Source organism: Amycolatopsis sp. WAC 01375 (assembly GCF_003947325.1).
GTDB lineage: Bacteria > Actinomycetota > Actinomycetes > Mycobacteriales > Pseudonocardiaceae > Amycolatopsis.
This window is the reverse complement of the sequence record NZ_QHHW01000057.1, coordinates 1-54,171: the sequence shown is the minus strand read 5'-3', so window position 1 is coordinate 54,171 and position 54,171 is coordinate 1. Positions and strand designations below refer to the sequence as shown.

Genomic DNA, 54,171 nt, shown 5'->3' with positions numbered 1-54,171 from the left:
ACCGAATCGCCGCGGCTCACCGCGCCGGTGTTCAGCGCCGCGCCGAGACCGGCCATCACCCCGCAGCCGAGCAGCCCGGCGACGGCGGGTTCGGCGGCGGGATCGACCTTCGTGCATTGTCCACTGTGGACGAGCGTCTTCTCGAGAAACGCCCCGACGCCGAGCGCGGGGGACAGGGCGGTGCCGTCGGCCAGTGTCATCGGCCGGGCGGCGTTGAAAGTCGAGAAGCAGTACCAGGGCCTGCCCCGGCGACAGGCCCGGCAGGTGCCGCAGACCGCGCGCCAGTTCAGGATCACGTAGTCGCCCGGTTCGAGGTCCGTGACGCCGTCGCCGACGGCCTCCACGAATCCCGCGGCCTCGTGGCCGAGCAGGAACGGGAACGCGTCGTTGATCCCGCCCTCGCGGTAGTGCAGGTCGGTGTGGCAGACGCCGCACGCCTTGACCGAGACGACGGCCTCGCCGGGCCCGGGGTCGGGCACCGTCACGGACTCCAGCGAGACCGGTTCACCCTTGGCGCGGGAAACGACGCCTTGGACCTCGTACGGCATGCCCACCTCCGAGTAGTCGACTCCGTAGCCTGCCACGTGACAGGCCCGGATCGCGACATCCGCTCGGGTGGGGAACCGATTCAGTGCCCAGGAGTGATGATGTAGGCGACCCCGCCGGGACCGCTCGAAACACCGCCATTCGTGTTGTACCGCTTGGTGCGCTGCCAGATCGTCTCGAACTGGTGTCGTTTGTAGACATGTCGGACGCGGTCGTTGCTGCTCGCCGCCGGGTCGTTCGCGATCACGTCGCCGTCCTTCGTGAAACCGACGACGACCATGATGTGCCCGGCGGTGCCGTAGCCCGCGCCGTCGAGTTCCTCGGCCTTGAACGACTGCGACGTGATCACCGGGATGCCGCGCGCGATGTAGTTTTCGAGTTCGTTCAAGGAGTGCAAACGGGTGATGTGCCCACGCAATCCGAGTGAAGCGGCGTACGCGGTGTTGAACGGCCAGTTGCCCGTTCCGTCGTAGGCGTAGTCGAACGTGTAGCGGGCGGCGTACGCGACGGTCGGATCGACGTAACCCTCCGGAATCCACGTCATGTCCTCGGGCTTGGGCCGTTTGCCCCAGTATTCGGCGACCATTTCGGTGGAGGTGGGGCTGCACCAGTTCTCGCCGCCGCCGCCGTACTCCGGGAACTGTCCTTTGTGGATGTTCTGCGCGTAGGCGGGCACCTTGAGCTCGATACCGGTGGCGCGGCCCGGCTTGGTCGCCTTGACCTCGAAGCGGTCCGGGACCAGCGACGTCATCGCACCGACCGACGACACCGACGGCGTGGCGCGGGAACCGGCTTCGCGGTACAGGCTGACCCGCAGCTGATACGAGCGGAGCGCGACACCCGCCTTCATGACCAGCGTGTCGACGTCGACCGCGGCGTTGGCGTCGCTCTGGCCGTCGACGCTGGTGCGCTTGATGTCGGCGTCCCCACCGGCCCAGCGGCCCATGACGTACCAGGAGGTCTCGGCGCCCGCCGCGGTGCGGCCCTTCGCCTCGACCTTGAGCCAGGTCTTGGGCGGCGTCTTCGCGTTCCACGAAGCGACCAGCTGCGAGGCGTCGAAGCCCTGCGTGTGGCTCCGCGACGTCCATTGGCCGTATTCGTAGGTCTTCGTGGTGCCGAGTTCGGGTTCGGTGTGCTCGATGGTGCCGATCGGGCGGTCGATGCGCAGCGCTCCGTGGTCGAGATCGAGGCCTTCCAGCCTGCCGTCACGGAAACCGTGGTGACCGGACCATTCGTGGTAGTCGATCGACTCGTCGTCCGGGCGGCCGGGCCCCGCTTCCGCCGTCTGTGCCGTCACCGCTGTCATCGTCGCGATAGTCAGTAGCGTGACCAGCCCTCGTATGCGCATCCCGGCTCCATCCCTCGAGTCCACCCAGTAAGGAAGGAATTTTCGCCGGTTACGCCGGGTATGTAAAGTTCCGCCTCCAATCACGCGAGTTACGCCCCCAAACACGCGAGTTACGCCCCCGATCACGCGAATCACGAGTTCGGCCGTGCGGCGATGGACGACTCGCGTGACTGGATGGCGATCTCGCGTGATTGAAGGCGTAACTCGCGTGATTGAAGGCGTAACTCAGGCGAGCGGGTTCGGCAGCAGGAGTTCGGTGTTCTGGTCCTGAGGGGTACCGACGGCGGACAGCGAAGCGTGGATGTCGTTGTAGGAGAACTCCCGGTACAGCGACGCAAGCGCTTGCGTCGAGGTGTCCGAGTACGGCGCCTCGTACGGGGCTTCCGCCTCGATCAGGGTCGTGAACAGCGAAAGCGTGCCGTCGGCGTTGTCGGCGACCTCGATGATCCGCGCGTGCTGCGGGAAGTCGATGTGCGAAGCGGTGTTGATCTCCCAGAAGCTTTGCTTCGCGGTCTTGCCGACGTGCGGGGTGATCTTGTTGTGGTGCGTGTGCCCGTTGACCCACGCCAGCACGTTCGGGAACCGGTGCAGCAGCGAGACGAACGTGTCGCCGTTGAGCCGGAGCTCCAGCGGATGCCGCGCGTCCGGGAGCACGTTGCCCATGGTGTCGCTGGTGTGATGACTGAAGAGGACGAACAGCTCGTCCGTCACGTTCTGCGTGACCTTGCGCCCGAAGAAGTCGTAGTACGTCGAGCTGTTGCGCTTGAGCGTGTTCTCCACCCAGGTGAACTGCCCGAGCCCGATGGAACCGTCGGCAAGCCCGGCCATCGTCGTCGTGTCGAGGCTGATGCCGACGACGCCCGGCGCGATGCGGAAGGTGTAGTACACGTTCCGCCCGTCGGCGTTGTTCTCGCTGAACCCGTGGCCGACCGGGCCGGGGCCGGTGTTGGCGGAATCGAGGTGGTGCCGCACGAACTCCGCGGTGCTGAACGGCCGCCGTCGTGCGTCCGGGGTGACCTCGCGGATCGTGCCGGAGCCGCCGAACAGCTCCGTGACCGGGACGCCGGAGCCGGACCCGATCGCCTTGGCGAGTTTCCGTGACGTCGTCTCGTCCTTGCCGATCACCTTGAAGCGGCCGGTGTACCAGGCGTCCATCCCCGGCAGGTCCGGCACCGTGCCGACGATGCTGTCGTCGTGGTTGCCGAAGGTGCAGAACCACGGGACGTCGAGGCCGGGCGAGGTGAAGGTGTTCGAGGCCGCGTCGAGCAGACCGGGAAGCTGCGGGAAGCCCTTCTTCGTGTACGCGTCGTCCAGCGTCTTGCCGGGGTTCCAGTAGTGCGAAGACCCGGACGTCTGGACCCCTTCGTGCACGTTCGGGTCGCCAGAGGTCGGGTTCACCGTGCCGCCGTTGAGCACCTTGAGGAACCATTCGAGCTCGATCAGCTCGTGGTTGTCGGTGTTGTCCCCGGTGGTGACCATGAAGTCGATCGGCCGTCCGGTGAACGGGCCGGCCTTCAGGCTGTTCACCCGCTCCACCAGCGCCGTCGTCGCGACCGGGCCGAGCGTTTCCTGTGGCCGGTGCGCCGAGCCGACGAACGGGTGCAGGTACTCGAACCGCGCCGGGCTCTCGGCGTCGGTGAAGTGCAGGTCGGTGAACTGCGCGAACGAGGCCATCGCGCGACGCCGCTCGTCGCGGCCGGATTTCGGCGCGGCGAGGTCGCCACGGACCACGAGCGGCCAGCCGGGACCCGCGGTCAGCCTGGTGTAGCCGGGGCCGGTTTTCAGCGGGGCCGCCGCGGCTTCGAGAGTGGTGCCCGCGGTGCGCACCGCGCGGGCCGAGGTGCGCACCAGCGCCCGGTCGAGCGCGTTGGCGGTCGGCGTGCACAGCAGCAGGCCGACGCCGGCGGCGCCCGCCGCGGTGAAGGTGCGCCTCGAGATGTCGGACATGGCGGTGCCCCCAGTCGTCGCGGATGGTCGTCGCGGAAGGACGATGCCGCACGACGTTAGCCGTGGGGTGAACGCGGGAAAAGGGTAATGCGAAGATTTGTCACGTTCGGCCGAATACCAAAGGAGCCAAGCGGGCTGGTTACGCTGGCCGCTCGGCGAAACGAGGAGGTGGCCCCGGTGGGAGCTTCGGCTTGGTCTGTCCGCGGCCGGTTCGACGGCGACCCGGGTGCGGCGCTGGACGCGATGAAGGCGCGCGTCTTCGCGGAGGGTGACTACCTCTGGGAAGGCGACGAGCTCGGCCGCCCGGATTCGATCGACGACCTGTACGAGGTGGAGAGCGTCCAGGAGTCCGGGACCCATTCCGTGCTCGACGTCCACGAGTTCATCAGCGCCACGGGTGAGGACGACTTCGGCACCATCCGGCCCTTGACCGACGCCGAACTCCTCGCCGCGTTCGGCACCGAGGAGCCGTCCGTCGCCGCCTTCGACGAACTCGACAAGGCGGGACGGCTGCCGTTCGAACGCCGTCCGCGCTGGAGCGCGAACTGTGCGCTGCTCTACGAGGACGACGTCGCGGTCGAGCTGGCGATCTGGGGCGTGTCCGGGGACTAGGGCCGGGAAGAGTGGGCAGGGTTGGTCGTGAGTGGCGATTCGGGTACTGACGAGGGGTAGCGCAAAGGTGTCGGGTCGCGGGGATTCGCTCGCGGCCGTTTCGCTACCGCACCCCTGCTCCCGACGTTGCGAAAGCCACTTTCGCAACGTTGAAGGTTGCGAAAGTGGCTTTCGCAACCTGCCACCTTTGCCCTACCCCTCAACAACCCGAACTCCACTCAAGGCCCATCGGGCCCTCACGCGGACAGGCGGCCCAGTTCGGCTTTGACGGCCTCGACCGCTGCCTTCGTCTCGGCGACCGGATCCGCGCCGTCGCGGGCGATCCGGCCCAGCGCGTCGACTAGCGCGGTGTTCGCCGTCGATGTCCACAGTGGACCGGTGGCGCGGCCGTTCTCTTTGACCAGTTTCGCCGCGTCGGCAGCCGTGGTGACCTTGTCGAGCACGCTCAGCCGCGCTGGCAGGTGGAAACCGAACCTGGTGGCGAACTCCTGCTGGAAGTCGGTGCGCTCCAGCCACAGCCACTTGACGAAATCCTTGGCGGCGTTGGGGTTCAGGCTCTTGGAGTGCACCATCGCGCTCAACCCGCTGACCGGGACGGACGGCGCGCCCGCCGCGTCGAGCCGGGGGAAGGCCAGGATGCCGAAGTCGTCCTTCACGGTGTCCTGGATCTTCGGCAGGTTCCACAGCCAGGTCCATTGCATGGCGATGAGCCCGTCGATGAACGGGAGCGGATCCGCCCAGTCCGTCGAAGCGCCGAGCAGCAGCGAACCGTTGAGCTCGTGGAGTTTCGCGAACGTCGTGGCGGCGCGCGGATCGTCGAAGCCGACGGATTTGCCGTCCTTGACGTAGTCGAGCCCGGCCGACCACAGCAGTGGACCGGCGAGCGCCGCCGCGCCCGCGTCGTTGCCGGCGAACAGTCCTTTGACGCCGTCCCTGGTGAGTTTCTTCGCCGCGTCGACGAGTTCGCCGAGCGTCTGCGGCGGCTGAACCCCGGCCTCCTGCAGGAAACTCTTGCGGTAGAAGAGAACCTGGGCGTCCAGCGCCTGCGGGATGCCGTAGAGCTTGCCGTCGACCGTCTGCGCCGCCAGTACGGAGGGGTTGAAATCCCCGCGCACGGGTCCGATGACGTCGTCGAGCGGGACGAGGAGGTTCTGCCGCACGCGGTCGACGGTGACCTGGTCTTCGAAGACGTCCGGGACCGGCCCCGCCTGCAGCGCGGCGTTCAGTTTCGTTTCGTAGTCGTCGGGATTCCACTGCACCGCGACCTTGGACTTCTGGTACGCGGCCGCGTAGCGCGTGACGGCTTCCTGGACACCGGCTTCGGGGTACGGGTGATACCACTGCGTGAGATCGACCGGTTTGGGTTTCGGCCTGGTCACTCCGGCGGAGTAAGCCGTCGACGGGGGAGGGCTTCCCGTTCGGACGGTGTTGGATCCGCAGGCGGAAAGGACGGTGGTCCCCGCGAGTGCCAGGAATGTTCGCCTGTTTGTCTTACGCACCAACAAAACCCTTCGCCGAACGCAGTGAAGGCCATCTTCAGGGAACAGCGTCCCTCAAGATGGCCTTCACGGAAGGGCAGGCGCGCGGGAGATTAACCCGTTAGAGCTGACTGACGTCGAGCTTGCCTTCGGAGTGGAACGCCCGCAGCCGCTTCTTGTCGAACTTGCCGACACTGGTCTTCGGGACTTCGTCCACAAAGGTCCAATTCTCCGGAAGCTGCCACTTCGCGACCTTGTCGGACAGGAACTCACGCAGTTCCTCGGCCGTGACGTTCTCGCCCTCCTTGAGCACGACGGCGACCAGCGGCCGCTCGTCCCACTTCTCGTCGGGGATGCCGACCACGGCCGCCTCGGCCACCGCGGGATGCGCCATCACCTGGTTCTCCAAATCCACCGAGGAGATCCACTCACCGCCGGATTTGATGACGTCCTTCGCGCGGTCGGTCAGCGTGAGATAGCCGTCGGGGCTGATCTTGCCGACGTCGCCGGTGCGCAGCCAGCCGTCGTGGAACTTCTCCGGATCGGGCTCGTCTCCGCTCGTGCCGCTGTAGTACGACGCCGCGATCCACGGGCCCTGCACCTCGAGCTCGCCGACGCTTTCGTTGTCCCACGGCAGTTCCTCGCCGTTGTCGCCGATCAGCCTGGCGCTGACGGACGCCGGGAACCGGCCCTGGGTGTAGCGGTAGTCCCACGCCTTCTCGCCGGTCGCGGCGGCGGGCGGACGCGCGACGCTGCCCAGCGGCGACGTTTCGGTCATGCCCCAGGCGTGCAGGATCGGCACGTCGTAGCGGTCTTCGAACGCGTGCATCAACGACGGCGGCGCGGCCGATCCGCCGACGACGACCTCGCGCAGATGCGAGATGTCCTGCGGGTTCGCGTCGAGGTGGGACAGCAGGCCCTGCCAGATCGTCGGGACGGCGCCGGCGAAGGTCGGCTTCTCGACGTCGAGCATCTGGGCGATCGGGGCGGGCTGGAGGAAGCGGTCCGGCATCAGCAGCGAGGCGCCGACCATCAGCGCGGCGTACGGCATGCCCCAGGCCATCGCGTGGAACATCGGGACGATCGCGAGGGCCTTGTCGTGCTGCGCCAGCCGCATGCTGTCGGACATCGTGACCTGCATGGAGTGCAGCCAGATCGACCGGTGGGAGTACGCGACGCCCTTCGGGTCACCCGTGGTGCCCGAGGTGTAACACATCGCGGCGGCGGACCGCTCGTCCACGTCGGGCCAGTCGAAGGTGTCCGGCTGGCCGGACAGCAGCTCGTCGTAGGAGTGCACCTGGACTCCGTCGGGCGCGGGGAGGGTGGCGGCGTCGCCGTTGGCCACGATGACGTGACGCACGGTCTTCAGCTCGGGAAGCTGCTTGGCCAGCAGCGGGACCAGCGTGCCGTCGACGATGACGACCTGGTCCTCGGCGTGGTTGGCGACGAAGACCAGCTGCTCGGGGAACAGCCGGATGTTGAGCGTGTGCAGCACCGCGCCCATGGCGGGGATGGCCAGGTACGCGGCCATGTGCTCGGCGTTGTTCCACATGAACGTGCCGACGCGCTGGTCACCGGTGATGCCGAGGCTCCGGAGGGCGTTGGCGAGCTTCGCCGCGTGCTTGCCGAGTTCGCCGTAGGTCTCCCGGCGGGCTTCTGAACCGGTCCAGGTGATGACTTCGCTCTCGGAGTGCACCGTGGTGCCGTGGCGGAGCAGCTTGCCCAGTGACAGCTGTCCGTCCTGCATCGTGCTCAACATCGTGTACTCCCGTAGTGCTCGTTCTCCGGTGAACTGGGGTTGCGCCGACTCTAATCCGGGTGGGGTGAACTGGTCAGTAACGTCGCAGGCAACCGTTCGGTCACAGTGTCGCGCTAACGGGTGTTCCCCGGTTCGAGTCAAGATCATCAATAATTCGCATTTTTCCTGCCATGAAACGAAAAATGGCCGACAGTGCGAAGTCTCGACATCGCTCATAAGGGTGATGAACACGGGCGAATCGCCGCCCGAACGGCGTGTTTCCGCAGGCTGGGGCGGGTTGCCCGTGACGTGGTCGAGGGGTAATAAGTGCGTGTCGGTTTCACGGCCGAGGAACGGGTGGCGTTTACTGGAGCCGTGGTACAGAGACGGCTGGCCAGCGCTTGCTCTTGCAAGCATGGTTAAAGGCCGTCGGCCGCGAAAGCGGAGACCTGAGATGAAAGGACTACTACGTTGGCTCTGCCCACGTTGACTCCGGAGCAGCGCGCCGATGCCCTCGCCAAGGCGGCTGAGGCTCGCAAAGCGCGCTCCGAGCTGCTTGCGTCGATCAAGTCCGGCAAGGAGAGCATCGACAAGGTGCTCAAGCAGGCCAAGGAGAACAAGACCATCGGCAAGACGAAGGTCACGCAGCTGCTGAAGGCCGTGCCCGGCCTGGGCGCGGTCAAGGTCGCCGCCCTGCTGGAGCAGGCCGGGATCGACCCGGACCGGCGTGCCGCCGGCCTGGGCGAGCGGCAGCGCGAGGCCCTCCTCGAGGCGCTGAAGTAACGCTTCCGCCCAGGTCACAGGGTTGCCCGGGGGAAGGTGTTGTCTCCAGAGGCTGTTGCCCGGACAACACTTTTCCCTGGTCTCAGCCGGAGCCTGGGACGCTGGTGAGGTGACGACCAGTACCGCACCGGCGACCCCGGCAGACCTGGCCGCCCGCTACGAGCGGGGCGACTTCCTCCTGGCCACGGCGCGGCACGCGCTCCTCGCGAGCGGGGCCGCGGCCACCGCGACCGACACCGATCCGGCGCGGCTCTCCGGGGCGCTCCCCGGACTGTTCGCCGACTCGGGCGCGTCGATCGCGGTCGGCGTGCTGCCCTTCGACACCACCTCGACGCCGGGGCATCTGGTCTTGCCCCGTGCGATCCATCGCGCGACGTCCGAGCACGCGGCCGTCCCGCCGCGCACCACCCTTCCGCAGCCGGTGAAGGTCACTCCCGTGCCCGAGCCGGAGGCGCATCTGGCCGCCGTCCGCGCGGCCGTCTCGGCGCTGAGCGACCGGGACCTGCGCAAGGTCGTCCTGGCCCGCGCGCTCGACCTCGACTTTTCCGAGGCCGTTCCGGTCGCCGACGTCGTCCGGAACCTGGCGAACGGCAACCCCCGGCACACCACGTACGCCGCGCAGCTTCCCGGCGGGCGCACGCTGGTCGGCGCGACCCCGGAACTCCTGGTGTCCCGCACCGGCGGGGCCGTCCTGTCCCGGCCGCATGCCGGGTCGATGCCCCGGTCGGCGGACCCGGCGATCGACAAGGCGAATGGTGAGGCGCTGCTGGCGTCCGAAAAGGACCACGTCGAACACGCCGTGGTGGTGGAGTCCGTCGTCGAGATCCTGCGGCCGTTCTGCCGCACCCTCGACGTCCGCGGCCCCGAACTCGTCTCGACGCCGGCGATCTGGCACCTCTCGACCACCGTCACGGGTGAGCTGCTCGATCAGGACATCACCGCGCTGGACCTCGCCGCCGCGCTGCATCCGACTCCCGCCGTCTGCGGAACGCCGACCGATGCCGCACGCTCGCTGGTGCGGGAACTGGAGCCGTTCGACCGCGAGTACTACGCGGGTGCCGTCGGCTGGGTCGACGCGGCCGGGGACGGCGAATGGGCCGTCGGGATCCGGTGCGCCGAGATCGCCGACACCTCCATGCGGCTGTACGCCGGCGGCGGCATCGTGCCCGCCTCCGACCCGCGGACCGAGCTCGACGAGACCTCGGCGAAGTTCCGAACCCTGCTCGCCGCCATGGGCCTGGAGATCTAGGACCCCCGCAATTCGTCACCTGCTTGCGCCCGATCGATGCCCGGCGCCGGTAAGCGCCCACGCAAGTAGGTGACGAATTGCGGGGTCAGAGGGTCGCGAAGGCTTCGGTGACCGAGATGTCGTCCGACGTCAGCAGTGCGACGGCGGCCCGGTAGCCCTCGGCCGCCTTCAGGTCCGCGAGCCGGGTCCGGTCCGGGTCGAGGGCCTGGTGGCTCGACCGGACCAGCCGCGCCTGCTCGTCGTAGCCGGAGAACGTGATGCTCTGCAGCGGGATCTTGAGGCCCTTCCCGGTGGCCTTCATGACCGCTTCCTTGCGCGTCCAGTAGGTGAAGAACGCCGTCGCGCGCTCGTCGTCGGAGAGCCCGGAGATCGCGGCCAGTTCGGCGGGGGTCAGCGCGTACTCCATGAGCGAGTCCTCGGCCCGCCTGGTGGCCGTCTCGACGTCGAGGCCGACCGCGGTCCCCGCGGTGGCCGCGACGCCGATGAGGTCGCCGGAATGCGAGATCGACAGCATCAGCGGCGCGCCGGGCACCCGGGGGCGGCCGTGCGGCTTTCCGCAGTCATCGCAGGTCGCGTCGAAGCTCACGTCCTCGACGGCCAGGCCGAGCCGCTCGGCGGCGACGGTCTTCGCCAGCACGCGGCCGGTCAGGAACCGGCGTTTGTCGATGTCCTGGCGGTAGCTTCCATACCGGCCTTGCTCCACCTCGTCGAGCAAGGCGAGGAACCGGGGTTCGGCGGACAGGGGCGGGGACCAGCGGACCGCACATTCGATCACGTCTCTCTTTCTACCCGATCCCGCACCGGATCACTCGGGTGTTCGTTGAGTGGCGTCTTTACCCGATCCCGCCGTTGCGTCACCCGCGTTTTCGTCGAGCAGCGTCGCTTCGTCGAACGGCGATCGGCCGTCCAGCGTCCGGTCGAGCTGCTCGCGGTCGATCTCGTTGGTCCAGGTGCCGATCAGCACGGTCGCGACGGCGTTGCCCGCGAAGTTCGTCAGCGCGCGGGCCTCGGACATGAACCGGTCGATGCCGACGATGAACCCGACGCCGTCCACCAGCTCCGGCCGGTGCGAGGACAGCCCGCCCGCCAGCGTCGCGAGCCCCGCGCCGGTGACCCCGGCGGCACCCTTCGACGCGATGATCATGAACACCAGCAAGGAGATCTGCTCACCGATGGTCAACGGTTTGTCGAGCGCGTCGGCGATGAAGATGGACGCCATCGTCAGGTAGATCGCGGTGCCGTCGAGGTTGAACGAGTACCCGGTCGGCACGGTGATGCCGACCACGGGTTTGGAGACGCCGGCGTGCTCCATCTTCGCGATCAGCCGCGGCAGCGCCGACTCGGACGACGACGTCGAGAGGATCAGCAGGAACTCGCGGCCGAGGTACTTCAGCAGCTTGAAGATGTTGACCCTGGCGAGCAGGCCGAGGATCAGCCCGAGCACCACGAACACGAACAGCGCGCAGGTGATGTAGAAGCCGAGCATGATCACCGCGAGGCTCTGCAGCGCCTTCCAGCCGGTCTCGCCGACGACGGCGGCGATCGCGCCGAACGCGCCGACCGGGGCCGCCCACATGATCATCGCCAGGATCCGGAACACGAGCCGCTGGATGTGCTCGATGCCGCGGCGGATCGGCTCGCCTTTGGTGCCCAGCTTCTGCAGCGCGAACCCGGCGAGCAGCGCGACCAGCAGCGTCTGCAGGACCTCACCCTCGGTGAACGCCGAGACCAGCGTCTTCGGGATGATCCCGAGCAGGAAGTCGACGGTGCCCTCGCTCTTGGCGATCTGACCCTGGCCCTTTTCGGCGATCTCGGGGGTCAGGTGCAGTCCGGTGCCCGGCTGGAGGATGTTGCCGACGACCAGGCCGATGACCAGCGCGACCGTCGACATGATCAGGAAGTAGCCGAGCGCGAGCCCGCCGACGCGGCCGACCTTCGCCGCCTTCGCCACGGAGCCGACCCCGAGCACGATCGTGCAGAAGATGATCGGCGAGATCATCATCTTGATCAGGTTCACGAACCCGGTCCCGAGCGGCTTCAGTTCCTTGCCGACCTCGGGGAACAGGATGCCGACCGCGATGCCGAGCGCCACCGCCGCGATGACGGCCAGGTAGAGGTAATGGGTGCGATCCCGCTTCGCCGCGGGTGCTGCCGTGCTCATGGGTGCCCTTCGACGAGGTGGGGACAGGTTGCGAAAACTTATGACAACTTCTCGGCGAACGACAACCGAAGCGGTACGCTGAACTAAGCGAGCGCTTAGTCACTGTCGAACAGGAGCGGGCTGACCATGGATTTCTCTCTGAGCGTCGAGGAACGCGAGGTACGCGACTGGGTGCGCACCTTCGTCCAGCGCGACCTGATGCCGCGCGAGCAGGAGGTGCTGCGCCGCGAACGCGCCGGCCAGCCCGGCCTGGCCTCCGACGAGCTGCGCGAACTGCAGCTGAAAGCCAAGGAATCCGGCTTCTGGGGTGTGCAGACGCCCGAGGAGTACGGCGGCATGGGCCTGTCCGCGGTGATGACCGCACTGCTGGAGGCCGAACTCGGCCGCACGTTCGTGCCGTTCCGCTTCGGTGGCGCCGCGGACAACATCCTGTACTACGCCAACGACGAGCAGAAGGAGCGCTACCTGCTCCCGACGATCTCGGGCGAGCGCAAGTCGTGCTTCGCGATCACCGAACCCGGCGCGGGTTCGGACGCCAAGGCCATCCGGACCTCCGCCCGCAAGGACGGCACCGACTGGGTCATCAACGGCGAGAAGACCTTCATCACCGGCGGTAACGAGGCCGACTTCGTGATGGTCTTCGCGATCACCGACCCGGAGAAGGGTGCGAACGGCGGCGTCACCTGCTTCCTCGTCGACCGCGACGCGGGCTGGAAGTCCGAGTACATCGACACCATGGGCGAATGGGGTCCGGCCGCGCTGGTCTTCGAGGACGTCCGCGTGCCCGAGACGCAGATCCTCGGCGAGCTCGGCCACGGTTTCGACCTGGCCATGCAGTGGATCGGCGCCGGCCGCTACCTGCTGCCCGCCCGCGCCATCGGCTCCTGCGAGCGGCTGATCTCGATGGCCATCGAGCACGCCAACACCCGGGAGACGTTCGGGCAGAAGATCGCCGAACGCCAGGCCATCCAGTGGATGATCGCGGACTCCGGCACCGAACTGGAGGCCCTGCGCTGGCTGGTGCTGCACGCCGCCTGGCAGGTCGACCAGAAGCTGGACTCGCGGCACGCGCAGTCGATGGCGAAGCTGTACGGCGGCGTGAAGGCGAACGAGATCGTCGACCGCGTCCTGCAGATCCATGGCGGGATGGGCTACACGCGGGAACTGCCGGTCGAGCGGTGGTACCGCGAACTGCGGCTGCTGCGGATCTACGAGGGCACCGACGAGATCCAGCGCCGGACCATCGCGCGCAACCTGCTCAAGGGGCACGTCAAGGTCGGCGGCACCTTGGGCTGATACAGCCCTCAAGTGCAATGAAAGGTCCTTTCCTCGCAAAATTTGCGAGGAAAGGACCTTTCATTGCGTCGGTCTCTCTAGTCTTCGTCCTCGTCCTTCTGATTCCGCATCGCGATCGGGACCCCGGCCAGGTCCTCTTCGTTGCAGAGAAGTTTCACGTCGTAGTAGGGCGAACCCTTGCGGTCGTCGTAGTCGAGATGGACGGCCAGCACATCGACCGGTTCCCCGAGCCACTCCTGAGCCTGGCGTAGCCATGTCGCGCACCGTTCGAGCGCCGTGGGCAGGTCGTCGTCCCGGAATCCCACCGGGCGGTAGGGGACGTCCTGCACCTGATCACGGGGGTTCGAAGGCACCGGCAACGCCGGCGAGAGACCCGAGTCGTCCAGTTCGAGTTGGATCGTTTGCTCAGTCACCCTTCGAGCGTCCCCCAGAGAAGCCGTCTGAGCAAGGCGTACCGACCTAAAGTCGCCGCTAAACGGGCACTCGCCACACTCTTGAGACCACTTCGCGGCAGTTTTGCAGCGCCGTGACGTCCAGCCGGCGTTCGCAGGCGAGCGCCCGCAGCGCCAGTTCCGCGTAGTGGACGGCCAGCTGGTCCAGGGTGAGCGGCCCGTTCGGCGAGTACCAGCGCGCGACCCCGCTGCACATCTCCACCAGCGCGAGCCGGGTGACCGAAGGCTGATCGGTGCGGAAGACACCCGCCGCGACCCCGTCTTCGATGGCGTCCGCCCACAGCCTTTCGTAGGCGTCGCGCAGTCCCACCACCCCGGCCCTGGCGCCGGGGGTGAGCGCGTGGACCTCGTTGTCCACCACGCGGGTGTCATCCGGCTGGATGGCGTGCGCGAGCACGTGCAGCGCCACCAGGGATCCGAGCCGCGACACGGGATCGGTGCGCCCGGCGGTCGCCTGCTCGGCCGCGTCGAGCAGGCGCCGCAGCGACTCGTTCATGATGGCCACCAGCAGATCTTCTTTGGTGCCCATGTAGTGGTAGAGGCTGGCGGACGACAGCTCGGCCTCCTGCGCCAGATCCCGGATGCCGGTGCCGTGGAACCCCTTGGTGGCGAACAGTTTCACCGCCGCCTGGCGCACGCGCTCGCGGGTGTTCAGAGCCATGTCCCGGTGGTCCTGTCCCAGGAACCGGCGCGGAGGTCCTCCGCCTTCTTCAACTCGCCCTTCGCGACGCGTTCGGACGGCGTCATCGGCAGTTCCGTCACGATGGCCCAGAACCGGGGAACCTTGAAGTAGGCCAGTTTCGCCGAGCAGAACTCCGCCAGCTCGGCCGGTTCGCACCGGTGTCCCTCGTTTTCGTCGAGGACGAGGTACGCCTTCACCTCTTCGCCGCGGATGTCGTCCGGCACCGCGATGACGGCGGCGAGCTTGACCGCCGGATGCAGCTGCAGTGCCCGCTCGACCTCGTCGGCGGAGATGTTCTCGCCGCTGCGGCGGATCATGTCCTTGGTGCGGCCCACGTAGTACACGCGGCCCTCGGCGTCCATTGTGGCCAGATCGCCGGTGTGGAACCAGCCGCCGTCGAACGCGCGCCCGGTCGCTTCGGGGTCGTCGTGGTAGCCGTGCATCAGGCCGACCCCGCGGATCAGCAGCTCGCCGGTTTCCCCTCGTGGCAGCGGTTTCCCGGCCTCGTCCGCGATCATCACCTCGCGGGTGGGCGCGGGCCTGCCGAGGCAGCCGGTACCGACCGTCTCCTCGTGATCCGCCGGGTACATCCGGATGTCGCCGCCGGTCTCGGTCATGCCGAAGGCCTCGTACCACGGTGTGCCCCAGCGTGCTTCGAGCGTGGCGTGCAGGTCACGGGGGATGGCCGAGGCGCAGATCGCGCGGACCTGATGTGCCTTGTCCAGCTCGCTTTCCGGCTGGCGCAGCAGGAGGGTGGGCATCAGGCCGAGGCAGTAGAACCAGGTGACGCCGTGTTCACGGACCTTCTCCCAGAAGGTGGACGGGTGGAAGCGGTCGAGCACCACCAGCGTCGCGCCGCCCGCGAGCCCCAGCGCGACGTTCCACTGTGGATCGATGTAGTGGAACGGTTGCGCGGTCAGGATGACGTCGTCGGCGCCGACCATGGGGAAGTCCGTGGCCAGGCTGATCGCCAAGGTCGTCCAGTACCGGTTCGGCAGTACGCAACCCTTGGGCGCGCCCGTGGTGCCCGAGGTGTACTGGATGTTGACCGGGCGTTCGCCTTCGCTCACGAAGTCCGGGCCGTCCACGGAACCGGTCAGTTCGCCGGGCGTGAGCACGCGTTCCAGCGAGGTCTCCGGCGCGATCTTGTCCAGCAGCTCCAGGAATTCCTCGGCCGCGACGGCGAACCGGGCGCCGGAATGCCGGAGCACGTGTGCGCCGTCGAATTCGCGGTATCCGGTGTTGACCGGGACGAGCACGCCGCCGATCTTGGCCAAGGCGAGCCACAGCAAGGGGAACTCGGGCTGGTTGCGCAGCATCACCGCGACCCGGTCGCCCGGTTCCACGCCCAGCGCCAGCAGCGCGCGGGCGAACTCCGTGCTGCGCGCGTCGACGTCGGCGAACGTGAAACTCTCACCGGTGGAGTCGAAGATCCACGCGGTCTTGTCCGGCCAGCGCGCGGCGGCCCTGGTGGTCAGCCCGAGGAGGGTGTCGATCCCGGCGAGCGAGGTCATGTCCGGCTCCGGAAGGCCTCGGCCGAGGCGGCGACCTCGGCGGAGTGTTCGGTGATCAGCGCGTGGCTGACTTCGAGTTCGAGCGCGGCGTCGAGCGAACTGTCGATGCCGGAGTCGAGGGCGCGTTTGGCCATCGTGGCCGCGGCCGCCGGATGCGCGGCGATCCTGGCCGCCCACGCGAGCGCGGTGTCCATCAGGTCGTCGGCGGGCAAGGCCGCGTTGACCAGGCCGAGTTCATGCGCCGCGGTACCGCTCACGCGCTCACCCAGCAGCAGGAGTTCCTTGGCCTTCAGCGGGCCGACCAGCAGCGGCAGCAGCCGCGACGCCGCGCCGGTGACGCTCAGGCCCAGCGAGACCTCGGGGAAGGCGAACACCGCGTCTTCGGCGGCGAGGATCAGGTCGCAGCCCATCGCGAACTCGGCGCCCGCGCCGATCGCGTAGCCGTGGACGGCGGCGATGACCGGCTGGCGCAGCCCACGGAGGCGGCGCGTCACGTCCTGTAACCGGTCGAGCCGCGCCCTGGAATCCGCTGTGTCTCCGGACGGGGTGGGCTCCTTGAGGTCGTGACCGGCGCAGAACGCGCGCCCCCGCCCGGCGAGGACCACCGCCCGCGCGTCGGAGCGGGCGGCCGCGTCGAGTGCCTCCAGCAGGTCGTCGACCAGTTCGGGGACCACCGCGTTGAGGCGCTCCGGGCGGTTCAGCCAGAGCAAAGCGATGCCGTCGTCGAGTGCGTAGTCCACGGTGCTCATGACGCCGAGCCTAGACGACCGATCGATCGATCGATAGAGTCGAATCCATGCGGGTCGACACGGTCTACGAGAACGCCCGGTTCCTCACCGGAACGGGGGAATCCGTAGCGATAGCGGCGCTGAACGGACGAATTGTCGCGTTGGGTCACGATGCTGCCGCGCTTTCCGCAAGGCGCCGTGTCGACCTCGGCGGGTCGGTGGTGGTGCCCGGTTTCCACGACGCGCACAACCACATGGCCTGGTTCGGCATGGCGCTCGACGACGTCGCGTTGTCCGATTGCCGCGGCGTCGACGAGGTGTACGACGCCGTCGCGCGGCGTGCGGCCGAAACGCCGCCGGGCGGCTGGATCATCGGCAGCGGCTACGACCAGAACAAGCTCGCCGGCGGCCATCCGACACGGCAGGGGCTGGACCGTGCCGCCCCCGGCCACCTCGTTCGGCTCAAGCACACGTCCGGGCATATGACCGTGGTCAACTCGGCGGTCCTGGAGCGGCTGGACCTGGGGAACGTGCCCGTCGGCGGCGACGTCGTCCGCGACGAGGACGGCTCGCCGACCGGGCTGCTGCGGGAACAGGCCCAGCTCATGCTGCGGCCGTTGACCTATCCGACGCCGATCGAGACCGTCGTCCGCGGCCTGGACAGGGCGAGCGAGCGGTACCTGGCCGAGGGGATCACGAGTGTCCAGGAGGCCGGGATCGGCGGGGGTCTCGTGGGGGAGCCCCCCGCCGAACTCGCCGCGTACCAGCTGGCGCGTGATCGCGGCGTGCTGCGGGTGCGCAGCACGGTGATGGTCGCCGCGAGCGTGCTGCACGACCTCGATGCGGGGGCGGGCTTCGGCGTGGACCTGGGGATGCGCACCGGTTTCGGCGACGAATGGCTGCGGATCGGCGCGATGAAACTCTTCGCCGACGGGTCGCTGATCGGCCGGACCTGCGCGATGCACGAGCCGTTCGCGGGCGAGCCGGACAACGTCGGCTACTTCCAGGTGCCCGAGGACGAGATCGCGCGGACGATCGCCGCCGCGCACAAGGCCGGCTGGCAGATCGCGACGCACGCCATCGGCGACCGCGCGATCACCGTCGTCCTCGACGCCTACGAAGCCGCGCTCAAGGCCGACCCGCGGCCCGACCACCGGCACCGCATCGAGCACTGCGCGGTGCTCCGGCCCGAAGAGCTGCGGCGGCTGGCGTCGCTGGAGCTGATCGCCTCGCCGCAGGGCCGGTTCGTCAACGAGATCGGCGACGGCATGCGTGCCGCGCTCGGCCCCGAGCGCGAGCCGTGGTGCTACCGGCTCAAGAGCCTGCTCGACGCGGGATGTGTGCTGCCTGCCAGCTCCGACCGCCCGGTCGTCGAGGGCGCGCCGCTGCTCGCGCTGGCCGACATGGTGCGGCGGAAGACCGCGTCCGGCGTCGTGCTGGGTCCCGATGAGCGGCTCACGCCCGCCGAAGCCCTGCACGCGTACACGTACGGCTCCGCGTACGCCGCTTTCGCCGAGAAGGACCTGGGCACGCTGGCGCCCGGCAAGCTCGCGGACTTCGCCGTCCTCTCGGCCGACCCGACCGACGAGTCCACTTTGGATTCGATCCACGTCGTCGCCACCGCCGTCGGCGGCGACATCGTCTACGAACGGAGCTGAGACCCATGCCGGTGCGGGACGCGGTCGCGGACGACATCGAGGAGATCTGCGCGCTCATCGAGGAGCACGCGGTCTACGAGGACAAACACGATCTGAAGCTCGACAGGCAGGAGATGGCCGGGTTCCTCTTCGGGCCCGATCCGAAGGCATGGGTGCTGCTGGCCACCCCGCCCGAGGAGCCGGACAAGGTCGCGGGCTTCGCCTTCTGCAGCTGGAACTTCTCCACCTGGGAGGCCAGGCCCGGGATCTGGCTCGACGACCTCTTCGTGCGCCCGGAACACCGCCGTTTCGGCCTCGGGCGGGAGCTGCTCGACGAGCTGAGCGCGCGGACGCCGGGCCGGGTCGAATGGGACATGCAGGAGGGCAACGAGAAGGGCGAGGCGTTCTACGCCCAGCTCGGCGCCGAGCCCGTCCCCGGCTGGATCCGGTACCGCTGGCGGCCGCACACGAAGTGAGCCAAGCCGTAAACTCGCACGCATGGGTGAAGGGGCAAGCCGCAGGTCGTCGTCCGTTGAGGACTACGTCCGGGTGATCTACGGGCTGGTGGAACGCGGTGAGGCCGTCACCAACACGTCGCTGGCCGGACGGCTGGAGGTCAGCCCGTCCTCGGCGTCCGGCATGGTCACCAAGCTGTCCCAGCTCGGGCTGGTCGCGCACGTCCCGTACCGGGGCATCGAGCTGACCACCGAAGGCAGGCTGCTGGCCCGCTCGGTGCTCCGACGGCACCGGCTGATCGAGACGTACCTGGTGTCCGAGCTCGGCTACACCTGGGACGAGGTGCACGCCGAGGCGGACGCGCTCGAACACGCGGTGTCGGACAGGCTCGTCGAGCGGATCGCGGCGAAGCTCGGCAACCCGGTGCGCGACCCGCACGGCGACCCCATCCCCGCCCCCGACGGCAGCGTCGAGGAGATGCCGATGCGCATCCTCGACGACCTCCCGCCCGGCGCGGTCGGCGAGATCGTCCGCGTCTGGGACACCGACCCGGAACTCCTGCGCTACCTGACCGAGCATTCGATCGGCCTCGGCGAGCGGATCGAGGTCGTCGAACGCCAGCCCTTCGGCGGCCCCATGGTGGTCAAGGTCGGCTCACCGCCGGACGCGGCGACCCACGCGATCGGCAAGGAGATCGCGCAGGCACTGTCGGTCGCGCTGCGTTGACCGACGTGTCCACTGTGGACGTGTTTCGAATGGTGCGTGCGGTGCGAATTTCCCGTACGTCCCTGCATAATTCGGCCCTTGGCACTTCACCCACATGCCGGGCCGATAGGTGATCTAAGGCCCTTCCGATCATGTGTTCACGCGCCTAGGCTGCGCTATTCCGGGTGGCTAGCGAGCGTACGAAGGCGATGAAGATGACCGGTCAGCGGACACACACCATCGACCGGGGGGTGGCGGAAGGACGTGAACTCAGGAGGCTGCTGGAGACAGGGCCGTTCGCGGACGCCCTCAGGGCGGCGATCAGGGCGAGGGGCCTCGGCCTCGATCGGATCCGGTACCGGCTGAGAGGGCGGGGGTGCTCGGTCAGCCTCGCGACGCTGAGCCACTGGCAGTCCGGCCGCTGCCGTCCCGAGCGGCCGGAATCCCTGCTGGTGCTGAAGAATCTCGAGGACATCCTCGGGGTGCCGGAGCGGTCCCTGTCGCGGCTTTTGGGACCGCCGCGCGGACGGGCGGCCCGGTGTACGGTGCCCGGCGAGGGCCTCGTGATGCAGCGAAGCCGGGAGACGGGAACTTAGAGGAGTAAGGGTGCGGGCGGTCGTCTTCGAGGAGTTCGGGGTACTGCCCGAGGTACGCGAGGTGCCGGATCCGGCCACGCCGCCGGGCGGGGTGGTGATCGCCGTCGAGGCGACCGGAGTGTGCCGAAGCGACTGGCACTCCTGGCAGGGTCACGACACGTCGGTGAAGCTTCCGCACGTCGCCGGGCACGAACTCGCCGGCCGGATCGCGTCGCTCGGCGAGGGCGTCCGCGGCTGGTCGGTCGGCGACCGGGTGACGGTGCCGTTCGTGTGCGCCTGCGGCACCTGCGCGCAGTGCGCGGCCGGCGACCAGCAGATCTGTGACCGCGAGTTCCAGCCGGGCGCGACCCACTGGGGCTCGTTCGCCGACTACGTCGCCATCGAAAACGCCGAGGTCAACCTCGTGGCGCTGCCGGACTCGCTGGCTTGCGCCGAGGCGGCGGCGCTGGGCTGCCGCTTCGGGACGGCGTTCCGGGCGGTGCTGCGCCAAGGCGGGGTCCGGCCCGGCCAGTGGGTGGCGGTCCACGGCTGTGGCGGCGTCGGCGTGTCGGCGATCCTGCTGGCCGTCGCGGCCGGTGCTTCGGTGGTCGCCGTCGACCCGTCTCCGCAGGCCAGGGCGCTGGCTGTGCGAATGGGGGCTTCTGCGGCTGTCGATCCGTCCGCGTTCGACGGGCACGAAGCGGTCGCCGCGCGTGTCCGGGACCTGACCGGCGGCGGCGCGCACGTCTCCCTCGACTGTCTCGGCTCGCCGACCACCTGCGCGGCCTCGGTCGGCAGCCTCCGGAAGCGCGGTCGTCACGTCCAGGCCGGGCTGATGCCGCCCGCGCAGGGCATCGCGCCGATCCCGATGCACCGCGTGATCGGCGGGGAACTGGAGATCGTCGGCATCCACGGGCTCCAAGCGCACGAGTACCCCGAGATGCTGCGGGTGGTGGAGACCGCCGGAATCGATCTCGAAGGCATGATCGGCACCAGGGTCGGCCTCGACGACGTCCCCGCGGTGCTCGCGGAGATGAACGACCCGGTGCCGGCCAAGGCCGGGGTCACCGTGGTCGAACTCGCTCTGTGACCGGGTGAACGCACTACGGTCAACCGGCCGATCGGAGTAGTCCGAAAGGTGGCTTCCGACGCCGGTTTGTGGCACCTTCTCCGGCCGTGACAGTCATGGATGCCCCGTCTCGGCCGCGTTTCGTCCAGCGTGTGCTGCGCCGGTTCGCCGAGGCGGGCGTGATGGCGCGGGGCCACCGGCTCATCGGCGCGCGGCCTGGCAAACTCGACACGTGGACGCGCTGATCCCTCGCCCGCGTACCGAGGTCGCGCCCGGTGCCGTGCACGTTCCCGGCTGGCTCGATCTCGACGAGCAACGCCGGCTGGTCGAAGCCTGCCGAGGCTGGCGCGGTTACCGGCGGACACGGCTGCCGAACGGCGGCGTCATGTCGGTGCGGACGGTATGCCTCGGCTGGCACTGGCACCCGTACCGGTACTCGAAGGTGACCGACGACGGCTCCCCGGTGCTGCCGTTCCCTTCATGGCTGGGCGATCTCGGGCGGCGGGCGGTTTCCTCCGCTTATGGTCCGTCGTCGTACGAGCCGGACATCGCGCTGGTGAACTTCTACGACTCCGCCGCGAAAATGGGGCTGCATCAAGACAAGGACGAGGCCTCGCTCGAGCCCGTCGTGTCGCTGAGCCTGGGGGACGCCTGCGTCTTCCGGTTCGGGAACACGGTCGACCGCGGGCGGCCGTACACGGATGTGGACCTTCGGTCGGGAGACCTGTTCGTGTTCGGCGGCGAGTCGCGGCTGGCTTTCCACGGGGTGCCTCGCGTCTTGCCGGGAACCGCGGACCCGGAGCTGGGGTTGGTGGGGCGGTTGAACATCACTTTGCGGGTTTCGGGCTTGTGAGTGGTTATTGAGGGGTAAGGCAAAGGTGGCGTCAGTTCGGGGTGTGTGGGAATAGGGACGTTGAATGTCCCTATTCCCACACCCCTTCCGGCACAGGTGTTCACAGGACCTGTCACGCTGGACTGTGTGGATTTCGGGACATCTGACGTCCCGAAATCCACACAGTGAGGATGCGCGGGTGGCGGTTTCGCGTGAACGGCCGGACGACATGCGTGATCCGGCGGACGACTCGCGGCGGGCCATGGGTTTGGAGGGGGCCGAGTTGCGAAAGCCACTTTCGCAACGTTGAGGGTTGCGAAAGTGGCTTTCGCAACCCTCCGGAGGAGGCAGCACCACTCACGAGAGCCGGAAGCGCACCCGTTGCCCCGGCCGCACTTGCGCGGCCTGGTCCAGATCCGCTTCGTCCACCACCGCGATCACCGGATAGCCGCCGGTCACCGGGTGATCGGCCAGGAACAGGATCGGCTGCCCGGAAGGAGGAACCTGCAACGCGCCCGGCACGGCGGCCTCGGGCGGCAACTCGCCGCCTCGCGCACGCGACAGCACGGGCCCCTCCAGCCGCACGCCCACGCGATCGACGTCGGCGGTGGCGACGTAGCCGGAAGAGACCAAAGTGGACAGTGAGTCGGCAGTGAACCACGAAGCCCGAGGGCCGGCGGTGACTCGCAAGACGGGCTCAACCGCGAGGGGGGCGCGAGGTGCCAGGTCGACAGCGGGGTGGGTCGACACCTGCTCTCCCACCGGCAAGGTCATCCCGGCCGAAAGCGCGGGTGGGCCGAGCTTCCCGAGGGTGTCGGTCGCCCGCGCGCCCAGTACCGGAGGGACGTCGATGCCGCCGCGCACGGCGACATAGCAACGCAAACCTTGAGAAGCCATCCCGAGAACGAGTTCGTCGCCGGGGCCGACCGGGATCGGGGAGTCCGGGCCGAAAGCCCGCCCGCCCGCGGTGATCGAGCAGGGCGCGCCCGTGACGGCGACGGTCGCCCGAGCCGAGAACCGGAGGACGAGGCCGCCCAGGACGCACTCCAGAGCCGCGTGGCTCTCGGGGTTTCCGACCAGCCGGTTCGCCAGCCGCAGCGAACCGCGGTCGGCGGCACCGGACCGGCCGACGCCGATCGCGGCCAGTCCTGGTCGCCCGAGATCCTGCACGGTGGTGAAGACCCCGGGGTGGATCACTTCGATCTTCGCGGTCATGAAGTGAACCGGATCCGCGTGCCCGGTGCCAGCAGGTTCGGCGGCTCCCGCTCGACGTCCCACACCGGCAGCGAGGTCCGCCCGATCAGCTGCCAGCCGCCGGGCGAGGCGTTCGGGTACACCGCCGTGTACTCGCCCGCGATCGCGACCGAACCGGCGGGAACGCGGGTGCGCGGGCTCGTCCGGCGCGGCAGGTGCAGTGCGGGGTCGAGTCCGGTCAGGTAGGCGAAACCCGGTGCGAAGCCGCAGAAGGCGGAGACGTAGGTCCCGTCCTCGTGCCGCCGGACGACCGCCTCGGCCGACAGGCCGGCGGCGGCCGCGACGTCGGCCAGGTCCGGGCCGTCGTAGCGCACCGGCACGACGATCTCGGCGGCTTCGCGTGGTTTGACGTCCACTGTGGACCGATCGAGGACATCGCCGGCGAGCCGGTCGTGATGGGTCCGGCCAGGGTCGAACCGGATGAGCAGGGTCCGCGCGGCGGGGACCAGTTCGAGGACGCCGTCCGGCGGGTCCTGCTCCAGTGACGCGTGCAGCCCGAGCACCTCCGACGGATCGTCGAAGTCGACCATGGCCGCACGCGCCCCATAGGGCAGCACTCGCATCACGCGGCCTCGAGGAACGATCCGATGTGGACACCGGAAGCGTCGAGCCCCGCGCGGATCCGTCGCGCCAGTTCGACGGCGCCGGGTGTGTCGCCGTGCACGCACAGCGAATGTGGTTGAAGCGCCAGTTCGGTCCCGTCGATGGCGACGACCTTGCCGGTGGTCGCCATCGCGACCGCCCGCTCGGCCACCTCGTCGGCGTCGTGGAGTACGGCGCCCGCGAGTTTCCGGGAGACCAGAAGGCCTTCCGGCGTGTACGCGCGGTCCGCGAACGCCTCGGCGTACGCGGGGAACCCGGCTTTTTCCGCCTGCTTGGCCATTTCCGACCCCGGTGGGCACAGCAACGCGAGCCCGGGGTGGAACCGCCGGATCCCCTCGACGACCGCGGCGGCCTGCTCGGGATCCACCGCGGCGGTGTTGTACAACGCTCCGTGCGGTTTGACGTACCGGACCCGCGTACCCGCCGCGCGGGCGAACGAGTCCAGCGCGCCGATCTGGTAGAGCACGTCGTCGGCCAGGTCGGCGGGGGCGACGTCCATCGCCCGCCGGCCGAATCCGGCCAGATCGCGGTAGGCGACGTGGGCGCCGATCACGACGCCCCGTTCCGCCGCGCGTTCGCAGACGCGCCGCATCACCGACGGGTCGCCGGCGTGGAAGCCGCAGGCGACGTTCGCGCTGGTGACGATGTCGAGCATGGCGTCGTCGTCGCCCATTTTCCAGGCGCCGAAGCCCTCGCCGAGGTCGCTGTTGAGGTCGATACGGCTGAGATCCATCAGGCCACCCTGAACTCACTGTCGAGTTTGTCGGTCACGAACATGTAGCCCGGCGCGTGCGTGATCGCGAACGGCGGCCGCGAGGCCATCAGTGCCGCCTGCGGGGTCACGCCGCACGCCCAGAACACCGGCACGTCACCGGGTTCCGCGTCGACCGGATCGCCGAAATCCGGCTTGCCGAGATCGGCGATGCCGAGCGCGGTGGGGTCGCCGACGTGCACCGGGGCACCGTGCACGGCCGGCATCCCGCGGGTGATGCGCATGGCGTCGTCGACGCGGTCTTCGGGGATCTGCCGCATCGAGACCACCATCGGCCCGTGCAGGCGTCCGGCGGGTACGCACTCGCGGTTCGTCACGTACATCGCCACGTTGCGGCCCTGGTCGATGTGCCGCAGCGGGATGCCCTCGGCGGCCAGCGCCGATTCGAAGGTGAAACTGCAGCCGATCGAAAACGCGACCATGTCGCTGCGCCACAACCCGCTCGTGTCCGCGAGCTCGCCGGCCAGCGCGCCGTTCTGCCAGACGCGGTAGCGCGGCAGGTCGGTGCGCAGATCCGCGCCGGGCGCCAGCCGCGTCGACGGGTCGCCTGGATCGCTGACGTCGAGCACCGGACAGGGCTGCGGGTTCCGCTGGCAGAACAGCAGGACGTCGTAGGCCCAGTCCTCGGGGACGGCGATCAGGTTGGTCTGGGTGAACCCGGTGGACCAGCCGGTGGTCGGGCGGGCGGTGCCCGCGCGGAACAGGGCGCGGGCCTCGCCGGGGGACAACGTCGCCGGTTCGTCGAAGGTGGTCATCGCGGTGCCTCCTCTTCCGATTGTGGTCACAGAAGTTCGCGGCCGCGAGTCTCGGGCAGGCCGAGCAGCGCCAGTGCGGCGATTCCGTAGCCGACCGCGCCGAACACCATCGCGCCGCCCGCGCCGAGGAAACCGACCACGGCGGGGAAGGTGGCGCCGATGGCCCGGCCGAGGTTGTAGGTGAAGCCCTGTCCGGTCCCGCGTAGCGCCGACGGGTACAGCTCGGCGAGGAAGGCGCCGAACCCGCTGAAGATCGCGGACATCGAGAACCCGAGCGGGAAGCCGAGGAACAGCACGAGCGTGTTCGCGCCCGGGGGGATCTGCGTGTAGGCGACGATGAGACCCGCCGACAGCACCGAGAACAGCAGGAATGTCTTCTTCCGGCCCAAGATATCCGTGAGATAGCCGCCGGTGACGTACCCGATGAACGCGCCGGAGATCAGGAACGCGAGGTAACCGCCGGTCCCGATGACGGTGAGGCCGCGGGTGGTCTTCAGGTAGCTCGGCAGCCAGGTCGCGAGCGTGTAGTAGCCGCCCTGGACACCGGTGGCGAGCAGTGCTGCGAAGAACGTCGTGCGCAGCAGATCCGGCTTGAAGATGCCCGCCAGCGAACCGCGTTCCTTCTTCGTGGCGCGGGCGGCTTCCGCGACGGGAGCGTCCTGGACGTTGCGCCGGACCCAAAGCACCAGCAGCGCGGGGATGACGCCGGTCCAGAACATCACGCGCCAGGCGATGTCCGGGCTGAACAGGCTGAAGACGACGGTGTAGACGACGACCGAGAGCGCCCAGCCGACAGCCCACGCACTCTGCACGAAGGCGACCGTGCGGCCGCGATACTTCGCCTGCGAGTACTCCGCCACCAGCGCGGCGCCGGCGGCCCACTCGCCGCCGAAGCCAAGACCCTGCAGCGCGCGGAAGATCAGGAGCGTCTCGAAGTTCGGCGCGAATCCGCAGAGCACGGTGAAGATCGTGTACATCGCGATGGTGATCTGAAGGGTGCGTACGCGGCCGATGCGGTCGGCCAGGATGCCCGCGCCGATGCCGCCGATCGCCGAAACCACCAGCGTCGTGGTGCCGAGCAGGCCCGCTTCGCCGCCGGAGAGGCCGTAATAGGCGGTGATCGCGGCCAGACCCAGCGGCAGGGTCTGGTAGTCGAACGAGTCGAGCCCATATCCGCCGAACGCGCCGACGAAGGCCCGGCGGCCTCGCGAACCGAGCGTGCGGAACCAGGCGAAGGGGCGAGTGTCTTCGGTAGTGGCTGTCGCGTTCATTGGCACCTCCAGAGGTGACTTTTCATGGTGGCACGGGTCACACGAGTAGCCACTTTAGGGATTGTTCAACAATTCCACAAGAGGATCCTTGGCTGAGACTCTTGTGCCTAGGTAGGATCGGTCACGTGACGATCGCGGAGGGTGGTCCTGCCTCGGTAGAAGGACTTGAGGCTGATCGCGGCATGATCAGCCGCACCAGCACGGCCGAACGGGTCGCGGGTGTCCTTCGCACGCGTATCGCGGAGGGGTTCTTCCTGCCCGGCGTCCGGCTGTCGGAACACGACATCGGCTCGGCGCTCGGCGTCTCCCGCAACACGCTGCGCGAGGCATTCCGGCTGCTCACGCACGAACGGCTGTTGACCCACGAGCTCAATCGCGGTGTCTTCGTGCGGGTGCTGCCCGTCGAGGACGTCGTCGACCTCTACAAGGTGCGCAAGGTCGTCGAGTGCTCGGCGGTGCGCGCGGTGACGGAGAAGCCCGCGACGTTCGCGAAGCTCGCGCGCCTGGTCGAGGACGGCAAGCTGGCCGAGCGGAGTGAGCGCTGGCAGGACCTCGGCACCGCGAACATCCGGTTCCATTCGGCGATCGCGGAACTCAGCGGCAGCGAACGGATCGACGAGCTGATGCGCGGCATCCTGGCCGAGTTGCGGCTGGTGTTCCACATGATGGCCGACCCGCGGCGCTTCCATGAGCCGTACCTCAAGCGCAACGCGGAGATCCTCGAGCGCATCGAAGCCGGCGACGGCCTCGGCGCGGAAAAGCTGCTCGCGCAGTACCTCACCGACGCCGAAAACCAGCTCGTCGAGGCCTACGCCGAACGCTCCCAGACGCAACCCGGCACCTGATTGCGATAGTCGGCAAGGCGAACTATCGCAATCAGGTGCCGAATTGCGGGGGTTTCGGTGACGTCTAGGGAGTCGTCCACTTCTGGTTCGCGCCGCCGCCGCAGGTCCAGATCTGGAGTCTCGTCCCGTTCGCGGAGCTGTTGCCGGTGGCGTCCAGGCATTTGTTCGCCTGCGGGTTCACGATGTCGCGCGCGCCGCTGATCGCCCATTTCTGCGCGCCGGATCCGTTGCAGTCCCACAGTTGCACGGCCGTACCGTCGGCGGTGCCCCCACCGGAGACGTCCATGCACTTGCCGAGCGCGCGGATCGTGCCGTCGCCGCCGATGGTCCAGTTCTGCGCGGCGTTGCCGTTGCAGTCGGTGATCTGGACCGGCGTCCCGTTGGCGGTGTTCGCGCCCGCGACGTCGACGCATTTGCCGCCGATCCCGGTGATCCGGCCGCTCCTCCCGGCCGTGTCGCTGGAATTGACGTGCACGTAGTCGACGACGAGACGCTGCGGGAAGACCGTGCTGGAGTTCGGGTCACCCGGCCAGTAACCGCCGACCGCGAGGTTCAGGATCAGGTAGAAGGGGTGGTCGAAGACCCAGCGGTTGCCGTTGAGGTCGGCGGGGGTGCGGGTCTGGTAGAGGTTGCCGTCCACGTACCACTTGATCTGGTTCGGCGCCCAGTCGACGGCATAGGTGTGGAAGTCGTCGGAGAAGTTCGGGCCGTTGTAGGCCGCGCCGATACCGCCCGCGCCGGAGTAACCGGGGCCGTGGAGGGTGCCGTGCACCGTGTTCGGCTCGAAGCCGACGTTCTCCATGATGTCGATCTCGCCGCTGTTGGGCCAGCCGACGTTGCCGATGTCGGCGCCGAGCATCCAGAACGCGGGCCACATCCCCTGGCCGCGCGGCAGTTTCATCCGCGCTTCGAACCGGCCGTAGGTCTGGGTGAACTGGCCCTGCGTGGACAGTCGCGCGGAGGTGTACTCGCAGCGCCCGTACCAGCAGTTGTAGTTGCCGGGGTTCTCCTTCTTCGCGGTGATGACGAGGTTGCCCTGGCCGTCGAGCGCCGCGTTGTTCGTCCCGGACGTGTACCACTGCCGTTCGTGGTTGTTGACGTTGTCGCCGGTTTCGAAATGCCACTTCGAGGTGTCGATACCCGCGCCGGCGGGCCCGTTGAAGTCGTCGGTGAAGGTCGCGGCCGTGACCGCGGCCTCGGCGACCGGGGCTTGGGCCGTTGCCGGGAGTGAGCCGAGGAGGACGCCGGCGGCGAGGAGTGCCGTCCAGCGGAAACGAGCTGAGATGGACATCGTTGTCGCCTCTCTGACCGTGGGGGACCCGAGGAGAAGGCATCCGGCAGAACTACTTTGTTGTGCCTGACAACAAAGTATGCATGGTCTCTACCACTGCGACAAGATGTATTTTTCGAGCTCGAATTAAGGTCAGGCGGCCGTGCCCCGCTTCGACCCGGCCGTCCGCGGGTCCGCGCCCTGGTCGAGGAGGGCGGCGACCGGGAGGGTGGCGGCTCCTATGGCGACGGCGTCCGGGCCGAGCTGTCCGAGTTCGATCTCGGTCTGGTCGAACACGTGCGCCAGCGCGTGCTCACCCGCCACACGCCGGATCTCGGGCAGGTACTGCTCGCCGAGCGCCAGCCCTGCCCAGCCACCGAGCACGATCCGCTCCGGGTTGAACAGGTTGATCAGATTGCCGATGCCCGCGCCGAGGTAGCCCGCCGTCTCCTCCAGCACCTTGGCCGCGGCCTTGGACTTGCCCGCGGACTCCAGCAGGGCGGCGAACCGCGTCTGCTCGTCCTCACCCGAGGTCGCTTTTCCGCCGCGCGCCTTGCGATAACGGGCGAGAACGCCCTCCGCGCCGACGTAGGACTCCAGGCAGCCGCGCGATCCGCAGCGGCATTCCTGTCCGCCGTAGACGATCGTCGTATGGCCCCATTCGCCCGCGCTGCTGGTGGAGCCCCGGTACGTGGTGCCGTCGGTGACCACGGCCGCGCCGACCCCGGACCCGATCAGGACGATCACCGCGTGCCGGGCGCCGCGACCGGCGCCGAACCACATTTCGCCCTGGCCCTGGGTTTTCGCGCCGTTGTCGATGAACAGCGGCAGCTCGACACCCTCCGCGCGCAGGAGGTCGGTGAGCGGGACCTCTTTCCAGCCGATGGTGGGCGCGTGCACACGCAGCGCCTCACCCTGTTCGACGGTGCCGGGGACGCCGACACCGACACCGAGCACGGTCGCCTCGTCGATCCCCGATTCCGTGATCACCTCGCGAAGTCCGGACGCCACCTGGGTGACGGCCGCCGCCGCGTCCGGCCGGGGCGAGGCGAGCGGATGCTCGACGGTCGCGAGCCGGTTCATGGTGAGGTCGAACAGTTCGACCTTCACCCCGGTCTCACCGATGTCGACGCCCGCGACATGGCCGTACGCCGGGTCGACGCGGAGCAGCACACGCGGCCTGCCGCCGTCGGACTCGACAAGCCCGGCTTCGGTGATGAGGCGTTCTTCGCCGAGTTCGGCGGTCACGTTGCTGACGGTCGCGGCGCTCAAACCGGTCAGACCGCTCAATTCGTGGCGGCTGAGCGGGCCGTCGAAGTAGAGTTTCGACAGCAGGAGGGAACGGTTGTGCCGCCGCAGGTCACGGACGGTGGTGCGCTTGGCAGGCATGCGGATACCCATCTTATGGCGGCGGACCTTTCCAGGATGCCCCACGACCTTAGCCTCCGCCATGTATCAACTGGTGAAATAAGGGGGGAAGAGGGCCATGACGGGGGAGAAAGAGCTCATCGGCACCTTGCCGCCCGACTTCCGGTGGGGTGTCGGGAGTTCCGCGTACCAGGTGGAAGGCGCGGTCTCCGAAGACGGAAGAACACCGTCCATCTGGGACACCTACGCCCGGTACCCGTGGTCCGTCGACAACGGTGACACCGGCGAGGTCGCCTGCGATCACTACCACCGGATGCCCGCCGACGTCGCGCTGCTCAAGGAACTCGGCGTCGACACCTACCGGTTCTCCGTGTCCTGGCCTCGTGTGCAGCCGCGCGGGCGCGGTGGCGTGAACCCGGCGGGCATCGCCTTCTACGATCGGCTGGTCGATGAACTCCTCAACAACGGCATCGACCCCTGGCTGACGCTGTACCACTGGGATCTGCCGCAGCACCTCGAAGACGCGGGCGGCTGGCCCGCGCGCGACACCGCCGTCCGGTTCGCCGACTACGCGATGCTCGTCTTCGAGCGGCTGAGCGACCGGGTCCGCCACTGGACCACGCTGAGCGAGCCGTGGTGCACGGCCATGCACGGTTACGTCCATGGGGTGATGGCGCCCGGCCGCCGGGACGCGAAGGCGGGGATGGCGGCGGCGCATCACCTGCTGCTCGGCCACGGTCTCGCCGTGCGGCGGATGCGGGAACTCGCCTCGCCCGGGACGAAGTTCGGCATCACGCTCAACCTGAGCACCGCCGATCCGGCCACCCCCAGCGAGGCCGATCGCGAGGCCGCCCGGTTCGAGGACGGCCTCGGGACGAGGTTCTACCTCGACGCGCTCGTGCACGGCCGGTACCCGGAAGACGTCCTCGAGGCCCTAGCCCGGCAGGGCATCCGCCTGCCGTCCGAGCCGTGGGACCCGTCGATCATCGCGGCACCGCTCGATTTCCTCGGCGTCGACTACTACTTCGGGACGCGGTACTCCGGGGTGGAGGAGAACGGGAAAGCGGTGGAGCACTTCGGGATGCCCTCGTTCCGCAAGGTGCCGTCCGGGGCGCCGTCGACGGTACTCGGCTGGGAGATCCTGCCGCACAAACTCACCGAACTGCTCGTCCGGATCGGCCGCGACCATCCCGGTCTGCCGCTTTACGTCACCGAAAACGGTGCGGCGTTCACCGACGTCCCCGACGAGACCGGATTCGTCCGCGACGAAGACCGCGCCGCGTACCTTTCCGCGCACATCGCCGCCACGGCCGCCGCGCGGCAGGCGGGCGCGGACGTCCGCGGTTACTTCGCCTGGTCCTTTTTGGACGGTTTCGAATGGGCGTACGGCTACGCGAAACGGCTCGGCCTGGTGCGGGTCGACCGCGAGACGCAGGCGCGGACGATCAAGCAGAGCGGGCTGGCGTACCGCGACATCGTCGAGCGGGTGCGCGGCGGACGGCGGTAGGGTCTGCCCCACCCTTGATCCGGCGGTCCGCTCCCTGTTTTCCGATAGCCCCGCGTCCTAGGTTCGGCAGCGAAAGTTGGCCGCCGGTAAAAGGAAACGTGGGGGACAGTGATGACCGTCAGGCTCGAGCAACGTGACCAGCACGGGACGGTGCCACGGAAATCGTGGTGGCGAAGGCCTTGGGTCGGGCCGTTGGCCGTCGTCGTCGTGGTGTTCCTGGCCTTTTCGATGCCGCCGTATCTGGCGATGGACCCGTCGCTGTCACGGGTCCCGCAGCCGGCCGGGTTCACCTCGCACTACTGGTTCCTCGCGGCGCACGTGCTGTTCGGCTCGATCGCGATGGTCGGGGCGCTGCTTCAGATCTGGCCGTGGTTCCGGGCGAAATACCCGGCGGTGCACCGGAAGATCGGCCGGGTGTACGTCTTCGCCGGGGTGCTCCCGGCCGGGCTGCTGGCGCTGACCGTCGGCGCGATGAGCCCGTTCGGCCCGGTGACGCGGGTGGCCAACGTGCTGGCCGGGGTGCTGTGGCTGGCGTGCACGTTCGCCGGCTGGCACGCGGCACGGCAGCGCCGGTTCGGCGATCACCGCCGCTGGATGATCCGCAGCTTCGCGCTGACCATGTCGATCATCGTCAGCCGTCTGGTCGGCCCGGTCGCGGTGATCGTGCTGCAACCGCAGCTGGAGACCACGTTCGGCGGCAGCGAACTCGCCTTGACCCAGTCGGTCGCCGGGATCACGGCCTGGCTGAGCCCGACGCTGGTCGTGATCGCCACGCAGTGGTACCTCGATCGCCGCCCGGCTAAGAAGAAGTCAGCGATCGCGCGATGATCGTCCGCTGCACTTCGGACGCGCCTTCGTAGATCCGCGGCGCGCGGACCTCGCGGTAGAGGTGTTCGAGCAGATGACCTCGCCGCAGCGCCCGCGCGCCGTGGATCTGCACCGCGGAGTCGACGACGTACTGCGCGGTCTCGGTGGCGAACAGTTTCGCCATCGCGGCGCGGCCGGCGAGGTTCCGCTCGCCCGCGTCGTAGGCGGCGGCCGCGGCGTAGACCAGCAGACGCGAGGCCTCGGTGCGGGTCGCCATTTCGGCGAGGGTGTGCGCCACGGTCTGCTGCTTGAGCAACGGCCCGCCGAACGCGACCCGGGTCTGCGCGTGGACGACGGCGGCGTCGAGCGCGGCCCGCGCCATCCCGACGGCGAACGCGCCGACACTCGGCCGGAACAGGTCCAGCGTCCGCATGGCCACGCCGAAACCGCGGTCCTGCTCGCCGAGCAGCTCGTCCCGTTCCACGCGGACGCCGTCGAAGGCCAGGGTGCCGATGGGATGCGGGCTGACGAGGTCGAGGCGCTCACCCGACAGCCCGGCGCGGTCGGCCGGGACGACGAACGCGGACACGCCGCGCGAGCCCGCTTCCGGTGTGGTGCGGGCGAAAACGCTGTAGAAATCGGCCTCGGGGGCGTTGGAGATCCACATCTTCTCGCCGGTGAGACGCCAGCCGTCGCCGTCGGGTTCGGCGGCGAGTTCCAGTGCCGCCGCGTCCGAACCCGCGTTCGGTTCGGTGAGCGCGAAAGCGGCGACCGCGTCACCCGCGGCCACGGCGGGAACCCACTTCGCGACCTGCGAGTCCTGCCCGGACTGCAGCACGGGATACGTACCCAAACCCTGCAACGCCAACGCGGTCTCGGCTTCGGTGCTCTGGCTCGCGAGCGATTCCCGCAGGATGCACAGATCCGTCGCGGCGGCTTCCCGGCTCGGGCTGCCGCCATCGACGCCGGGGAACAGCCGGGAAAGCAGGCCGAGCGCGCCCATTTCCTTGAGCAGCGGCCGGTTCACCGCGCCTTCGGTGCCGGATTCGGCCAGCGGGCGGAGTTTCTCGGCGCCCAGCCGCCGGACCTCGTCGGCGAAGGTCTGCTGTTCGGGGCTCAATGCGAAGGCTGTCATCGATCGCTCCCAGGTCGCCAGCGGGCGTGTGCGGTGCCGGGTTCGCCCGAACGCAACAGCTCCAGCCGTGGTTTCGGCCCGTCGGTGCGGCCGCCCTGCGGTCTCCGGCTGCCCGCCGCGAACTGCTTCGGCCACGGCATCGGATAGCCCTGTTCCGCGGCGGCGTGCAACGTCCATTGTGGATCGTAAAGATGCGTCCTGCCGAGCGCGCACAGATCCGCGCGGCCCGCCAGGATCAGCGAGTTGACGTCGTCGTAGGAGGAGATCGCGCCGACGGCGATCACCGCGATCCCGTACTCGCGCCCGATCTCGTTGCGGATCCGGTCCGCGTACGGCGTCTGGTAACTGCGGCCGTACTCGGGTTTCTCCTCGCTGACGACCTGACCGGTCGAAACGTCGATGCCGTCGGCCCCGTGTTCGGCGAACACACGGGCGATCTCGACGGCGTCGTCGACGTCGATCCCGCCGTCGTACCAGTCGGTCGCGGAGATGCGGACCGTCATCGGCCGCTCCGCGGGCCAGGCCGCGCGGACGGCGTCGAAGACTTCGAGCGGGAAACGCAGCCTGTTCTCCAGTGAGCCACCATATTCGTCGGTCCGCCGGTTGGTCAGCGGCGACAGGAACGACGACAGGAGATAGCCGTGCGCGCAATGGAGTTCGAGGAGGTCGAAACCGGCGCGCGCGGCGGCACCGGCGGAGTGCGCGAACTGGTCGCGGATCTCTTGTAGCTCAGGGATCGAGAGCTCGCGCGGGGTCTGATTCACGTCGCTGTACGGGATCGCGGACGGGCCGCAGATCTCCCAGTTGCCCTCGGGCAGCGGCTGGTCGATGCCGTCCCACATCAGTTTCGTGGAGCCCTTGCGCCCGGAGTGGCCGAGCTGGACGCCGATCCGCGCGGGGGTGTGGCCGTGGACGAAGTCGGTGACCCGTCTCCACGCCTGTTCTTGTTCTTCGGTGTAGAGGCCGCCGCAGCCCGGGGTGATGCGGCCGGTTTCGGAGACGCAGACCATCTCGGTCATCACCAGCCCGGCACCGCCGAGCGCCTTGCTTCCCAGATGTACCAAGTGGAAATCGGTCAGGACGCCGTCTTCGGAGGAGTACATGTCCATCGGCGAGACGACGACGCGGTTCGGCAGGTCGAGGTTCCCGATCCGGAACGGCTGGAACATCGGCGGCCGGACGTCGGAGTCCAAAGTAGACGCGAACCAGGTATCCAACTCGGCGGCGAACTCGGGATCGCGCAGCCGGAGGTTGTCGTAGGTGACGCGGCGGCTGCGGGTGAGGATGTTGAACGCGAACTGCGCCGGATCCTGATGGGTGTACTGGCCCATGTTCTCGAACCACTCCAGGCTCGCCTGCGCGGCGCGCTGGGTCGAGGTGACGACCGGCCTTCGTTCCGCCTCGTAGGCTTCGAGTGCACTGTCCATATCGGACTGCTCGTGCAGGCAGGCGGCGAGCGCGAGCGCGTCCTCCATGGCGAGCTTCGTGCCGGAGCCGATGGAAAAGTGCGCCGTATGCGCGGCGTCGCCGAGCAGGACGACGTTCTCGTGCCGCCAGCTCGCGCAGCGCACGGTGGCGAACGCGGTCCACTTCGAGTTGTTGGCGAACACTTGATGGCCGCCGAGGACGTCCGCGCACAGTTCGCGGATGACCTCGATGGACTTCTCGTCGCTTTCGCCCGGTGCCAGGGCGGTCGCGGCGATCTCGCCGAACGCGCGCTGCCAGACGTCCTCGTGCAGTTCGAGGATGAACGTGCTCGCGGTGTCGCTGTACGGGTAGCCGTGGATCTGCATGATCCCGTGCGGGGTTTCGAGGACGTGGAACTTGAAGGCGTCGAACACGAGATCCGTGCCGAGCCAGATGTACTTGCAGCGCCTGGTCTGGAGGCTCGGCCGGAAGCTGTCGGCGAGGGCGTTGCGGGTCGGGGAGTTGACGCCGTCCGCCGCGACGACGAGGTCGTATTCGGCGCTCGCCTCGGCCGCGCTCGGCGCCTCGGTGCGGAAACGGACGTCCACGCCGAGTTCCGCGCAGCGTTCCTGGAGGATGCCGAGCAGCCGTTTGCGGCTCATCGCGGCGAACCCGTGCCCGCCGGAGGTGTGCACCGTGCCGCGGAAGTGGACGTCGATGTCGTCCCAGCGCGCGAACTCGCGCCGCATGGCGGCGTGGATCACCGGATCGGCATGCTCGATCCCACCGAGTGTCTCGTCGGAGAACACCACCCCGAACCCGAAGGTGTCGTCGGGCGCGTTGCGCTCCCAGACGGTGATCTCGTGATCGGGATGGAGCTGTTTCGCCAGCGTGGCGAAGTAGAGCCCCGCCGGGCCGCCGCCTAACACCGCGATACGCACGTCGCTCAGGATATGTCGCGGTATGTACGACCGTCAACGATACGGGATATGCTGACCCGTATGGAGCGCATCAACCCGCCCGAGCTCGGCCGCCCCTCCGGCTTCTCGCACGCCGTCGCCGCGACCGGGAGATTCGTCTTCCTCGCCGGTCAGACGGCATTGGACGAGGAGAACCGCATCGTCGGGGACGGCGTGGTCGCGCAGTTCGAACGCGCGCTGTCCAACCTGCTCACCGCGTTGCGCGCGGCGGGCGGGGCGCCGTCGGACCTGTGCAGCGTGACCATCTACATCGTCGACATGGACGACTACCGCGTCCACGCGCGCGAGATCGGCGCGGTGTGGAAGCGGCTGGCCGGGAGCGAGTACCCCGCGATGGCTGGGATCGGCGTCAGCCGGCTTTGGGACGCCGAGGCGCTGGTGGAGGTGCAGGGCTTCGCGGTGGTCGCCGCGTAAGCGCCTGTCGCCGCCTGACGCCGCCTGAAGCGACATGAAGGACGCTTTCATTGCAAATTTTGCTATGAAGGAGTCCTTCATCTCACGTCAGCGCGGCGTGACCTGCTGACGATGGAGGATTTGGGACACTCAACGTCCCAAATCCTCCATCGTCAGCCCCACGCCGACCCGGTCCCGTTCGTCACCCGTCGGGCAGCGTGCGCGAGACGTGCGCGGCCGCGGCTTCGCCCAACCGCGCGTGCAGCGTGAAGAACAGATCCGCGGCCCGGATCCCGGCCCAGCCGGACGGCAGCAGTTCGGCGGGCAGCCCCGGATCGAGATAGGGCAGCCGCCGCCAGTCGGTCAGCACCCGCACGTAGTCGGCGAACGCTTCGGCCTCGTCCGTGGTCTTGCGCCGCTGCCATCGCCGGAGCGCGGCCGCGTGCTCGTCGAGGAACGCGGTGTACAGCGACTCGAGCTGGTCGAGGTCCCACCAGTCGCGGATCTTCTCCCGCACGTCGCCGAACGCGAGGTGCTCGGCCTGGAAGAGATCGGCGTAACCCTCCAGTTCGAGCCGTCGCAGCATGTCGGAGGTCGCGTCACGCAGATGCGCGGGCGCGATCCAGACCCCGGACGACGCGGTCCCGAAGCCGAGCCGGGCGAGCTGTGTGCGAAGAACGTGCCTTTTGTGCCGTTCGGCTTCCGGGACGGAGAACACCGCGAGCAGCCAGCCGTCGGCGGGGGTGGCGCGTTCGCGGCGGAAGATCCGCTCGTCGCCTTCGCGCAGGATCGCCAGCGCGGTTTCGGAAAGTTCGTAACCGGCGGCCCCGTCGCGGCGCACCGCGGAAAGGATCCCGCGCCGCTTCAGCCGCGAGATCGACGACCGGACGGCGGGTTCCTCGACGTCCACGCCTGCCAGCAGATCGATCAGGGAGCGGACCGAAAGCCAGCCGCCTTCGCCGCGCGAATAGAGGCCGTACACGGTCACGATCAACTGGCGCGGTTGCGCCGTTCGCCCCGCGCCGTCGACTTCGGTTGCCTCCGACACGGCCGTCACCCGGTCACCATAACAACGAAGGCGCGTTCTCGTTTCGGCCGTGACCGAAGCGTTCCGCACTTAGCGTGGCGACATGGAGAATCCGCTGATCGAAGCCCCTGTCCCGCCGGTGCCTCAGGACGTCGAGCCGGGTGGTGTCGGGTGGTTGCGGGCGAATGTGGCCCGGTTCAGCCGTCCGGAGGACCACGCGCGGCGGCGGGCGCTGGTGCTCGACGAGCTCGCGACGATGGGGGCGTTGCGGGACAAGGCTTTCGCGCTCACTCGGGAAATGCGGGACGGCGGGGTGGACCGGATCTTGTGGACGGTCCCGGTCGCCGTGCTGGCGGCCGAGCTCGGCCTGCCGGACGTTTCTCGCGACATCGTGGCGGTTTCCGGCAGCTACCACCCGCATACGGGAATCGGGGATGACGCCGAAGAAGCGATGCGACGGCTGATCGAGGTCTGCGGTGGCGGCGTCGCCGAGCGGACGGCCGCGCGGATCGGGCTTCTGGTCCAGGCCTGTGACGCGACGGCCAAACTGGTCGGGAAGGCGCTGGCCGCTCACCGGTCCGATGAGGACGCCGAGGGTTTGCTCGATCGGGTGCTGCGCGAGGATCCGCCGGTCCGGATCACCCGGCGGTGGGTCGGCGGCGAGGTGGTCGAGGTGGACCTGTCGGAACGGCCGTTCGGAGCAGGGCCCAAGCGGTGCCTGGGAGAAGCGCAGGCGCGGCAAGTGGCCGTGGGAATTCTCGACGCACTCTTGTGCTAAGACTTACCCCGGTCATCTGGAACTGGGGAGTCTTTCGATGCTGTATTTCAATGGTTTCTTCGGCGTTCTCACGCTCGGTCTGTGGATCTTCTGCCTTGTCGACGTGATCACCACGGACGAGGGATCGTGCCGCAACATGCCGAAGGGGATGTGGCTGCTGCTGGTGCTGATCGTCCCGCTGATCGGCTCGATCGTCTGGCTGGTGGCCGGTCGCCCGCAGGGCGCCGCCCGCGCCCGGCGCGGCCGGTACGAGCGGGAGACGCCGGCGTTCCCGGAGTACGACCGGCCGGGCCGGTTCGCCGCGACGAGTGCCGAAGACGACGAAGAGTTCCTCCGCGAGTGCCGGGAACGGGCCGAGGCGCAGCGCCGCAAGGCGCGCGAGGGTTGAGTAGCCTCGGCGGAGAGATCGACACTGGAGGAAAGCATGTCCGAAGCGTTGGACTGGAACAAGAACATCATCAAGGAGTTCCGCGAGAACAAGGGCAAGGTCGGCGGCCCGTTCGAGGGCGGTTCCCTGCTGCTGCTCACCACCATCGGGGCGAAGAGCGGCGAGCCGCGGACCTCGCCGCTCGCGTACGCGGAGGAAGACGGCAAGTACATCGTCGTCGCGTCGTACGCCGGGGCGGACAAGAACCCGGCCTGGTACCACAACATCGTGGCGAACCCGAAGGTCACCATCGAGGTCGGCACGGAGAAGTTCGACGCGACCGCGACCGTGGTGCTCGAAGACCGCGCCGAGCGTGACCGTCTCTACGCGAAGATGGTCAGCCTCATGCCGGGCTTCGCCGACTACGAGGAGAAGACCGATCGGGTGATCCCGATCATCACGATCTCCCGCTGACCCAGGCATTCGGTCATCTGGATGCGGTAGTCGCCCAGGCGAACTATCGCATCCAGATGACGAAACGCGGGGGTCAGCGCGCGCCGCTGGGGGCTTCGACGGCGCTCGGGCGCTTGAGTTCGGCTTCGGCCGCACGCAGCGCCTTGCGCTCCTGGCGGCGCGCGATCAGTTTCTTGCCGGTGAGGATCATCGGCTGCTCGACCCAGCGGTGGATGAGATCCGCGATCCCGAGCCCGACCGCGAACACGGTCAGCGCGCTGATCATCCGGTGCTCGCCCAGCGGCGGGATCGCCGCGACCACGGCGAAGTGCACCGGGCCCTGCAGCAGGTAGAGCGAGTACGAACGCTCACCGACGAAGCGCATCACCTTCGTCGCCAGCAGCCAGCGCAGCGGCCCCGGCGAGACCAGCACGACCAGCAACATCGCCGAAAGCAGGCCGTAGGCGATCAGCAGGCCCAGGTTGCTGCCGGTCTCCCACCACAGGCTTTCCATGTTGACGTGCAGGACGGCGAACGCGCCGAACACCGGGATCGCCGCGAGCGGATGGGTCAGCGGTTTGATCACCGCGTAGGACCGGCGGTAGTGCATCGCGATCGCCAGCACGCAGCCGATCAGCAGGATCGCGTAGTGCACGGTCGACCGGTAGATCGGCACCTGCGGCCCGTTGAGCACCCAGCCGCTGGTGACCCCCACCAGCCCGGCCATCAGCGCGAACGCGGCGAACGCCAGCGCGAGTTTGCGCCAGGCCGCGGCCAGCCCGACGGTACCCGCGACCACCAGCAGGAACGGCCAGACCAGATAGAACTTCTCCTCGATGCCCAGCGTCCAAGAGCCGCTGAAGAAGTTGTCCGGCCCGTTCGGGCTGCTGGCGGGGAAGAACTCGTTGAAGAAGGTCAGGTAGTACTTCAGCGCGTGCGGCAGTTCGCGGGTGAAGAACTCGCCGCGCAGCCACACGAACACCACGATGCCGCCGAGGATCACCAGGTACGGCGGCAGGATCCGGAACACCCGCCGCAGGTAGAACGCCGAAAGCGAGATCCGGCCGGTCCGGTCCTGTTCACGCAGCAGCAGCGTCGTGATCAGGAAACCGGACAGCACGAAGAAGATGTAGACACCGACCCAGCCGGACAGCCAGTTCCACTTCGGACCCGCGAAGTGGAAGAGGATCACGATGGTGGCCGCGATCGCGCGCAGCCCGTCGAGCGCGGGGAACCGACGCATGGCGAGGAACTCGTCATGGTCCAAAGTGCGCACAGTGCCCCCTAATGGCGGTATCGGCCCGGAAGTATACGGGGCGGGCCCACTGCGCCTTCGCCCCGGATGGAGGCCGTCTACCAGCGGATTTCGGGCATCACCCAGCGTCACGCGCCGGTTCGACGTTATGCGTCAGCCGGAACCGGTTCGCCGGGTCGACGGCGGCCTTGACCTTGGCGAGCCGCCGCAGATCGGCCGGTGAGTAGACCTTGGACGCTTCCTCGTCCGTGCCGCTCTCGCCGTAGACGAAGGTCAGCAGTTTGCCGGTCGACCAGGGCTTCAGCGCGTCGAACAGCTTCTCGTGGGCCGCCTTGATCCCGGCCATGCCCGCGTCGTCCACTACGGACAGTGCCCGCACGGTGAAGCGGGCTTCACGGTCCCATCCGACGCCGGGGTGCTCGGGCGGGTCGGACAGCGCGCCGCCGAGCAGATCCAGCAGGAGGACGGTCGGCACCGGGGCGTCCGGGCCGGCGTGTTCGAGGATCGCGTCGAGCATCGAGTCGTTGAGTTCGGGCACGGTGACGTTGTCGGCGCGGTAGCCGTGCGGGAACGGCGGCTCGTTCGCAATCTTGCCCGATTCGGTGAACGGGAGCTCGGCGAGCGTGTCGCCCAGTACGGGGGCGGCGGCGCGCAGCGGCGCGACCAGGCGTTCGCCCTCGGCGGCGTCGCCGAGGTAGGCGACCCGGATCTGCGCGACGTGCTGCCCGCGCAGCGGTCCGGGCACCATCGGCAGATCCGGCATCGGGACCATGCCCAGCGAAGACGTCATCTCGCGCGGCATCCCCGCCGCCCAATCGCGCCAGGCGTGGAGCACCGCCGACAGCGATTCGGTGCCGAACTGCAGGCTGCCGCCGTACAGCCGGGTGACCGGGACGAGCCGGAACTCGAGCGCGGTGACGATCCCGAAGTTGTCGCGGCCGCCACGCAGTGCCCAGAACAGGTCCTGTTCGGTGTCCGGGGTGGCGCGGCGGAGTTCGCCGTCGGCGGTCACGACCTCGATCGCGGTCACCTGGTCGGCGGCCAGCCCGTACTTGCGGCCGAGCAGGCTGAACCCGCCTCCGAGGGTGTAGCCGACGACGCCGACACCGGGGAAGGAACCGCTGAGCGGCGCCAGCCCGTGCCCGGCGGCCGCTTCGATGACCGCACCCCAGCGCACGCCCGCGTCGACCCGTGCGATCCCGTCGTCGATCCGGATCCCGGTCATGCGGTGGGTGGTGACGAGGACGCCGCCCTCGAAGGGGACGCCCACGCCGTGCCCGGTCGAATGGACGGCGATCGGGAGGTCGTGCTCGCCGGCGTATCGGACGGCCTCGACGACGTCGGCGGCCGAAGCGGCGGGCACGATGACGTCGGGGCGGCGGGGCACAGCGGTCTGGAAACCGGCGAGTTCGTTGTCGTAATCCGGGTCGCCGGAGCGGAGCATCGTGGTCATGGCACCAGGGTGATCCCGATTCGGCCAGAAGTCCAAGATCTGGTTTGTCTGGGAACTAGAATCATCGGTTATGGAACTGCGTCAGCTCGAATACTTCGTCGCGGTGGCAGAGGAAGCGAACTTCACCCGCGCCGCCGAGCGGCTGCACGTCGCGCAGCCCGGCGTCAGCGCCCAGATCCGCCGTCTCGAACGCGAACTCGGGCAGCCGCTGCTCGACCGGTCTGCCAGGTCGGTGCGGCTGACCGAGGTCGGTGCCGCCGCGCTCCCGCACGCGCGGGCCGCGCTCGCCGCCGTCGCCGGGGTGCGGCAGGCGGTCGACGACCTCACCGGCCTGGTCCGCGGCCAGGTCGCGATGGGCATGGTGTCCTCGCGCGGGCCGGTCAACCTCCCGGATCTGCTCGCCCGCTTCCACGAACGGCACGCGGGCGTGGACATCACGCTCGCCGAGGCCACCTCCGACGTCCTGCTCGCGGGTGTCGCCGACGGCCGCTTCGACATCGCGCTGATCGGGCTGTCCGGGGAACCGCCGCCCGGGATCGGTTTCGAGGTCGTCCTCGACGAGCCGCTCGTGGCCATCTCCGGGCCGGAGGATCCACTCATCGCGAAGGCCACGATCACGCTCTCGGAGCTGGAAAGCCGCTCGCTGGTGAGCCTGCCGAAGGGCACCGGCATGCGCGCGATCGCCGACGCCGCGTTCCTCGCCGACGGCGCGCAGCCGCGGGTGACGCTGGAGGCGGGCGATCCGAACGTCGTCGCCGAACTGGTCGGCCGCGGGCTCGGTGTCGCCGTGGTGCCGATGTCGCTGGCGACGCACTACACGGATCTGCACGCCATGGAGATCACGCGGCCTGCCGGGCTGCGCGCGAAACTGGCGCTGGCCTGGCGGACGGAGGGGCCGGTCAGCCCCGCCGCCCGCGTGTTCATCAGTCAGGCGCGGGCGCTGCTCGGGTTGTGAGCCGCCACAGCGAGGTCACCTCCCGCGCGCGGGCGTCGTGCAACGGATCCGCCCGATCGGTGACCCGCGGATGCCGCGGCCGGATGTCCTCCCTGCCCCGGATTTCGAGGCCGGACCGGTCGAACGCGGCCAGAAGCTCGTCGCGCGTGCGCAGGCCCAGCAGTTCGGCGAGGTCGGACAGGATCAGCCACGCCTCCCCGCCGGGCGCGAGGTGCCGTGGCAGCCGGTCGAGGAACGCCTTGAGCATCCGGCTTCCCGGGTCGTAGACGGCGCGTTCGAGCGGAGTCCGCGCGCGGGACGGCAGCCACGGCGGATTGCAGACGACCAGCGGCGCGCGGCCCGGCGGGAACACGTCCGTTTCGAGCGTTTCGATCCCGCCGAAACCGAGGCGTTCGAAATTCTCGCGGGCGCAGGCGAGCGCGCGAGGTTCGTTGTCCGTCGCCACCACGCGCTTCACCCCTCGGCGCGCGAGGACCGCGGCGAGTACGCCGGTCCCGGTGCCGATGTCGAAGGCCAGTTCCTTGGCGGGCAAAGGAGTTCTCGCCACCAGATCGACGTACTCGCCGCGGACGGGGGAGAAGACCCCGTGGTGCGGGTGGAGTTTCGCGCCGAGCGCCGGGATTTCGACGCCCTTCACCCGCCACTCGTGCGCGCCGATGACACCGAGCAGTTCGCGCAAGGACACCAGCGACGCGGTTTCGGAAGGCCCGTAGACCTCGGCGCAGGCCTCGCGCACGTCCGGCCCGCGACGCAACGGCAGGACGTGGCCGGGATCCAGCGGGACCAGCAGCCTGCCGAGGAGCCGCGCCCGGCGAGATTGATGGTTCCGCTGGTCCGGAAAGGGTTTCCCGGCCGCCGTTCCGCAACGGCGGGACAGCGCGGCGAGGAGGTTCCGCGCGCCGGGGAAGTCGCCGTACCAGGCGAGTCCGGTGCCGGAAGTGGCCAACCGGAACGCCTCGTCGGCGGTGATCCCGTCGTCGACGGCGACGACGGTTCGAGGCGGTTTCACACCGACGGTGGTCAGCCAGTGCCGACCACCGTCCTTTGTGGACAGGGGGTTCATGGTTTCCGTTCCTGGATCCGCCCGCGGCGAAGAGACCCCGCGGGTGTGGCTCGTCGGGGGACAAGGTCAGGAACGGCGGCTAGCGGACCACCGCGGCATGAACCGGCGTCGACACGAACCCGAGCCTACCGGAACGCGGCTGCGTGATCGGCGGCCCAGACGTCGAATTCCAGCGCCGGCCTGCCGGTGACGTCCTGGACGGCCGAGGTGGCCTCGCCGGGTTTCGTGACGAGCTCCCGGAATCCGGTCAGCATCGTGTCGACGATGAAGTCCGGCATCTTCGCGAGCATGGCCGCCCTGGTCTCCTCCAACGGGGTTTCCTCCCAGCGCGCCGGTCGGCCGGCGGCCTCGCCGATGAGGCGCACCTGCTCGCTCTGCGTGATCGGCCGTGGCCCGGTGAGCACGTACTTCGCCCCCGCGTGCCCGTCTCCGGTGAGCGCTTCGACGGCCACCGCGGCGATGTCCCGCTCGTGGATCATCGTCATGGCCGCCTCGCCGTACACCCCGCGGACGACGCCGTCCGCGCGGATCGACGGCGCCCAGCCGAGGGTGTTCGTCGCGAACGCGTGCGGCCGCAGGAAGGTCCAGTCCACGCCCGCGGCTTCGATCGCCTCCTCGACGGTCCGGTGCCAGGTGCCGATGGCGTTATCCTGTTCCGCCAAGGAATCGTCGACGGCTCCCGAGGACAGGAACACCACGCGTTCCACCCGCTCCCCGAGCAGTGCCACGGTGGGTACCAGTGCCTCGGCGGATCCGGCGAGCATCAGGAACACCGTGTCGACGCCGTCGAGCGCCGGTGCGATCGTTCCCGGATCCGTCAGGTCACCGCGGACCCCGTCCGGCGGCGGATTCCGGCTCAGCGCCCGGACCGGGACGTCCCGCGCCCGCAGCTGGGCGACCACCTGCGAGCCGACATGGCCGGTGGCACCGGCGACCAGGATCGGCTTCATGCCGCCACCGCCGAGACGATCGGGCGGTACCGCTTGACCGACCCGCCCGACATCCCCGGGTAGGTCTGCACCTTCTTCCACACGTCCGTGGTGCCGATGCCGTCGGCGCCGGGGGCCGCGAGCGCGGCGCGGTGCGCTTCGGCGCTGGTCCATTCGGCGTAGTTCACCACTCGGGTCCCGTCGGTGCTGACGTGGAAATGCCCGCCGATGCCGCCTTCCGGCCGCGCGGGTTCCGACGCCAGCGCTTCGAAGACGAGGTCGATCCAGTCGCGCTGTCGTCGCTCGTCAGGGCCCTCGAACTCGACCGAGACGATCACGAGGCAGCCGGGCACACCCTCGCCGCGCTGCCCGCGGTAGAGCTGGAACACGGGCGCGCCGTCCAGGTCCTGGATCGCGTCTTCGCTGGTCCACTGCTCGTAAGTGAAGGCACCGTCGTGATCGACGCCCTCGTAGGCGGTGAAGGAGACGAGCCCTTCGGCTCCGTTCGCCCGCGCCTCGAACGCCGCCCGCGCCGAGTCGGCGTCCGGGTACTCCCTCGCCACCGCGACCAAGCCCGCCGCCGGTTCCGGCCAGTGTCCCTTGTGGATGGTCATCTTCTCGATCCCCTGTTTCGTCATGCCTCCAGCATGAAACTTAAACAAGGGTTCAAGTCAAGCTCGGAGGAGAGGCAAACGTGGCGTGGTCGAATCCCTGTCGTGAAGGTCGACGGGAGACGACCGCACCTGGACTGTCCGCGCGGGGCATCCGGACCACGAAATGTCTGGTTGATGGCTATATGTACGAATTCGAAAGGGGTCGTGAGTGGCGATTCGGGTTAGAGCCCGAATCGCCACTCACGACCCGTTACGGGCCTCTGCGACGAGTCCTCTCACGCCGCCCACGCCACGTTCGCCTTACTCCTCAATAGGATGGCGGACATGCCCGAACTGCCGTCCGAACTCACCATCGGGGAGCTGTCCCGGCGCAGTGGTGTCGCCACCTCCGCCCTGCGGTTCTACGAGCGCCAAGGCCTCATCGGCAGCAGGCGGACCAGCGGGAACCAGCGCCGCTATCCCCGCACCATGCTCCGCGTGGTCGCGTTCATCCGCGCGTCGCACCACCTCGGCATCCCGCTGGAGGTGATCGGCGACGTGCTCGCGTTCCTGCCGCAGGGTGCCGCGCCGGACCAGGCCTTCTGGCAGCGCGCCTCGGAATGCTGGAGCGCCGAACTCAACAAACGCATCGAGCAGCTGGAGTGCATGCGCGACCGGTTCACCGAATGCATCGGTTGCGGCTGCCTGTCCTTCGAGCAGTGCGTCCTGGTGAACCCCGGCGACGTCCTCGCCGCCAAGGGGCCGGGTCCGGCGCGGCTGATCAACGACTGACCAGGGCCATTTTCCGCTCCAGCAGCCGTCTTTCGGCGCTGTTCCCGGCTCTTCGGATCGCCGCTTCGTATTCTCGCGCCGCTTCCGTCTCACGGCCGGCGCGATGCAGCAGATCGGCGCGGATGGCGTGGTAGAGGTGGTATTCCTCCAGATCGAGGCCGTCGATCGCGGTGAGCGCCGCCGCCGGGCCGTCCACTTCCGCCACCGCGACGGCCCGGTTGAGCGCGACGATCGGGGTCGGGTTCAGCTCCAGTAGCAGGTCGTACAGCTGGACGATCTGCGACCAGTCCGTGCTCGCCGTGTCGGCGGCGTCGCTGTGGACGGCGTTGATCGCCGCCTGGATCTGGTACGGCCCCGGCTGGTTCCGCCGCAGGCACGCGCGGACCAGCGCCTGCCCTTCGGCGATCAGCTCCCGGTCCCAGCGCGACCGGTTCTGCTCCGCCAGCAGCACCACGTCGCCGTCCGCTCCGGTGCGGGCCGCGCGGCGGGATTCGGTCAGCAGCATCAGCGCCAGCAACCCGGTCGCCTCGGGTTCGTCCGGCATGAGGTCGGTCAGCAGCCTGCCGAGCTGGATCGCCTCGGCGCACAGGTCCTCCCGCACCAGCCGCTCGCCGGAAGTGGCCGTGTACCCCTCGTTGAACACGAGGTAGATCACGGCGAGCACCGAACGCAGCCGATCCGGCAGGTCGGCGTCGTCCGGGACGCGGTACGGGATCTTCGCGTCGCGGATCTTGCCTTTCGCCCGGACGAGCCGCTGCGCCATCGTCGCTTCGGGGACGAAGAACGCGTGCGCGATCTCGCCGGTGGTCAAGCCGCCCAGCAGCTTCAGCGTCAACGCGACCTGTGAGGGAACGGCCAGCGCGGGGTGGCAACAAGTGAAGATCAGCCGTAAGCGATCGTCACGCACAAGTCCTGCCTCCACCCCCGTCCCCTCCTCCGCTGGTTCGTTGTCGGCGTTGAGCAGCGCGGCCTGCGCGTGCTTGTCGTCGCGGGCCGCGTCCCGCCGCAGGCGGTCGACAGCCTTGTTGCGGGCGGTCGTGATGATCCAGCCCGCCGGGCTCGGCGGCGGACCGGTGGACGGCCACCGGTCCACCGCCGCGGCGAAGGCGTCCTGTACCGCGTCTTCGGCGATGTCGATGTTGCCGAAGATCCGGACCAGCACGGACACCGCGCGGCCGTACTCCTCGGTGAAGACACGGCCGATGTCTTCGGTGGTCAGGGGACGCACGAAGGGTCTTCCACGCCCTGGAACGGCCGGACCTCGACCGGCAGGTAGGTGATCTCGGCGACCCGGCGGCCCCAGTCGAGCGCGGCGTCCAGATCCGGTACTTCGACGATGGTGAAACCGCCGAGGTGTTCCTTCCCTTCGACGTACGGGCCGTCCGTCATCGCGATCTCGCCGTTCTCCTTGGCCCGGAGCACGGTCGCGGTGGTCGGGGGGTGGAGTCCGGCGGCGAACACCCAGACGCCCGCGGTCTTCATCTCGTCGTTGAGCGCCTGGATCTTGCGCATCACCGGTTCGAGCACCTCCGGCGGCGGGATGGGGCCGTCGGGGTGGTACAGGCTTATCAGGTACTGGGTCATGGCGTCCTCCTCAATCGTGCGGTTGTCACTCCCTATACGAAGGGCGTCCCGCCGATTCGACAGTGGCGGCGATTTTTCCCCGTTTTTTCTTTCCGCGCACATCGGCGCAGGTCAAGCTAGCTTGTAGTGCCATCTAGGTAGTACTGCTACATTGCTCGCCGTGGATCAGGACCGGCGAGGCCAGTGGTTGCGGGGAGTGCTGGCGCCCTGCGTCCTGGCGCTGGTCGCGGAGCGGGAGTCCTACGGCTACGAGCTGGCCCAAGCGCTCGACGCCGCCGGGCTGGGCCCCATCCAGGGCGGCACGCTCTACCCGGTGCTGCTGCGGCTGCAACGGTTCGGCCTGGTCACCGCGAGCTGGCGGGACGGCACGGCCGGGCCCGCGCGCAAGTACTACCGGATCACCGCGGAAGGCCGGGAAACACTGCGGCACGCCACCGCCGACTGGCAGGAGTTCTCCGCCGGGGTGGCCTCGATCTTGCGGGAGGGAAGATGAACCACGACGGATGGCTTTCCGCGCTGACGCACGAGCTGCGTCGTCGCGGCGTCGGCGGGGACGCGGCGCGGCAGGTGGTCGCGGAGGCGGCGGTGCACCTGCGGGAAAGCGGCGGGGACCCGATGCGGGTCTTCGGGCCGCCCACCGCATACGCCTCGGCCGTGGCCGAAAGCGTGGGACGGCCGAGGCGTCGTCCCGGCGAGGTGCTGCTGGAGGCTCGGGGCATCACGAAGAAATACGGCCGCCGGACGGTACTGGACGACGTCGGCCTCGTGGTGCGGTCCGGGGAGATCGCCGCGGTGATCGGGGCGAACGGCTGTGGCAAGAGCACCTTCCTGAGCATCTGCGCCGGGCTCACCGGCGCGGACAAGGGCGAGGTCCGCGTGCGTGGTTCGCTCGGCTACTGCCCGCAGGACGGTGGCACGGCGGACTTCCTCGACGCGGGAGAGCATTTCGTCCTGATCGGTGCCGGCCGCGGGATGGCCCGCGAGGAGTCGGCCAGGGTCGGCGCGGCCCGTGCCGCGGCGCTGGACTGGACGCCCGCGCGTGGCGGTCAGGCCCGGCACCTTTCCGGCGGGACCCGGCAGAAGCTGAACCTCGTGCTCGCCGGGCTCGGTGAACCGGACGTGCTCCTGCTCGACGAGCCCTACCAGGGTTTCGACAAGGGCGCCTACCTCGACTTCTGGCATCAGGTCTGGCAATGGCGGGACGCGGGCAAGGCGATCGTGGTGGTCACCCATCTGCTGAACCAGCTGGACCGGGCCGACACCGTCCTCGAACTCTCCCCGGCCAGGAAGGCTGTCGCGTGAAGAAGATCCTGACGGTCGCGGAGATGGCGCTGCGTGAACTGCTGCGGCGCAGGTCGGTCCTGCTGATCCTGGTGCTCCTGCCCTTGCTGTTCTACTTGAGCAGGCGCGGCGACCACCTCGGCCAGTCCATCCGGTTCGTCTGCCTGGGTCTCGGCTGGGCGCTGAGCACCGCCGCGCTGTTCGCCGGCAGTGCGAGCCGTGCCATGGAACCTCGGCTGAGGCTTTCGGGTTACCGTCCGCAGCACCTGTACCTCGGCCGCTTGAGTGCACTGTGGACGGTCGGTTTCCTTTTGTCCGCACCATACTTCGTGCTGATCCTCGTCGATCAGCACGACGTCCGGTACGGTCCGGTCGCGCTGATCATGGCGCTGACGGTCGCGGTGTCGGCGCCGTTCGGGCTCGCGCTCAGTTCGGTTCTGCCGCGCGAACTCGAAGGGACGCTGGTGCTGCTGATGGTCATCGGGTTGCAGATGATGGCCGACCCGTCGAGCCTGATCGCGCGACTGCTGCCGTTCTGGTCCAGCCGGGAGATCGGCACCTACGCCATCGACCACACGGACATCGGTTACCTGACGCGGGGTGTCGCGCACGGCGCGGTCTCGTTCGTGCTCCTGCTCGGCGCGGTCGCCGTCGCGTCGGGGTTCCGGTTGCGGCGTCGTTCGCACCTCAAGTTCGTCTAACGACGCTTTCGCAGTAGCCGGGCGGTCTCCTGATGGAGCCGCTCGGCTTCTTCGTGTGTGGCGTCGTCGAGTTCGAGGCGCTTGCCACGCTGGTAAGCGCTCAGTGGTGCCTCCGGACGGTTCGCGATGAGGCCGAGCATCGGCAGGATGGCCTTTTCCGGTGGAGTGCCAAGGACCTTCGCGAGGACGCCGACCATCGCGCGAGACGTCCTGCCGAGGGCGCCTTGGTGGCTCGTGCGGACGAAACCGGGGTTGTAGAGCACGTATCGCACGTGGTCGGACGCCAGCCGGAGCGCGGACAACAGGACGAGCCTGCGGCTCTGGAGGTTCGCGATCTTCCAGGTGTAGCCCCGTTCCAGCTGGAGATCGTCCCAGCGGACGGCGTCCCCCGGTGTGCCGGGGACCGTGGTGTCGAGGATCAGTGGCCGTTCGGCGGCGGCGAGGACCTCCTGGAGTTCCGACGCGAAGATGTGGCGGCTCAGGTAGTAGAGCGCGAAGTTGTGTTCGAAGCCTTCGCCGGTCGTCTGCCGGTCGCGGTGCACGTACGCGGCACCCAGCACCAGCGTGTCGACGAGGGGGAACCGGGCGGCGATCTCCTGGGTGACGCGCAGGTTCTCCGCGACTTCACGCAAGTCGGCCTCGATGAAGTGCGCGTCGCCGTTCGCCGCCAGCGCGCGGAATTTCGCCTCGCTGCGGCCCACCACGACGACGGTGTGGCCTGCCCGCAGCCGGTCGGCCGCCAGCGCGCGGCCGAGTCCGTCGGTTCCCCCGGTGATCACGATCGTGGACATGGTCGCCTCCTGTTCCGGAACACTTGATCCGGAAAGGACTGTATCCGAAACATGCGTTCCGGAAAAGGTAGGATTCCGCCATGACCACTTCGCGACGTCAGCGCTGGGACGCGGCACGGAACCGGACGCAGGTGCTGGAGGCCGCGCGCGAGTGCTTCGCCGAACGCGGTCTCGCGACCGACGTCCGGGAGATCGCGCGGCGGGCAGGCGTCGGCGTCGCCACCCTGTACCGGCACTTCCCGACCAAGGACGACCTGGTCGAAGCCGTGCTGGAGGAGGATGTCGCCGAGTGGACGGCCGTCTCCGAGCGTGCGAAGGCCGCCGAGGACCCGTGGGAGGGGATCGGCCTGTTCGTCGAGCGGACCCTGGCGATGATGGCTCGTCACCGGGCGTTCCTGGACGGGCTCACCGTCACCGAAGGCGCACTCGAAGCCTGCCGGGCGCATCTCGCGGAGAGCCTCGATGGCCTGGTCGAACGCGCACATCGGGAGGGGCGCCTGCGGGCCGGTATCACCTCCGCCGACATCGGCCTGCAGATCCTCGCGCTCGGCCGGATCGTCGAATTGACCTCGGCGCGGGGCGATGACGTCTGGCGCAAACACGCCGGTCTCGTCCTCGGCGCGCTCGGGTCCTGAGCTCCTGCCTGGTACTGCCGGACCCAGGTTGAACAGACCGTTCCTGCTCCGGCTGATGCCCGGTTTCCTGGACTCAGAACGCGAGAACGAGTCCACTTAGGAGACACAGAGATGACGAACTCCCCGGCACGGCACGCGAACAGGGTCGCCGTGATCACCGGCGCGTCCAGCGGGATCGGCGAGGCGACCGCCAGGCGGCTCGCCGCCTCGGGTGCGGCGGTCGCGCTGATCGCCCGGCGGGCGGACCGGCTGGAAACGCTGGCCAAGGAGATCGAGCGCGACGGCGGTACCGCGCTCGTGCTCGCGGCCGACGTCGCCGACGCCGACGCGATGCGGGCCGCCGCGGCCGAGGTCGAGGCGAAGCTGGGCCGCGCGGACCTGCTGTTCAACAACGCGGGCGTGATGCTGGCCGCGCCGATCGACGAACTCGCGACCGGCGACTGGCAGCGCATGATCGACGTCAACATGACGGGCCTGATGAACGCGATCGGCGCGTTCGTCCCGCATCTGGTCGCTTCGGCGGCCGAAAAGGGGGTCGCGGACCTGGTGAACACCTCGTCCATCGGTGCGCAGGCCGTCTTTCCGTCCTTCGCCGTGTACGTCGCCTCGAAGGCGTACGTGACGCACTTGTCGAAGAACCTCCGCGCCGACCTCGGCCCGAAGAGCGTGCGGGTCGCGGCGATCGAGCCGGGCCTGGTCGAGACCGAACTTCAGGAACATGTCACCGACGCCGGCGCGCTGGAGTGGCTGGACGGCGCGCGCGAGTCGCTGACCTGGCTGAAGCCGGACGACATCGCCGAGACCGTGGCGTTCCTGACCTCGCTTCCGGCGCGGGTGAACCTCCAGCAGGTCACCGTGATGCCGACCGCGCAGGTCTGAGCGGGGTTCAGGGGAACAGGATCCGGGCGATCGCGCGGGCGGCGGTGTCCGGGTCCTCCAGGTGTTCGGCGCGCAGTGCGCCGGTGAGCCACAGGTTCGCGAATCCGTGCATCAGCGACCACGCGGCGACCCCGGCCATCGCGTCGTCGGTGACCTTCGCCGCGCCGCTGGTCAGCAGAAGCCCCGCGCGGTCACGGGCGGCGGCCAGCGCCTCGTCGTCCTCGCGGTGGAGTTCGGGGCGGAACATCACCTCGAAATGCGCGCGATGCTCGATCGCGAAGTGCACGTAAGCCACGCCGACCTCGACGAAGTCCCGTTCACCCTCGGCCGCGAGTGCGTCGGCGAGCAGGTCGAATCCCTCGGCGGCCAGTGCGGTGAGCACCCCGGCCTTGTCTCCGAAATGGTGGACCGGCCCGGCGTGGGAGACCCCCGCGCGCCGGGCGAGGTCGCGGAGGCTGATCCCGGCCGGGCCGTGTTCGGTGATGGCCGCGACGGCGGCGTCGAGGACGGCCCGGCGGAGGTCGCCGTGGTGGTAGGGACTCATGCCCGTGAATCTAGTCATTGACAAGATGACGCGCAATCGCGCATCTTGTCAGTGGAAAGTTTCACTGCTCGGAGGGCATGGTCATGGATCCCGGTCTCGTACCCGTACTGATGCTGATCGCCGTCACGGCGACGTTGTCCCTGCTCGGCGCCGCCGGTGTCCGGCGGCTGAAGCCATGGCCGGTGGCCGTGCGCGGCGGCGTCGCGGCACTGTTCGTCACCACCGGACTCGCGCACTTCATCGGCATGCGCGAGGAACTCGTCGCGATGGTGCCGCCCGCGTTGCCCGCGCCCGGGCTGCTGGTCGCCGTGACCGGCGTGCTCGAACTCGCGGGCGCCGCGGGAGTGCTGTGGTCGCGGACGGCGCCATGGGCAGCCGCCGGGCTGACCGTCCTGCTGCTGGGGATGTTCCCGGCGAACGTGTACAAGGCGCTGCACGGGCCGGTGACGTCGGTGCTGGACGAACTGGTGCCGCGAAGCCTGATGCAGGTGGTCTTCCTGGCCGCGACCGGGTCACTGGTGGTGTATTACGCGCGTACGCCGAACAGACCCTTTGCCCAAAGGAGACCTTAAGTCTTTCCCAAGTCCGGGTCGTGCTCCGGAAATGGGCCCTACCATCCCAGAATGAAGATCTCGTTGTGGATCGGATTCTGTGGGCTGTGCATCCTCGCCGGGCACATGCTTCTCGGGGCACTCGGTGTCGTACTGCTGATGAGCTGTCTCCCGGCGGGGCGCGATCACGAATCCGGTGACAGAAAAGAGAAAACGCCCGTTTGGCTGGCCTGAGGAGAAATCCTCAGCCCAGCGTGCTCGCGAAAGCGAGCGCGCCCAACGCCGGAATCGCCACCGCCGTGAGAAGTATCGTCTTCCGGCTCGGTCGGGGACTTTCCAGTAAGGCGCGGATACCGGCCGGAACCAACGCGACACAAAGTCCTGCGGTTCCGATGATCGAAACGAATTCGGTTCCCTTCAACACGCCCAAGGGCAGAAGTCCCATCGTCGCCAGCCCGATCGAGCCGACGAGGCCGAGCGCCTTCGCGCGGTACGCGGCGAAGGCCAGGACGTACCAGCCGAACATGATCGTGAACGACAGGAAACTGAACAGATGCAGGTCCTGGTAAGACTCGCTGACCACGCTCTCGGCGAAGCCGGCACCGCGTCGTTCGGCCAGCCCTGACGCGGCCTGGTCGATCCCGGCGTGGAACGTCCGTTCGAAGAGTCCGATGAGGACGGACAAGCCTGCCCAGGCGGCCAGTACCCGCCTGGTGCGGCCGATTTCCGTGGCGAGCGCGATGATCGCGGGAAACAGCACGACGTTGCCGGCCAGGAAACACGTGTACGCGGCCGTCATCAGCGCGGGATGCTCGCTCATCGCCCGGAGCTGCTCCGGGAAGAAGAAGCCGAAGCGTGACCGCAGCAGCGTTCCGGTGAGCAGCAGGACCGGGCCGAGGACCATCGAGACCGCGGCGACGCGGCGGCCGGGGAAGGTGGGGTTCATACCGGTCAGCCTGCCGATCGTGGTGGCCGGGCGGATCGGATCACGGTCCGGTCTTCCGGCTCAGACCGTGGGGGGATTCCCGGATCTCGCGAGGTCTTCTCGCGAGATCGAGCCATGGCCATTTTCCGGCGATGGGGTTCAGAAGGGTGGCGTCTCCTCGGCTGGAGCGGTGTGTGCGCGGGGTGGGTGGAGTGGTGGTGGGGTGCTGTCGTGGCTTTGGCCGGTCGGGGTGGTGACGGTCAGGGTGCCATCTGATGCGAGGTGGTAGGTCCAGCCGGGTTCGTCTTTGAGCCGGTGATCTCGGCGGCAGAGGTCGATGAGGTCGTCGGCGTTGGTGGTGCCGCCGAACTGCCACGGCACCGAATGGTCGAGATCGCAGGTCTGTGCGGGGCGGCCGCAGCCGGGTCTTCGGCACTCAC

General features: G+C 68.8%; 59 protein-coding genes (1 of these 59 only partly in view). 27 read left to right on the top strand and 32 right to left on the bottom strand.

The annotated features are described in order from the left end of the window. The 3 genes from DL991_RS38920 to DL991_RS38910 all read right to left on the bottom strand — a co-directional run. On the bottom strand, window positions 1-548 hold the 5' portion of the coding sequence (locus tag DL991_RS38920; RefSeq protein WP_125789342.1) for an S-(hydroxymethyl)mycothiol dehydrogenase. Its footprint begins 547 nt before the window's first position; 548 of the gene's 1,095 nt are visible here — the first part of the coding sequence; its start codon is at window positions 546-548; its stop codon lies off the left edge, out of view. An 80-nt stretch (window positions 549-628) separates the two neighbouring features. Further along, window positions 629-1,894 (bottom strand): peptidase C39 family protein, encoded by a 1,266-nt coding sequence (locus DL991_RS38915; RefSeq protein WP_199754245.1) that lies wholly within the window; start codon window positions 1,892-1,894, stop codon window positions 629-631. Between the two features lie 225 nt (window positions 1,895-2,119). Then, entirely contained in the window at window positions 2,120-3,841 is a 1,722-nt protein-coding gene (locus DL991_RS38910) for a TIGR03767 family metallophosphoesterase (protein ID WP_125789341.1), read from the bottom strand. Window positions 3,842-4,018: 177 nt separating this feature from the next. Here DL991_RS38910 and DL991_RS38905 point away from each other — a divergent pair, with 177 nt between their 5' ends. Further along, entirely contained in the window at window positions 4,019-4,453 is a 435-nt protein-coding gene (locus DL991_RS38905) for a hypothetical protein (protein WP_125789340.1), read from the top strand. A gap of 236 nt (window positions 4,454-4,689) precedes the next feature. Here the strand turns inward: DL991_RS38905 and DL991_RS38895 are convergent, their stop codons facing one another. Then, on the bottom strand, window positions 4,690-5,952 hold the full coding sequence (locus tag DL991_RS38895) for an ABC transporter substrate-binding protein (protein ID WP_125789338.1): 1,263 nt from the start codon (window positions 5,950-5,952) through the stop codon (window positions 4,690-4,692). A gap of 100 nt (window positions 5,953-6,052) precedes the next feature. Beyond that, window positions 6,053-7,690, bottom strand: a complete 1,638-nt coding sequence (locus tag DL991_RS38890) for a long-chain fatty acid--CoA ligase (protein ID WP_125789337.1) — start codon at window positions 7,688-7,690, stop codon at window positions 6,053-6,055. Between the two features lie 450 nt (window positions 7,691-8,140). Here DL991_RS38890 and mihF point away from each other — a divergent pair, with 450 nt between their 5' ends. Then, window positions 8,141-8,452 carry an integration host factor, actinobacterial type gene (mihF, locus tag DL991_RS38885; protein ID WP_005155963.1) on the top strand — a complete coding sequence of 104 codons (312 nt, stop codon included), beginning with the start codon at window positions 8,141-8,143 and terminating at the stop codon, window positions 8,450-8,452. A gap of 109 nt (window positions 8,453-8,561) precedes the next feature. Continuing rightward, a complete protein-coding gene (locus DL991_RS38880; RefSeq protein ID WP_125789336.1) occupies window positions 8,562-9,701 on the top strand; it encodes an isochorismate synthase in 1,140 nt (379 codons plus the stop codon). An 85-nt stretch (window positions 9,702-9,786) separates the two neighbouring features. Here the strand turns inward: DL991_RS38880 and DL991_RS38875 are convergent, their stop codons facing one another. Further along, on the bottom strand, window positions 9,787-10,476 hold the full coding sequence (locus tag DL991_RS38875) for a 4'-phosphopantetheinyl transferase superfamily protein (RefSeq protein ID WP_125789335.1): 690 nt from the start codon (window positions 10,474-10,476) through the stop codon (window positions 9,787-9,789). 30 nt (window positions 10,477-10,506) lie between these two features. Further along, window positions 10,507-11,862, bottom strand: coding sequence for a cation:dicarboxylate symporter family transporter (locus DL991_RS38870; protein WP_125789334.1), 1,356 nt, complete (start codon window positions 11,860-11,862; stop codon window positions 10,507-10,509). 126 nt (window positions 11,863-11,988) lie between these two features. On the opposite strand from DL991_RS38870, the gene DL991_RS38865 reads away from it, so the two are divergent. After that, window positions 11,989-13,158 carry an acyl-CoA dehydrogenase family protein gene (locus DL991_RS38865; RefSeq protein ID WP_125789333.1) on the top strand — a complete coding sequence of 390 codons (1,170 nt, stop codon included), beginning with the start codon at window positions 11,989-11,991 and terminating at the stop codon, window positions 13,156-13,158. Between the two features lie 77 nt (window positions 13,159-13,235). Here DL991_RS38865 and DL991_RS38860 read toward each other — a convergent pair whose 3' ends face one another. From DL991_RS38860 to DL991_RS38845, 4 genes are read right to left on the bottom strand one after another with little or no spacing between them, the layout of a single operon-like run. Next, the gene (locus DL991_RS38860) at window positions 13,236-13,571 is read right to left on the bottom strand and encodes a hypothetical protein (RefSeq protein WP_034308634.1); all 336 of its coding nucleotides are present in this window, start codon (window positions 13,569-13,571) and stop codon (window positions 13,236-13,238) included. Window positions 13,572-13,629: 58 nt separating this feature from the next. Then, window positions 13,630-14,271 carry a TetR/AcrR family transcriptional regulator gene (locus tag DL991_RS38855; RefSeq protein WP_125789332.1) on the bottom strand — a complete coding sequence of 214 codons (642 nt, stop codon included), beginning with the start codon at window positions 14,269-14,271 and terminating at the stop codon, window positions 13,630-13,632. Further along, on the bottom strand, window positions 14,262-15,806 hold the full coding sequence (locus DL991_RS38850; RefSeq protein WP_125789331.1) for an ATP-dependent acyl-CoA ligase: 1,545 nt from the start codon (window positions 15,804-15,806) through the stop codon (window positions 14,262-14,264). The genes DL991_RS38855 and DL991_RS38850 overlap by 10 nt, the downstream gene beginning before the upstream one ends. Beyond that, the gene (locus DL991_RS38845) at window positions 15,803-16,555 is read right to left on the bottom strand and encodes an enoyl-CoA hydratase/isomerase family protein (RefSeq protein ID WP_125789330.1); all 753 of its coding nucleotides are present in this window, start codon (window positions 16,553-16,555) and stop codon (window positions 15,803-15,805) included. The genes DL991_RS38850 and DL991_RS38845 overlap by 4 nt, the downstream gene beginning before the upstream one ends. A gap of 47 nt (window positions 16,556-16,602) precedes the next feature. On the opposite strand from DL991_RS38845, the gene DL991_RS38840 reads away from it, so the two are divergent. From DL991_RS38840 to DL991_RS38815, 7 genes are all read left to right on the top strand, one after another. After that, complete coding sequence (locus DL991_RS38840) at window positions 16,603-18,192, top strand: amidohydrolase (RefSeq protein ID WP_125789329.1); 1,590 nt, start codon at window positions 16,603-16,605, stop codon at window positions 18,190-18,192. Between the two features lie 5 nt (window positions 18,193-18,197). Then, window positions 18,198-18,647, top strand: coding sequence for a GNAT family N-acetyltransferase (locus DL991_RS38835; RefSeq protein WP_125789328.1), 450 nt, complete (start codon window positions 18,198-18,200; stop codon window positions 18,645-18,647). Window positions 18,648-18,669: 22 nt separating this feature from the next. Continuing rightward, window positions 18,670-19,353, top strand: coding sequence for a metal-dependent transcriptional regulator (locus tag DL991_RS38830; protein WP_125684091.1), 684 nt, complete (start codon window positions 18,670-18,672; stop codon window positions 19,351-19,353). A gap of 188 nt (window positions 19,354-19,541) precedes the next feature. After that, window positions 19,542-19,928, top strand: a complete 387-nt coding sequence (locus DL991_RS38825) for a transcriptional regulator (RefSeq protein ID WP_125789377.1) — start codon at window positions 19,542-19,544, stop codon at window positions 19,926-19,928. Between the two features lie 10 nt (window positions 19,929-19,938). Beyond that, the gene (locus DL991_RS38820; RefSeq protein ID WP_125789327.1) at window positions 19,939-20,997 is read left to right on the top strand and encodes a zinc-dependent alcohol dehydrogenase family protein; all 1,059 of its coding nucleotides are present in this window, start codon (window positions 19,939-19,941) and stop codon (window positions 20,995-20,997) included. Between the two features lie 86 nt (window positions 20,998-21,083). Beyond that, window positions 21,084-21,221 carry a hypothetical protein gene (locus DL991_RS43135; RefSeq protein WP_199746737.1) on the top strand — a complete coding sequence of 46 codons (138 nt, stop codon included), beginning with the start codon at window positions 21,084-21,086 and terminating at the stop codon, window positions 21,219-21,221. Continuing rightward, the gene (locus tag DL991_RS38815; RefSeq protein WP_125789326.1) at window positions 21,209-21,829 is read left to right on the top strand and encodes an alpha-ketoglutarate-dependent dioxygenase AlkB; all 621 of its coding nucleotides are present in this window, start codon (window positions 21,209-21,211) and stop codon (window positions 21,827-21,829) included. Before DL991_RS43135 ends, DL991_RS38815 begins: the two co-directional genes overlap by 13 nt. A gap of 336 nt (window positions 21,830-22,165) precedes the next feature. Here the strand turns inward: DL991_RS38815 and DL991_RS38810 are convergent, their stop codons facing one another. The 5 genes from DL991_RS38810 to DL991_RS38790 are packed head-to-tail and all read right to left on the bottom strand — an operon-like array spanning window position 22,166 to window position 26,463. Beyond that, window positions 22,166-23,023 (bottom strand): biotin-dependent carboxyltransferase family protein, encoded by an 858-nt coding sequence (locus tag DL991_RS38810; RefSeq protein ID WP_125789325.1) that lies wholly within the window; start codon window positions 23,021-23,023, stop codon window positions 22,166-22,168. Beyond that, a complete protein-coding gene (locus DL991_RS38805) occupies window positions 23,020-23,625 on the bottom strand; it encodes an allophanate hydrolase subunit 1 (RefSeq protein ID WP_125789324.1) in 606 nt (201 codons plus the stop codon). The genes DL991_RS38810 and DL991_RS38805 overlap by 4 nt, the downstream gene beginning before the upstream one ends. Further along, entirely contained in the window at window positions 23,625-24,383 is a 759-nt protein-coding gene (locus DL991_RS38800; protein ID WP_125789376.1) for a LamB/YcsF family protein, read from the bottom strand. Before DL991_RS38800 ends, DL991_RS38805 begins: the two co-directional genes overlap by 1 nt. Before the next feature lie 14 nt (window positions 24,384-24,397). Further along, on the bottom strand, window positions 24,398-25,192 hold the full coding sequence (locus DL991_RS38795) for a putative hydro-lyase (RefSeq protein ID WP_125789323.1): 795 nt from the start codon (window positions 25,190-25,192) through the stop codon (window positions 24,398-24,400). A 26-nt stretch (window positions 25,193-25,218) separates the two neighbouring features. After that, a complete protein-coding gene (locus DL991_RS38790) occupies window positions 25,219-26,463 on the bottom strand; it encodes an MFS transporter (protein ID WP_125789322.1) in 1,245 nt (414 codons plus the stop codon). A gap of 182 nt (window positions 26,464-26,645) precedes the next feature. Between DL991_RS38790 and DL991_RS38785 the strand changes: the two genes are divergently transcribed. Then, window positions 26,646-27,308 carry a GntR family transcriptional regulator gene (locus DL991_RS38785; protein ID WP_125789375.1) on the top strand — a complete coding sequence of 221 codons (663 nt, stop codon included), beginning with the start codon at window positions 26,646-26,648 and terminating at the stop codon, window positions 27,306-27,308. A 64-nt stretch (window positions 27,309-27,372) separates the two neighbouring features. Here DL991_RS38785 and DL991_RS38780 read toward each other — a convergent pair whose 3' ends face one another. Both DL991_RS38780 and DL991_RS38775 read right to left on the bottom strand, forming a co-directional pair. Then, the gene (locus tag DL991_RS38780; protein ID WP_125789321.1) at window positions 27,373-28,599 is read right to left on the bottom strand and encodes a glycoside hydrolase family 16 protein; all 1,227 of its coding nucleotides are present in this window, start codon (window positions 28,597-28,599) and stop codon (window positions 27,373-27,375) included. A 132-nt stretch (window positions 28,600-28,731) separates the two neighbouring features. Beyond that, window positions 28,732-29,979, bottom strand: coding sequence for an ROK family protein (locus DL991_RS38775; RefSeq protein WP_199754243.1), 1,248 nt, complete (start codon window positions 29,977-29,979; stop codon window positions 28,732-28,734). An 85-nt stretch (window positions 29,980-30,064) separates the two neighbouring features. Here DL991_RS38775 and DL991_RS38770 point away from each other — a divergent pair, with 85 nt between their 5' ends. Next, on the top strand, window positions 30,065-31,453 hold the full coding sequence (locus tag DL991_RS38770) for a GH1 family beta-glucosidase (protein WP_125789319.1): 1,389 nt from the start codon (window positions 30,065-30,067) through the stop codon (window positions 31,451-31,453). A gap of 111 nt (window positions 31,454-31,564) precedes the next feature. Continuing rightward, complete coding sequence (locus tag DL991_RS38765) at window positions 31,565-32,281, top strand: DUF2306 domain-containing protein (protein ID WP_125789318.1); 717 nt, start codon at window positions 31,565-31,567, stop codon at window positions 32,279-32,281. Here DL991_RS38765 and DL991_RS38760 read toward each other — a convergent pair. Both DL991_RS38760 and DL991_RS38755 read right to left on the bottom strand, forming a co-directional pair. After that, the gene (locus DL991_RS38760) at window positions 32,253-33,395 is read right to left on the bottom strand and encodes an acyl-CoA dehydrogenase family protein (RefSeq protein ID WP_125789317.1); all 1,143 of its coding nucleotides are present in this window, start codon (window positions 33,393-33,395) and stop codon (window positions 32,253-32,255) included. The genes DL991_RS38765 and DL991_RS38760 overlap by 29 nt on opposite strands. Beyond that, entirely contained in the window at window positions 33,392-35,743 is a 2,352-nt protein-coding gene (locus tag DL991_RS38755) for a bifunctional salicylyl-CoA 5-hydroxylase/oxidoreductase (RefSeq protein ID WP_125789316.1), read from the bottom strand. The genes DL991_RS38760 and DL991_RS38755 overlap by 4 nt, the downstream gene beginning before the upstream one ends. Window positions 35,744-35,791: 48 nt before the next feature. Here DL991_RS38755 and DL991_RS38750 point away from each other — a divergent pair, with 48 nt between their 5' ends. Then, a complete protein-coding gene (locus DL991_RS38750) occupies window positions 35,792-36,196 on the top strand; it encodes a RidA family protein (protein ID WP_199754241.1) in 405 nt (134 codons plus the stop codon). A 181-nt stretch (window positions 36,197-36,377) separates the two neighbouring features. Here the strand turns inward: DL991_RS38750 and DL991_RS38745 are convergent, their stop codons facing one another. Next, complete coding sequence (locus tag DL991_RS38745) at window positions 36,378-37,232, bottom strand: PaaX family transcriptional regulator C-terminal domain-containing protein (RefSeq protein WP_125789314.1); 855 nt, start codon at window positions 37,230-37,232, stop codon at window positions 36,378-36,380. A 73-nt stretch (window positions 37,233-37,305) separates the two neighbouring features. Here DL991_RS38745 and DL991_RS38740 point away from each other — a divergent pair, with 73 nt between their 5' ends. Genes DL991_RS38740 through DL991_RS38730 form a run of 3 tightly spaced genes read left to right on the top strand, consistent with a single transcriptional unit; the run spans window position 37,306 to window position 38,821 of the window. Next, window positions 37,306-37,980, top strand: coding sequence for an oxidoreductase (locus DL991_RS38740; protein ID WP_125789313.1), 675 nt, complete (start codon window positions 37,306-37,308; stop codon window positions 37,978-37,980). A gap of 37 nt (window positions 37,981-38,017) precedes the next feature. After that, window positions 38,018-38,368, top strand: coding sequence for a PLDc N-terminal domain-containing protein (locus DL991_RS38735; RefSeq protein ID WP_125789312.1), 351 nt, complete (start codon window positions 38,018-38,020; stop codon window positions 38,366-38,368). Window positions 38,369-38,404: 36 nt separating this feature from the next. Then, window positions 38,405-38,821 carry a nitroreductase family deazaflavin-dependent oxidoreductase gene (locus DL991_RS38730; protein WP_125789311.1) on the top strand — a complete coding sequence of 139 codons (417 nt, stop codon included), beginning with the start codon at window positions 38,405-38,407 and terminating at the stop codon, window positions 38,819-38,821. A 73-nt stretch (window positions 38,822-38,894) separates the two neighbouring features. Here the strand turns inward: DL991_RS38730 and DL991_RS38725 are convergent, their stop codons facing one another. Both DL991_RS38725 and DL991_RS38720 read right to left on the bottom strand, forming a co-directional pair. Further along, entirely contained in the window at window positions 38,895-40,076 is a 1,182-nt protein-coding gene (locus DL991_RS38725) for an acyltransferase (protein ID WP_125789310.1), read from the bottom strand. 97 nt (window positions 40,077-40,173) lie between these two features. Then, window positions 40,174-41,508 (bottom strand): FAD-binding oxidoreductase, encoded by a 1,335-nt coding sequence (locus DL991_RS38720; protein WP_125789309.1) that lies wholly within the window; start codon window positions 41,506-41,508, stop codon window positions 40,174-40,176. Between the two features lie 70 nt (window positions 41,509-41,578). On the opposite strand from DL991_RS38720, the gene DL991_RS38715 reads away from it, so the two are divergent. After that, complete coding sequence (locus tag DL991_RS38715) at window positions 41,579-42,463, top strand: LysR substrate-binding domain-containing protein (RefSeq protein WP_125789308.1); 885 nt, start codon at window positions 41,579-41,581, stop codon at window positions 42,461-42,463. Here DL991_RS38715 and DL991_RS38710 read toward each other — a convergent pair. The 3 genes from DL991_RS38710 to DL991_RS38700 all read right to left on the bottom strand — a co-directional run bounded on the left by DL991_RS38710 (window position 42,432) and on the right by DL991_RS38700 (window position 45,093). Further along, window positions 42,432-43,526: a class I SAM-dependent methyltransferase gene (locus DL991_RS38710; RefSeq protein WP_125789307.1), complete on the bottom strand. Its 1,095-nt coding sequence runs from the start codon at window positions 43,524-43,526 to the stop codon at window positions 42,432-42,434. The two genes, DL991_RS38715 and DL991_RS38710, sit on opposite strands and share 32 nt — an antisense overlap. 125 nt (window positions 43,527-43,651) lie before the next feature. Next, the gene (locus tag DL991_RS38705; RefSeq protein WP_125789306.1) at window positions 43,652-44,476 is read right to left on the bottom strand and encodes an NAD(P)H-binding protein; all 825 of its coding nucleotides are present in this window, start codon (window positions 44,474-44,476) and stop codon (window positions 43,652-43,654) included. Continuing rightward, complete coding sequence (locus DL991_RS38700) at window positions 44,473-45,093, bottom strand: antibiotic biosynthesis monooxygenase (RefSeq protein ID WP_233599252.1); 621 nt, start codon at window positions 45,091-45,093, stop codon at window positions 44,473-44,475. The genes DL991_RS38705 and DL991_RS38700 overlap by 4 nt, the downstream gene beginning before the upstream one ends. A 300-nt stretch (window positions 45,094-45,393) precedes the next feature. Between DL991_RS38700 and soxR the strand changes: the two genes are divergently transcribed. Beyond that, a complete protein-coding gene (gene soxR / locus DL991_RS38695; RefSeq protein ID WP_125789305.1) occupies window positions 45,394-45,840 on the top strand; it encodes a redox-sensitive transcriptional activator SoxR in 447 nt (148 codons plus the stop codon). On the opposite strand, the gene DL991_RS38690 is transcribed toward soxR, so the two are convergent. Further along, window positions 45,830-47,068: an RNA polymerase sigma factor gene (locus DL991_RS38690; protein ID WP_125789304.1), complete on the bottom strand. Its 1,239-nt coding sequence runs from the start codon at window positions 47,066-47,068 to the stop codon at window positions 45,830-45,832. The two genes, soxR and DL991_RS38690, sit on opposite strands and share 11 nt — an antisense overlap. After that, on the bottom strand, window positions 47,056-47,424 hold the full coding sequence (locus DL991_RS38685) for a YciI family protein (RefSeq protein ID WP_125789303.1): 369 nt from the start codon (window positions 47,422-47,424) through the stop codon (window positions 47,056-47,058). Before DL991_RS38685 ends, DL991_RS38690 begins: the two co-directional genes overlap by 13 nt. Before the next feature lie 160 nt (window positions 47,425-47,584). Between DL991_RS38685 and DL991_RS38680 the strand changes: the two genes are divergently transcribed. From DL991_RS38680 to DL991_RS38670, 3 genes are read left to right on the top strand one after another with little or no spacing between them, the layout of a single operon-like run. After that, window positions 47,585-47,917, top strand: a complete 333-nt coding sequence (locus tag DL991_RS38680) for a PadR family transcriptional regulator (protein ID WP_125789302.1) — start codon at window positions 47,585-47,587, stop codon at window positions 47,915-47,917. Continuing rightward, a complete protein-coding gene (locus DL991_RS38675) occupies window positions 47,914-48,726 on the top strand; it encodes an ATP-binding cassette domain-containing protein (RefSeq protein ID WP_125789301.1) in 813 nt (270 codons plus the stop codon). The genes DL991_RS38680 and DL991_RS38675 overlap by 4 nt, the downstream gene beginning before the upstream one ends. Then, the gene (locus DL991_RS38670) at window positions 48,723-49,406 is read left to right on the top strand and encodes an ABC transporter permease (protein ID WP_125789300.1); all 684 of its coding nucleotides are present in this window, start codon (window positions 48,723-48,725) and stop codon (window positions 49,404-49,406) included. Before DL991_RS38675 ends, DL991_RS38670 begins: the two co-directional genes overlap by 4 nt. On the opposite strand, the gene DL991_RS38665 is transcribed toward DL991_RS38670, so the two are convergent. Then, entirely contained in the window at window positions 49,403-50,197 is a 795-nt protein-coding gene (locus tag DL991_RS38665) for an SDR family NAD(P)-dependent oxidoreductase (protein WP_125789299.1), read from the bottom strand. The genes DL991_RS38670 and DL991_RS38665 overlap by 4 nt on opposite strands. Before the next feature lie 80 nt (window positions 50,198-50,277). Here DL991_RS38665 and DL991_RS38660 point away from each other — a divergent pair, with 80 nt between their 5' ends. Then, a complete protein-coding gene (locus tag DL991_RS38660; protein ID WP_125789298.1) occupies window positions 50,278-50,832 on the top strand; it encodes a TetR/AcrR family transcriptional regulator in 555 nt (184 codons plus the stop codon). A gap of 111 nt (window positions 50,833-50,943) precedes the next feature. After that, window positions 50,944-51,711: an SDR family oxidoreductase gene (locus DL991_RS38655; RefSeq protein ID WP_125789297.1), complete on the top strand. Its 768-nt coding sequence runs from the start codon at window positions 50,944-50,946 to the stop codon at window positions 51,709-51,711. A gap of 7 nt (window positions 51,712-51,718) precedes the next feature. Here DL991_RS38655 and DL991_RS38650 read toward each other — a convergent pair whose 3' ends face one another. Beyond that, entirely contained in the window at window positions 51,719-52,255 is a 537-nt protein-coding gene (locus tag DL991_RS38650) for a TetR/AcrR family transcriptional regulator (protein ID WP_125789296.1), read from the bottom strand. 77 nt (window positions 52,256-52,332) lie between these two features. On the opposite strand from DL991_RS38650, the gene DL991_RS38645 reads away from it, so the two are divergent. Both DL991_RS38645 and DL991_RS42790 read left to right on the top strand, forming a co-directional pair. After that, entirely contained in the window at window positions 52,333-52,827 is a 495-nt protein-coding gene (locus tag DL991_RS38645; RefSeq protein WP_125789295.1) for a DoxX family protein, read from the top strand. Window positions 52,828-52,878: 51 nt separating this feature from the next. Continuing rightward, window positions 52,879-53,040: a hypothetical protein gene (locus DL991_RS42790; RefSeq protein ID WP_158632689.1), complete on the top strand. Its 162-nt coding sequence runs from the start codon at window positions 52,879-52,881 to the stop codon at window positions 53,038-53,040. Window positions 53,041-53,050: 10 nt separating this feature from the next. Here DL991_RS42790 and DL991_RS38640 read toward each other — a convergent pair whose 3' ends face one another. Beyond that, window positions 53,051-53,752, bottom strand: coding sequence for a hypothetical protein (locus DL991_RS38640; RefSeq protein WP_125789294.1), 702 nt, complete (start codon window positions 53,750-53,752; stop codon window positions 53,051-53,053). 138 nt (window positions 53,753-53,890) lie between these two features. Next, window positions 53,891-54,171, bottom strand: a 281-nt coding sequence (locus tag DL991_RS38635; RefSeq protein ID WP_148106367.1) for an HNH endonuclease signature motif containing protein, incomplete at its 5' end; no start/stop codon positions are given.

What these genes read in the sequence shown, in the direction of transcription:
- DL991_RS38915 (WP_199754245.1), bottom strand. Translation starts at nt 1,894, where the DNA reads ATGCGCATACGAGGGCTGGTCACGCTACTGACTATCGCGACGATGACA.
- DL991_RS38910 (WP_125789341.1), bottom strand. Translation starts at nt 3,841, where the DNA reads ATGTCCGACATCTCGAGGCGCACCTTCACCGCGGCGGGCGCCGCCGGC.
- DL991_RS38890 (WP_125789337.1), bottom strand. Translation starts at nt 7,690, where the DNA reads ATGTTGAGCACGATGCAGGACGGACAGCTGTCACTGGGCAAGCTGCTC.
- DL991_RS38870 (WP_125789334.1), bottom strand. Translation starts at nt 11,862, where the DNA reads ATGAGCACGGCAGCACCCGCGGCGAAGCGGGATCGCACCCATTACCTC.
- DL991_RS38865 (WP_125789333.1), top strand. Translation starts at nt 11,989, where the DNA reads ATGGATTTCTCTCTGAGCGTCGAGGAACGCGAGGTACGCGACTGGGTG.
- DL991_RS38855 (WP_125789332.1), bottom strand. Translation starts at nt 14,271, where the DNA reads ATGGCTCTGAACACCCGCGAGCGCGTGCGCCAGGCGGCGGTGAAACTG.
- DL991_RS38850 (WP_125789331.1), bottom strand. Translation starts at nt 15,806, where the DNA reads ATGACCTCGCTCGCCGGGATCGACACCCTCCTCGGGCTGACCACCAGG.
- DL991_RS38845 (WP_125789330.1), bottom strand. Translation starts at nt 16,555, where the DNA reads ATGAGCACCGTGGACTACGCACTCGACGACGGCATCGCTTTGCTCTGG.
- DL991_RS38840 (WP_125789329.1), top strand. Translation starts at nt 16,603, where the DNA reads ATGCGGGTCGACACGGTCTACGAGAACGCCCGGTTCCTCACCGGAACG.
- DL991_RS38835 (WP_125789328.1), top strand. Translation starts at nt 18,198, where the DNA reads ATGCCGGTGCGGGACGCGGTCGCGGACGACATCGAGGAGATCTGCGCG.
- DL991_RS38830 (WP_125684091.1), top strand. Translation starts at nt 18,670, where the DNA reads ATGGGTGAAGGGGCAAGCCGCAGGTCGTCGTCCGTTGAGGACTACGTC.
- DL991_RS38825 (WP_125789377.1), top strand. Translation starts at nt 19,542, where the DNA reads ATGAAGATGACCGGTCAGCGGACACACACCATCGACCGGGGGGTGGCG.
- DL991_RS38810 (WP_125789325.1), bottom strand. Translation starts at nt 23,023, where the DNA reads ATGACCGCGAAGATCGAAGTGATCCACCCCGGGGTCTTCACCACCGTG.
- DL991_RS38805 (WP_125789324.1), bottom strand. Translation starts at nt 23,625, where the DNA reads ATGCGAGTGCTGCCCTATGGGGCGCGTGCGGCCATGGTCGACTTCGAC.
- DL991_RS38795 (WP_125789323.1), bottom strand. Translation starts at nt 25,192, where the DNA reads ATGACCACCTTCGACGAACCGGCGACGTTGTCCCCCGGCGAGGCCCGC.
- DL991_RS38790 (WP_125789322.1), bottom strand. Translation starts at nt 26,463, where the DNA reads ATGAACGCGACAGCCACTACCGAAGACACTCGCCCCTTCGCCTGGTTC.
- DL991_RS38785 (WP_125789375.1), top strand. Translation starts at nt 26,646, where the DNA reads ATGATCAGCCGCACCAGCACGGCCGAACGGGTCGCGGGTGTCCTTCGC.
- DL991_RS38780 (WP_125789321.1), bottom strand. Translation starts at nt 28,599, where the DNA reads ATGTCCATCTCAGCTCGTTTCCGCTGGACGGCACTCCTCGCCGCCGGC.
- DL991_RS38775 (WP_199754243.1), bottom strand. Translation starts at nt 29,979, where the DNA reads ATGGGTATCCGCATGCCTGCCAAGCGCACCACCGTCCGTGACCTGCGG.
- DL991_RS38770 (WP_125789319.1), top strand. Translation starts at nt 30,065, where the DNA reads ATGACGGGGGAGAAAGAGCTCATCGGCACCTTGCCGCCCGACTTCCGG.
- DL991_RS38765 (WP_125789318.1), top strand. Translation starts at nt 31,565, where the DNA reads ATGACCGTCAGGCTCGAGCAACGTGACCAGCACGGGACGGTGCCACGG.
- DL991_RS38760 (WP_125789317.1), bottom strand. Translation starts at nt 33,395, where the DNA reads ATGACAGCCTTCGCATTGAGCCCCGAACAGCAGACCTTCGCCGACGAG.
- DL991_RS38750 (WP_199754241.1), top strand. Translation starts at nt 35,792, where the DNA reads ATGCTGACCCGTATGGAGCGCATCAACCCGCCCGAGCTCGGCCGCCCC.
- DL991_RS38740 (WP_125789313.1), top strand. Translation starts at nt 37,306, where the DNA reads ATGGAGAATCCGCTGATCGAAGCCCCTGTCCCGCCGGTGCCTCAGGAC.
- DL991_RS38735 (WP_125789312.1), top strand. Translation starts at nt 38,018, where the DNA reads ATGCTGTATTTCAATGGTTTCTTCGGCGTTCTCACGCTCGGTCTGTGG.
- DL991_RS38730 (WP_125789311.1), top strand. Translation starts at nt 38,405, where the DNA reads ATGTCCGAAGCGTTGGACTGGAACAAGAACATCATCAAGGAGTTCCGC.
- DL991_RS38720 (WP_125789309.1), bottom strand. Translation starts at nt 41,508, where the DNA reads ATGACCACGATGCTCCGCTCCGGCGACCCGGATTACGACAACGAACTC.
- DL991_RS38715 (WP_125789308.1), top strand. Translation starts at nt 41,579, where the DNA reads ATGGAACTGCGTCAGCTCGAATACTTCGTCGCGGTGGCAGAGGAAGCG.
- DL991_RS38710 (WP_125789307.1), bottom strand. Translation starts at nt 43,526, where the DNA reads ATGAACCCCCTGTCCACAAAGGACGGTGGTCGGCACTGGCTGACCACC.
- DL991_RS38705 (WP_125789306.1), bottom strand. Translation starts at nt 44,476, where the DNA reads ATGAAGCCGATCCTGGTCGCCGGTGCCACCGGCCATGTCGGCTCGCAG.
- DL991_RS38700 (WP_233599252.1), bottom strand. Translation starts at nt 45,093, where the DNA reads ATGACGAAACAGGGGATCGAGAAGATGACCATCCACAAGGGACACTGG.
- soxR (WP_125789305.1), top strand. Translation starts at nt 45,394, where the DNA reads ATGCCCGAACTGCCGTCCGAACTCACCATCGGGGAGCTGTCCCGGCGC.
- DL991_RS38685 (WP_125789303.1), bottom strand. Translation starts at nt 47,424, where the DNA reads ATGACCCAGTACCTGATAAGCCTGTACCACCCCGACGGCCCCATCCCG.
- DL991_RS38675 (WP_125789301.1), top strand. Translation starts at nt 47,914, where the DNA reads ATGAACCACGACGGATGGCTTTCCGCGCTGACGCACGAGCTGCGTCGT.
- DL991_RS38665 (WP_125789299.1), bottom strand. Translation starts at nt 50,197, where the DNA reads ATGTCCACGATCGTGATCACCGGGGGAACCGACGGACTCGGCCGCGCG.
- DL991_RS38660 (WP_125789298.1), top strand. Translation starts at nt 50,278, where the DNA reads ATGACCACTTCGCGACGTCAGCGCTGGGACGCGGCACGGAACCGGACG.
- DL991_RS38655 (WP_125789297.1), top strand. Translation starts at nt 50,944, where the DNA reads ATGACGAACTCCCCGGCACGGCACGCGAACAGGGTCGCCGTGATCACC.
- DL991_RS38650 (WP_125789296.1), bottom strand. Translation starts at nt 52,255, where the DNA reads ATGAGTCCCTACCACCACGGCGACCTCCGCCGGGCCGTCCTCGACGCC.
- DL991_RS38645 (WP_125789295.1), top strand. Translation starts at nt 52,333, where the DNA reads ATGGTCATGGATCCCGGTCTCGTACCCGTACTGATGCTGATCGCCGTC.
- DL991_RS42790 (WP_158632689.1), top strand. Translation starts at nt 52,879, where the DNA reads ATGAAGATCTCGTTGTGGATCGGATTCTGTGGGCTGTGCATCCTCGCC.
- DL991_RS38640 (WP_125789294.1), bottom strand. Translation starts at nt 53,752, where the DNA reads ATGAACCCCACCTTCCCCGGCCGCCGCGTCGCCGCGGTCTCGATGGTC.